This window comes from Mesotoga sp. Brook.08.105.5.1 (assembly GCF_002752635.1).
In the GTDB taxonomy this organism is placed as follows: Bacteria; Thermotogota; Thermotogae; order Petrotogales; family Kosmotogaceae; genus Mesotoga.
The window spans coordinates 1-57,671 of record NZ_AYTW01000008.1; the positions used below are offsets into that span (position 1 = coordinate 1).

Genomic DNA, 57,671 nt, shown 5'->3' on the forward strand with positions numbered 1-57,671 from the left:
ACTCCGTAAGTGTTGCTTCCCGTCATGCTGAATTTGATTCAGCATCTGCGCCTTCATTGATTGTAAGTAACAGACGAAAATGGTGACTGACGATTCTCATGACGTCTGTACCGTTTTTCGCGTCCCCTCTCTTTCTCTCTCTCTTCCTCTCTCCTCTTCCCGCTCTTCCGAAGGTCCACGCTCCTGGACGAAGGTCGAAGGACGGCTCTCTGCACGCTCTTATGAAGGAAGAACTGCTCTTGTTCTCAAAAATGGAGTCTGTCCCGATTTTTCTTAAGGATTCTATCATAGCTAAAGATGAGAACTGATTTCAAGAGGGTTATCTGCTTCTCAAGAAAAGATCAGGAAGATAACCTAGGAGATTCTACAAGCCTTAGCTTCATACTCTCCCTATCCCGGGAATATTTCAAACACTAAAAAACACCAGAGACGAACGATTCCTCATGAAGACAATACGACTCACCTATCTAAGCAGATTCCCCAGAAGAAGAAATGAAAGAAAACCAACAACAGAATTCTAGCATATGTGCTCGCTTGAACAACAATCGCTGCGCCTACTGAGAGCGCGAAAGATATTTCTTAACTCTGGAACGTTGAACAACGTTTCCTGAATGTAAATAGCGAAAATGGGGACTGACGGGATCCTGACGTCTGTCCCCGTTTTTCGCTACTACAATACTGTCATCCCATGTAATCCCGTAGTACTCTCATACGGGATCTAGATCGGGGTCTTATGCCGTTGATCCTGAACCAACGAAGAACAAAGCTCCTAGCTCTGGAACGAGGAACTTGGGCGCAGCACGCCGGAACCGCTCTTTCGCTCTTGAGAAAATGGAGTCTGTCCCTATTTTTGCTTTTGGTAACAAAAATGGAGTCTGTCCCCATTTTTCCTCTTAGCTCCCTTAGGAGACTAAGATCATCCACTTGATCTATGGTTTCCACGTTAATCGCTTCAATTCTTCCATCTTTGAGTTCTTTGATATTGTAAAAGACTATCTTATCCGGCTCTATGCTCTCTTCTTCTACTCCCTTCAGAAACCTTCGTCTGTTTACATAAACATCCTTGAGAGAGAGGTCCTGAATAAAGCCGTAGTTTTGCAGTTCCCCTTGTTTGTTTCTTCCCCCAAACCATTTGATAAAACCAATCTCCCTTTCCATTTTTCCTCCATCTTAGGCTTAGAATTCTCTTGTGCTTTCAACCTTTCAAAGGCAAAAAAGCAAACAACAAAATACCTGAATGCAGTAATAGCTTCTTTCAGTTTGAAATAAAACATCGGTAGAAACGAATCGATAGTATAGTTTCTCTGTGTTTCAGTCTATATGCTGCCTTAGCCAAGATTATATCGAGACAAGTTATATTGTAGAATGAAATACACAAATCTGCCAGTACCGAAAACCTCTCCAAACACCTCTCTTGATTTTTCCTCGGTCTTCCTCATGTGAAAGAGTGTAAATTACGCCAATGTAAATAATGGAGTCTGTCCCAATTTTTCGGTGCGAAGACTGATTCGCTTGGCAGATGAGAGAAAGTGCTCTCAGTAATTACACTACACCCGATGACGTATTATGCAAGTGCTACTGTATGAATCTACTACCTCTTTCCTCGGTCTTTCCCGTGTGAATGATTGTGCGTTACGCTGATGTAAATAATAGAGTCTGTTGTAGATATATAAGCTATGACTTGAATTCTAAGGAATGATTTATCTACAATGATGGTGGCAGTCAGGGAGAAGGTAGAGACTTGAGGTCTGTCAGCCTTCCTTATGAAGGAAGAGCTACGTAGGGACAGCACTTGCTTTCTTCCTGGGAGTACTTCAGGTTCTATGATAAGTTCATCCGGGGAAAGATCCTCAGGAACGCTACAACAGGGAAATCGGTACTCGTAGACTGCTAATCCATTTATTGCGAGGTGTTTGTGAGATGAAAGATCAAAGCGGTACGATCGTAGGTATTGACTGGTCAGCTGACTCCCATACTTGCTATGACCTCAAGGCTGATAAGAGTTTCAAGATCCCAGACTCTGTTAAAGGTTATGAAAGACTGCTGAACGATTATCCAGAGGCAGTTTTCGTGATCGAAGAAGCAAACAACAGGATAGGAGACTACCTTCTCACTAACAAGAGAGAGGTGTATGTCTTACCTCCTTGTAGGTCCAAAGAAGCCAGGAAGTATCATTTTAGCTCCGGGGCAAAGAGCGATAGTCTAGATGCCAAGGCGATAGCTCTTACCTTCAAGGAACATCCCTCTTACTGTCTCAAGGCAAGATATTCAGGAGTCGGAGCGAAGATCACTAAACTGGTGACTATGTACAGCATTGTATCCAAAATTCACAGTCAACAGTGCAACAGATTGTATTCAGTCCTACTGAGGTATTTCCCGGAATACTTGCACATTATGGATAAGCAGTACAGATCAAATACCTCCTTGAGGATTCTTAGCATCTGCCCTACGATAACTGAATTTAAGAAAGTTTCGAACGAAGAGCTTAGGAAGATACTGAACAAAGAGAACTACAGAATGACTAGCATCTTGAGAAAGAAGCTTGACAGGATAAGAAGCGAAGGGATCTCTTGGGGCGATACATCATGTGAGGGTAATCTCATAATGTTCCTGGCAAATCAAATTCTCACCTTGAGAGAGGAACAAGAAAGATTGAGGGAAGAGATGGGAGAGACCCTAGAGAATAGTCCATACAGGATCATTCTTTCTATTCCAGGTGTGAAGGCTGTAATAGGCTCATACATAGTAAAGGCCTATCTCACACATGATTTCAGAAGCTACCAGGAGATGCAGAAATACGCTGGAACTATTCCCTTCCTCTTTCAAAGTGGCAGAAAGTCAATAATGCTGATGAGAAAGAAATGCGACAAAGACCTAAGAAACATGATTCACATCGCAGCTTTCGCTTCTCTGAAGACTTGTGGATGGGCAAGAAACTACTACAAAAGAAAGAGAAAAGAGGGCAAGACTTACGGTCATGCCCTCAGAGCACTGGGGAACATCATCCTCAAAATCGCATTCTCCATGTTGTCAAAGATGAAAGAATACGATGAAACCTTGTTCCTCAATGCCAAAGGAATTAAAACCACTCAACAAAATAATACAATAATTCCTGAGGCTTTCACAAATCCTGAATACTCCCAGGATGCTCATCCATCCTTAGCTGCCACTAAGGATGTGGTCGAGAACTTGAATGTCACCTGAGTAGTAGTTTTTTCCTTATGAATATGATAAGGTCCCTATTTTGTGATTTGAAGAGAAGCAAGGCAGTCTTTTCGATATTCAGGCACTGGAAGGTCTAGTGAATCTTAGATCTCTCAGTCTCTCTTCCAACGTCATTGCAGACATTACTCCGATAGAATCACTTGTGAATCTAGAATGGGTAAGTCTCTATGACAACGAGATAGAGGACATCTCTCCTCTTGTGAATAATCTAGGAATAGGTTCGGAAGACTTCGTAGACGTAAACAGAAACTATCTCGACCTCACAGAGAATTCAACGGATATGATTGCCATAGGGGAGCTTCAGTCAAGAGGAGTAAACATCAACTACCAGGACCAGAAAACCACTACCTCCGGGTCGTACATAAAATTCAATCCGGGAATCGGCGAGAAGATAAGAAATCTGAACATCGTCTTCTTTACGGAGAACCAATCAACGAGTACGGGAACAGACAACGGTTTCCTGGACATCTCGGGTCTCGAGATAGGTACATGGGAATACATGGCCAAAGTAGAGGCACTTTCTCTTGACGGAGTCAAGTTGTATCTTCTTGAGGGAACCGTAAGCGTTCCCGGAGCAAACATTATTGAACTCTCAACCTTCACAGATCATGCAGACATTACTCTTATTGATGAAAACGGGCTTGAGTTATCTGATTCCAGTATCGTTGCGGCTAGATTCTTCCTCTTAGATTTCTATGATACTCAATCTACGACCTCTTACTCCGAAGTAAAAAAGCTCTATGGAAACATCCCCACAATAGCCATGATCCATTTCATTGAGCTAGGCCAGGGAAGACACTGGTTCACAGAGAATCTACCTATGCCATCACCATGCACATTGTCGCTTGAGAATTGTGCAGCACTGAACTTCATTAGCAGTATTGACCTATACGAAGCGATAGATCTCGGTATAAGTTTCAATTTCAGGAGCAAAGTATCGACGGAGTATCATACATCAGACTTCACAATACGGCTAATGCCCTGCGATACGGTTGGCTATCATTACGGGGTTTGCAGAAACGGAACATGCTACTATTCAAATCTCGAAGGCATACAGCTCACGTCAGGGCAAACAACGGATATGCATGTTCTTGAAGGACTACATATCGAAATTGACGGGATACCCGATGACGCAACCGCGGTAACCATGAACACGGGAATCTATTGGCTCGGTGCTAGATTGAAGGACGCATCTGGATGTCTTGAATGTCAGATTCCTGTAACTATCACACTCTACGATGCGTACGGAAACGTCATTGATCAAGTAGAAGTCTGGAACTGGGATTTCGGTCATGAACTCAACTTGCCCTCGGCAGGAAACTACGAGCTTGTAATCTCCGCCCACCTTATAGATTTTCCGGATTCTGAACTCGAAAACACTTATCTAGTACGAACTCTTCAAATCACCGCGGAATAGAGCAATAACAACTCAAGGGGCGCATGAGAGCGCCCCTTTTATTCAGAATATCTTCGGAACAAAGGACCAACCTTGTCGGAGGAATGAGAAACGTTCACGGCAGACTTGTTCCAGTTGAATGAAGAACTATATTAGGATTATGTAGATAATACAATCCGTTCCGAAGAAGAAAGTGAAAAATAACGCTTGAATCATTTGCAGCGCAAATATAGAGTACTAAAACAGATCAGATGGAGAGGTCTTTATGTCACTCATCAAGAACGTTTGAGAAAGGAACGAAGTTTTGCGATTACCAAAGCGTTAATCTCTGTCTTAAAAAGCTTCTGCATTACAAGATAGGTTATGGCTCCAACTAATAGCTCCAGAAATACGAGGGCCAACGGAGGCAAGGGTAAAGCTGAAATCAAACTCATTAGAGTAAGCGCTACTATACCACTGAGTAGATGCTTGTGAAACTCCGAGAATAGACTACTGATCTTGATCTCTTTTCTCATAAGGAATAGCTGACTCGCAGTTACGGAGAATTCAGCTACGACTGATGAAATTGCAGCTCCAATTGCCCCTAGAAAGGGAATAAGAAGTAAGTTCAAGGGAAAATTGATCATAGCTCCCAAAGAGACAGACAACGTAAGTCTCCTTTCAAGCTTCATGGGAACCATCAATTGCATTCCCAATACGTTGCTCCAGGCAATGAACACAACTACTGGTACAATTGTTCTAATTACATCCACAGTTTTCAAGAAAGCTTCGCCAAAGAAGATTGGTGCAAAGTCAGGAATCACTCCCATTATCATCGCCGCGACGAATATTGAACCATACGTTGCGAAGTGGAATGATCTTCTTGCGTACGAATTTAGAAGATTGCTGTCTCTTCTCGCAACTACCGCAGACATACGCGGAATCATGACAACGCCCATTGAGGTCACAAGAGAAAGAGCCATTTTCACAAGCCTCTGAGACATCTCATAAATACCAACTTCGGCATCAGTTGATATTAGCCCAATCATTGTCTTATCCAGAACCACATAAACTTCTACAGCAACTGTTGGTATGAACAATCTGACGGTTCCTCTTAGATGCCTTCTGAAACGCAGCGAATTGAAAGACACTTTTTCTATGTACTTTGGAACATATGTCCACATGATCAGCTGGCCAAAAAGCGTAGTGCCTGCTCCGATCAGAGCGTAAAGAACGAAGTCTTGACTCGTTTTTACCAAGATGAATATTAATGATGCTCCAAGTAGTTTCATAAATAGACTTCTAGTCACTGTCTTTTTAAAGTCTTCCATACCCATGAAAAGCCAAGAAACATCCAATGCCGCGGCGATAATGAGAGTACTTTGCACTAGGTAAACAGGGAGGTTTTGGGGGCTTGTAACTTGCAAGAATAGGTAGAATGCCACCAGGGCAAGAGCAGTGGAAGCTGCTTTAAGAAGAACAAGTTCCCAGAATACTCTGCTCCTCTCTTCTGTACTCGCGGAAACATAAGCAATTGATCTGTTTCCATACAGTGTGAGGCCAAGAACTCCAAAGAGGATGAAGTACTGAACAATCGAACCAGAAAAAGCAACAATCCCAACACCTTCCGGTCCTAAAACTCTGCTAAGATACGGGACTGTTATGAAAGGAACAAGAATATTCGTAATCTGAAGAATTGTGTTGTAAACATAGTTACGGGCTACACTCATTTGGCCTGCAACCATTGTTGAGTCTTCGATAGGGATTCTGCAATCACTTGATCCATATTGTAATACTTATACTCTGCAAGCCTACCAATGAAAAGAACTTTGCCTGTTGCTTCAAGCTCAGCAACATTTTTCATGTACTTCTCTCTCTTTTCAAGATTGTCATCACTCATAACAATATAATACGGTTCTCCTGATGACTTAGGATACTCGAAGCACACAGTAGTTCTTTTCGACATCTCTCCCAAAAAATGCTTAAACTCAGTTATTCGTGTCCAATCGTAGTCATTAGGATAGTTTACTGTTGCAACAGGCTGATAAAACTCCTGATCAAACGTTCTGAATTCGAGTTCAAGAGATCTGTACTCCAATTCCCCGTATTCGTAGCCAAAATATCTATCAAGTGGTCCCGTATATACAGTCATCGATGCGCCTAATTCTTCCACAATATCGAAATAATCAGTACTAAGCCGGACTTCTATATTCGGATGATCTAGCATCCTTTCGATCATTCTTGTGTAGCCCTCAGAAGGAATTCCCTGATACTTATCCGTGAAATACCTGCTATCTCGGTTCTCCCTCACTGGGATCCTTCTAGCGATTTCTGGAGACAGAAGTTCTGGATCTCTTTCCCACTGTTTTATGGTGTAATTCTTGAAGAACAACTCATAAAGCCTCTCTCCTACCTGAGAAACAACAGCATCTCTGAAGTTTCTTGGTGGGTTACTAAATTGAGATCTTGCGACTTCTTCAGATAAAAACGTTCGAACCTCATTTGTGGAGAGAGTCAAACCGAAAACCTCTGCAATTGTGTCCCTATTGATTGGAAAAGGTATCATTCTCCCGTCAGCATAGCTTAAGACTCTGTGCTGATAGTAATTGAAGTCCGCAAATCTATTAACAAACTGCCAGACTTCCCTGTTGTTAGTATGGAAGATATGAGGTCCATATGTGTGAACAGTAATTCCTTCTTCATTCTTCATATCATGACAGTGTCCTGCCACATGGGATAGCTTTTCAATAACGACAACTCTAATTCCAGATTCCGCCAGAACTCTTGCAGCAGCAGAACCCGCAAGACCCGCGCCAACTACTACCGATAGGTTTTCATTCTTCAAATCATCACCCCTATGATACCGAACTTATGAGAACTTCGGAGAAATCTCGGAATGTTTTTTGCTTTGTGACATCAAATTCGTTCGTCATTTTGCTTGAAGCAAATTCATGAAGAATACCGGACAATTCATCATAGGACTCGAACAAAATACCGAATCCCGTTTCAGAGATAATCTTTTCAACTGCAGGAGTAGAATTCTTCTCGCTTATTGGAAGGACATCTGCCATCTGATACTCAAATATCCTGTTTGGAACATTGATTTCTTGAAACCTTTTCAGTTCATCCTTCTCATCAGGAACTGGAGGATGCAGTATTCCGGCGTCATATCTCTTCAGAATCTCATAATCCTGAGACCCGCCGGATAGTCTTAGCGGACCTTCGATTGACAGCAGACCAGTTCTTTCACTAATCTCTTTGTATGGGTTTCTGACTTCGGAGACAGATTCTACTATCCTCATAGCATGAAGATGGACGTGGATACCTCGTTTTACTAATTCCTCAATAATCGGAACAAAGTAGTATCTAAATCCAGATCTCTGTTCACTAGGATCACAGAGTGCTCTGCCCGTTAGAATGCACACGTGTGGAACAGCATCTTTTGAGGACAGCTTCTCAACCCGCTGATTTCTTACCCATTGTGCTGTGCGCGAGTAGCGCCAATCAAGATCCGCAACGTCGAATCCAGTCACCTTGATTCCATAGAGGTCTTCAAAAAATCTTTGGTACTCTCTGCTTGGAAATATCAGTCTATCGGCATTTGTAAGCGTATAAAGCTCTTCCCACTTCTTTGAGAATCGAGTCTCCTTGTAACTTCGAACCATTACTGAATCCCCGAAGTAATCTCTTGCAGCTGCAAAAAGGTAGTTAGAGCCGTCAAAATCGTTGTCTCCGACCCAAATGAAATCATAGTCATTGTGATTGAATTCCCGAAGCCTTGAATATATAAGCTTGTTCAGCCGACTGGAATTCACTATTCTGTTGCCCTTTCTGATTAGCTTGCTAAAAGGTCCCAAAGCTAGCGTACTAACTGAGACTTTCTTAAGAAGGTTTTCGATTCCGAAAAAACTAGCAACTTCCTTCAATTCCTTGAAATAATGCTCTTCGGACTCATTCAACACATAATCGATACGCTCGATCTCCGGAAAGTCAAGAAGATCGAGGAATCTCGAAGTAGTGGGATTTACTCCTCCCAATCTTAGTACCTTCAGAAGGTTCACCTCCAAAACAATATTATTGTCCGAGATTATGAAAAACTTTGAGTCTGATGAAGATTCAAACCGACAATCAAATGAAATTTCATCTATATGATACTATAGCAAAAAAGAGTTTATGTTAAGTTCAAAAGGAGCGAATGATAGCTAATTGCAGGCAAGAAAAGCAATATCGATTGCGGAAAAAGAACCTGCCCCGCGCTTCTTGAACTCGCGGGACAGTTCTATTTCACTTCACCAGCACCTTCATCGCTGTCTTCCAAAGGCCTCTGTTCAGGAACATGACGACGAGGTCTATCAGGACATCCAGGATGAAGTCAAAGAATTCGGGATCGATCTTCCATTGTTCATCTGGAAGCGCGTCCTTTATCATCTGCTTCACTTTCTCTTTCTTCTCCGGTCCGTTGCCGGGAGATTCTACATAACTTGCGAAGACTGTGATTAGAGATAGTAACTCTTTTATCCACGACATATTATCACTCCTTTGAGCGTGAGTAGATGTTAGAGGCCAGAGGTGAGAGGTATGAAGATCAAGAGCTATAATAGAGGATCACAGTCACTGTTATAGGAGGTATCTATGTTTGGAAACTTCAGAAAACTGCAGCTGTGGAAATCTTCTATGAATCTGACGACTGAGATCTACAAGCTAACCAGAAACTTCCCCGACCATGAACGCTACGGATTGTCGTCTCAAATGCAAAGGGCCTCGGTATCTATCCCTTCCAACATCGCAGAGGGGTTTGGAAGAGAGTCTACGAAAGAGCTTCTGAGATTTCTCTATACTGCCAGGGGTTCTCTGATGGAGCTCTCCACACAGCTCGAAATCTGCAACAATCTGAGCTACCTTTCAGAGGAAGAGCACTCTTCTATACAGAGGCTTGCAGACGAGGTCAACAGGCTCCTGAATGGTCTCATATTCTCGAAGAAGAAGCTCAGATCTTCATCCGGTACTTAGAAAAGGGGACGGGGTAGGAACCCCATCCCTTTCAAACCTCATACCTCTATCCACTTACATCTATATGAGGTTAAACAACTCGTTCTTCTGAGTGTCGATTACCGCTGCGTAGTCTACCGCATAGCTTGAAGGGATTACCTTCAGAGTTACGAGGTTTCCCATCACAGTCTCGACCTCAGCCTGAGTCAGAGTCTCCTTGGGCTCCTTTATGTAGAAGCCCTTAGACTTCTTCGCGGTTGAATCGTACCATCTAACGCTCAGGTTTCTCATTTGAGTTCCTCCTTTCGAATAACGGTTCTACGTCGGCCGTCCTCCGTGCTCCGCAAGAGCTTCAAAGTGCAGTGGCATTGCATTTACGATCTTAATCGGTGAACGGCTGACGGACTTCGGCTATCGTTGTTTCATCACTTGGTTAGAGGTAGGAAGATCTTTAACTTCAAACCTCTATCCTCTACCCTCTTACATCCGTTTCTTAGTCAATCGGTCCGAGGGTCTGGGTTTCGATCAGTCTGATGTCGGCGATGATGTAATTGGTGAGGCTCGCTATGTTATAGGCTGCATCGTATGCCTCCTGTGCAGTCATTGCCGAATCTACGCTGAGAGTCTGTCTAGAGAGGACCGGTTTGTCGTCCTCAATGACACCGGTATCCCAGGTGATCGAAAGTGACTTCTCGGTACCAACTACCATCACAGTTGCTCCTAATCCCATGAAAATTCCTCCTTTTCCTGGAGGCCGGGGTCAGAGGTAAGGGGTTGGGGGTTTGAAAGATCTTACCCACCCGCTACCGCGTACCCGCAACCTCCGTTTTCTTCTTCTCCGTGGCCACGTGAGATGAATATATATCACAGGATCAAAAAACACCAAGCTCAGGTGAAAAACACCTGAGTTTGGCTCTGGAATAACGGCTATGTATAATCAAAATAGAGAAGCAAAGGCTCTTTTATTCCGATTGAAAGCTATCGCATTCATGTGTCGAAAATCATGAAAACGAAAGAAAAAAGAAGATTAGAAAAGAGACAAATTCTAACACATCGAAAGAATGAAATAATTGGCATTAAACGGCAATAATCGCTAATAAATAACAGCATTTGAAAATATCGCTCCGGGTCTCTCAATGCCGAATAGCTCACGAACAGTTCTTGACAGCGTTTGTGAGGGTGATATAGAATATATACAACCAGTTTTGATTGACTTGCGGAGCCGATGGAGGTTTTTCAAAATATGGAAGTTTTCGGAAAGACTGCTTATATCTTTTGTTCTCTTTGTTTAAGGGTTTCTTTCTTCAAGAACTCATCTTCAGGTCTGTCGCCTTAATAAAGGCATAATAGTTTTTCACTGATCGGGAACAGTCTGCGCAAGTTTAGTTAAATCTACACAGTGTTCGAACAGCCCGGTTTTGTTCACAAGAATATGAAGTGATGATTTGGAGTATATCCAGGGCTTCATAGCCGTTGCATTCAGGAAATGGAGTTCTGGATGAACTCAAACCATGGAGAGAGGAGGTGATTTATGGGCAACCTGCGCGATGAGAGGATCATGAGAGAACTTAGCCAGAGGGAGCTCGGAGAGGTGATAGGCAAGGACCAGAAGTATATCTCCGAGGTCGAGCTGGGAAGGATAATTCCCGGTTTCAGAAACGCGGATACCCTGGCCCGTTTTCTGGGCGTTCCGGTGGAGAGAATCTTCCCCTGCTTCACAAGGACTTCCAGATTTCCCGGCTACAAGGATCTCATGTATCTCTACAGTCTCGGATATGACATAGGCGTATATGAGGGAGCTATAAGAGAACTAACAACAAAGGAGGCGCAAAATGACTGATGAAGAAGGTTATCGGTCAACGGTCCACCGTCCTCCGAGAAGGCTAATTGAAGAGCGAGAAGATGCTTTGAGTTTGAGACGAAGCTTCGCTTCGAGAAAAACCTAATCGAGACTACTAGAAACTCGAAGGGAAAACAGATCCAGTATATGATCTTTGAAAAGAACTTCTACTCAGAATCGTTTTGAAACAGGCTCATCAGGTAAGTGTCACGGGATGACAGATGAGACCATTCACGGGACGACTGTCTTTCTTACCTTGCGTCATTCTGACAAAGGTTCTGGTCAGAATCTGGTTCTGATCTTGTTGCTCAACTGATACTTACTATTGCGCGATAAAGTACGAATTGCTCTTCGCAGCGAATAGCCATCAGCGAAAAGCGGCTCTTTTGCTTGCAACTAACAACTTGGAACTTGGAACTGTACTTAAGAAAGGAAGGTGATTCGCCATGAATCCGGCAGTAAAAAACGAGAACGGACCTCTGGCAGGAGATCCGCTCTCAAAAAAACAAAATAGAAACCAAGTTAATGTTAGCATTTCTAGTCAGAAAGTGACTAATTCTGCCTGCAGTTTCTGCAACAGTGATATTACTTCGGAAGGAAAAGCAGTTTCAACAGAGTGCAGGTCCGGAAGAACCGGATCTGCATTCTCGGAGAAACTAGCTCTTGAGAAATCCCAAAGTAGAGAACAGCTGACGGAGAACCGTCACCCGTTCCCACTATCGTATTCAAGACTCAAGTCCTTCGTGGAATGTCCTCGCAGGTTCTATCTCCGTTATTTCGAGGGGCTTCCCGAAGCGCAGGGAGAGGGAAGAAAACACAACGGCCTCATCCTGAGGGCGATGTTCAATTCTTATCTCGGAAATTCACCTACTCCTCTCCTCTTTGGAGAGAACCTGAAGAGGGATCTCGACCAGATAGACTACGGGGTTCAATTTCTCAATAGCAAAGATGTTGTAGCTCTGAATATTCCCTTCGCGCTCGATAGATTCTCCAATCCAATTCCGTTCAACGAACCCGAAGTGGTGTTTAGGGGAAGAGCGCAGTGTCTTTACACTGCGCCGGGGTCGGGGGCAGGTGGTAGCGGGTTCGTAAGATCAAAATCCAGTTCAAATGGAAAATATGATGATAAGGCAGCGTCTTCCGATGTCCGTTCACCGTTCGCCGAAAAAGCTGTAAAGAGCCTTGAATCTGCTTTTTGTGGACTTTCGGAGGACGGAGGACCGGGGACGGTTAACCAGCCCCTCGTTTTGTGCCACTTCAAGGCAGGATTCGGTGATCCCGATTGGGAGAGGCTCTTTATCTACGCCTGGGCTCTATCGAGACAGGGATACGAGATAGGGAGGATTGAATGGGTATCTCTTTCTGCTGGAGCCTCGATTTCTAAAGAGGTGACAAAGGAAAACCTTGAAGAGGCCGGGATCAATCTCTACGCCTGGATAAGTCAGATCCTTCAGAGCGATTTTTCGCCGGAAGCGGGAGACCACTGCTCTTACTGTCTCTATCATTCCTTCTGTCCCCTAATGGAAAAGCTAGGAGAAGATCTCATGATAACGGACAGAGATTCACTGAAGAACACTCTTCAGAAGACAGTCGCCTTTCAGGAAGGGGCTAAGAAGATGAAGAAGCTCGCGGATGAATTCATAGACAGGGAAGGGATAGGAAGGGTAGAGCTTCAGGGATACGAGTATGCCAGTGATGAAGCTCCGACTCAGATAAGGCTTCTGGATAGAGAGGCTGCGCTGGATACCGTCGTAGGCCTCCCCGATCCATTCAAATTCATCACGTTCAGGAATCTGTCAGAACTGGTCGACTATCTTCCCGAAGATGCATACGAGAAGAAAGAGAAGCTCAAGCCGGTGAGGAGATTCAAAAGAGCCGCTGATCGCTGAACGCTGGGTAGTTCAAGGATCCGCTGGGAAGATCCGCTTATCGCTGGAAGTTGGGGGTACGGGGTAGCAGGTACGTAAGGTCTTCTCCTACCTTCTGATTCAGCAGCTGGCAAAGAAGTTTCTTGCCTGGTAGCAGGTTCGTAAGATCTTGACGTACCACCGACCCAAGAAAAGGCAAGCGGTTCACCGTTGACCGTTCTCCGAGGTGGAAGGAGCAAGTGATTTTGAGAGTTTCCATAGCATGCGGTTAATCCGTTCGGCACTCTCTTCGATGGTTTCAAGAGTCTCTTTGTCAATATAGCCGAATTCAGACGAAAGTTCCAGCTGGGAAACTGTTTCATTGAGAGAGCCACAGGCCATGTAGAGGAAATGAATGAATTCCTTCCTGTACTGGCGACCAGCTCCCTCGGCAATGTTAGACATTACGGAAACCGCTGCCCTGCGAAGCTGAGAAACCAATGTGTATTTCTCTTCCTCAGGAAAAGTTGAGGTAACAGAGTAGATATCCTTTGCGAAATCCTTGCTCAGCTTCCAAACCTCGAGGTCTTTGAACCTAAAAGCCATCATCACACCTCCCGATGATGACGATAGCAAAAAGAAGGTTCACCGGCAAAACTTGGCCATTTGCTCAGAAGACGTGAAAGCATCCGCTATAAATGGATCTAGTTCTTTCGGAGATCGGTGAACGCTCAACGGACAACTATTTCAATGGAGGTTTTGTATGAATTACATAGAACTGATCAACAACTTCTGGATAGCAAATAAGATACACAAGTTCAACTCTCTAGAGACTTCTTTATATTTCTTCGTTCTCGACTACGCGAACAACGCGAGATGGCCCGAGAGCTTTGTCCTTCCGAACGGGATAGTTCAGAGCGTATATGGATGCACAAAGGGACAGCTCTCAAGAGCGAGAAGAAGACTGTGCAAGGCAGGACTCATATCCTATGAATCGGGCGACAGATTCAACCCCGGAAAATACTCGATTTTCGCGTTCCCGATGGATACCCGACACGTACCGGATGCGTCCCCGACGGATACCCAGATGCGCGCCGGGGATCAGATTACAAAAACCGCAGATAGCGCGCAAATGAATGCTGTCGACCAAAGCACGGATGATCACGATGAAAGCCCGACGCGTCCCCGATGCGTTCCCGATACGTTCTCGACTGATCCCAATAATATAAACAAAACAAAACCAAAGAAAACAAAAGAAAAAAGTACACAATTACCTAACGGTAATTCGTCAGTGAGACTGACGGGAGAGAGTCCGATTTCCGGTGAATCTGTGGGGGTTTCCAAAAGAGAGAAAGAAATCGAGGCGAAAGACAGCTGGGGAGAACAGACGACATCCTATTCGAAAGATGAGTCGGACGATGAAAGCAGAGTTTTCTCTTCTCTCGAAGCCCGGATAGAAGACGATTCTTCTTCCACTTCGGATGAGTCTCCGCCGGAGAGGAGATCGGCCGACTTCTGCGCACCTTACGAGAAGATCCGCCAGGCCTTCATCGATCTCTGTCCCTCCCTTCCTGCTCCGAAGGAATCGGCAAAATGGTCGGGTTCTAGAAAGAGAAACGTCCGCGCACGCTGGAAGGAGTATCCCTCGATAGAGTTCTGGGAAGATTACTTCAACAGTGTGGAGGAATCTGAGTTCCTCTCGGGGAGGGTCACGAGATGGAGGGCAGACTTCGATTGGCTTATGAAGCCCTCTAATTTCGAGAAGGTCCTCGAGGGGAAGTACTCCAACAGGGGAGACAGGATGGCAGATGTCCTGAGGGACTTCGTGGGAGTTGGATTAGATGGACAGAAAAACATTCGCTGAGGGATTGGCGGTACTGATGATGGCCTTCCCCGGATTCGCTCTCGAAAGACCGGCGACAGAGCTCTGGTACAAGATGCTCTCCGATATCTCCGATACGGCCTTCTTGGCAGCTGTGCACAGATTGGTAATGACGACCCATAGACCCCCGACGATTGCCGCGATAAGAAAGGCCGCTCTCGATGAGACAAAGAATTCGTTGACCGCTGAAGACGCGTGGCAGATAGTCATCGATGACGTGCACAAACACGGAATCTACAAAGAGCAATTCTACGACGATCCAAGGCTCGAGAATGCAAAAAGGACAATAGGATGGCAGGAGTTATGCGACATGACGGGTGAATCAAGAAGGGTAGTGAGGGCTCAGTTCATAAGGGCATATGAATCATACGATTTCAAGGAGGATGACAAGGCGCTTAACGGAAAGAAAGAGGAAGTGAACAACGAGCTTCTCTCGAAACTCTTCGGTGGTGTCTTGCCTGGCGAAAGAGCTGCCGAAGGAGCTGTTGAGCGTTGATGAAACCCACGTTATCTGTCAACGGTCCTCCGTACCCCGTCGAGAAGATCAAGCCCAGATCCCGAAACAAGTTCGGAATGACGGCCTCAATAGCACTGGGGTTTCGTGACGGTTCAACCCCTTGTGTTCACGAAACCCCAGCCCGAGACCCGTCTTGTTGGGCTTTTCTACTTGCAACTTGGATCTCAGAACTTACAACTGATTTCAAAGGAGGAAAACATGGAAGAATTCGCAAGAAGATTGAAGGAAAGAATGATAGACAAGAATATGACTGAAGCCGAGCTGGCTCAGAAGGTAGAGCTCTGGTCTTCGATACTGACTTCGTACCTGAAGGGAGAAAGGTTCCCGGGGTACTACACCCTGTTAAGGATAGCTGAGGCGCTGGACGTCTCAATAGATTTTCTTCTCGGTTTGAGGGACGAGCCCGAGCTCCATCCCGTTGTCGATAAAGGCTTTTCAGCGAAAAAGAAGTCAAGAGAAGAAGACCTCATAAGGATCACAAACAAGTACATAGGACAGATGAAATTCAAAGAGGCTAGAGCTTTCTATTTGGAACTCATGAAAGGCGAAAAAAAGCTCTCGGGATATGCGCTGTATGACGCGGCAAGACTGACGGCCTTTTTCGGAGAAAGGGAGAAGGCATTGGAGATGCTGAAGAAATTCTGCGAGAAAAACCCGGATGAAACCTGCGGCTTCTGCTCCATGGCCGACATAGAAAGATCTATGGGAAGGCTCGAAGCGGCCTCGGGAAATTACAAATGGGTTCTGAAAATGGACCCGAAGCATTTCTGGGCGACTCTCCAGCTGGGAGAGATGGCCTTTAACGAAGAAAAGCTAACCGAGGCCTACTTCTGGTTCGACAAACTCACGAGAGATCATCCCCTAGACCCGACTGGATACTTCCAGCTGAGCAAGGTACTTTCAAAGATGGAGAGGCCTTCTGCAAGCAGGCAGAACTTCCTCGCCGGAGTTATGCTGAACTTCTCCATGGAGATCCCTAAAGCGGTAGACATAACGACAAAGGTGATGTATGACAACCTTGGAGATTCTTCAAAGACAGAGGATCTGATCGAAGCAGTCGAGTTAATACGAAAGAACGCCGACAGACTCGAAGCCGAAAGGAAGAACGGATACCGCGAAGGTACTTCCTTTGGAGAGATTCTCCATATGCACAGAAAATTTCTCTCGTCTTCAAATAATCTGACGGATGAAGACTCATTAAATGATGAATTCAGACAAGAGAGCACCGAGGCTCGGCTCTGATCTAAGTGATTTGAGATTAGAAAGGATAAGAGAGGTGAAAAACATGATGATGATTATGAGACTGAACGAAATAAGAAGGCACCAGTTTCTAGAAGAAACGGAAAAGGCTAAGGAGCTTTATCTCAAGACGATTACGGAAATAGGGTTGAAAGAAGATCCTAACTGGGAACTCGAGGAAGAGCCGCTGGACGAGTTCAAGTATGACAGCGAATACCTGGTGCTAGGCAGGATAGCTGAAGACTTCGGTGATCTCCATATAGCGAAAAGGCTCTTCGAGGAGTGCTACAGGAGATGGCCCGACGATATGAGAAGCGTGAAGGATCTCGCAAGAGTATACAGGAAGCTAAACCTTCCGAACAAGAGCGAGATGATGTACAGGCTCGCTCTCTCATATGATAACGATGACCGCAACACTTTAAGGGAAATGAGCGAGCTCTACCTCGAACTGAACAGACCGCTTGACTCACTTGCATGGCTTCAGAGAGCGCTGCTCCTCGATCCTCTGGAGGCTGAGAATTATCTTCTCGTCGCCAAAGCGCTGAAGAAGATAGACAAGGTCGAAGAAAGCATTAAGATGTTTCGCGCTGCGGCAATTCTGGATGTCCGACGATATGAAGCGACCCTGAGAGGAAAGATAACAGAGGCTTACGCTGAAGAGATCGGAGATGCTGAGGAGCTGAACGATATCTACGAAGTGAATGAAGAAATCATGGAATGGACGAAGAAATCTATGAAGTATTTCCACAGCAGGAAAGGAGCGAAGGAACAGCAAAATGCCAGGAGATCGGGTGAGTGATGAAGGAAACGCTGGGAAGATAAAAAAGAACCGCTCATCGTTGAGCGCTGTTCGCTGTGAAATGCCAAGACCCTTTGGGAAGAACAAAGAGCGCTGAGGGCTGTACGCTGGGTAGAGCAAGGACCGGCTGAACGCTGAGAAGATCCGCTTATCGCTGAGCGCTGGAAGTGCTAAAACCCGCTGGGAAGATCGAAGATCCGCTGAGCACTAGTCGGATGAGACTTTGAGGCTGGCGATTAGGCGATTGAGCATTCTGTGAAGTCTATCAGCTGTTTCGCGAAGTGTTTCATGAGTTTCCTGGTCTATGTAACCGAGCATCATTGACAATTCAAGTTGGGTTATGACCTCCCTGAGGGAGCCTTTGGAGAGATAGAGAAACTGGGCATATTCCTTTTTGTGTTGCCTTCCTGAACCTTCTGCGATATTTGAAGGAACGGATATTACGGCTCTCCTCAACTGAGAAGAAAGGCCAAACTTTTCATAATCAGGGAATGAAGAGACAAGCTGATAGACATCATATGCGAAGGCCATGCTGAGTTTGTAAACATCGAGTTTTTCGTAAGAATAAGTCATAAGCTCACCCCCAGCATTATTGTAGCACTGACCTGTTAAGGAAAAAGAACACCATAGTTTTGAATGTCTTTGCTCTTAATCTTTGACATAATGCACATTATTTGTTGTCAGTGGCGTCTTTTAAACAGCGCTAAGCAAAAAGCGTTTTCTAGCAAGCGGCTCTTCCAGCGACCAGCGGGTTCTCCGCTTTTAAGCGTACAGCGGTTCAATCCGGAGAACGGCGAACCGTTGACGGACAACTATTTCTAATGGAGGTGAATTAAATGTCTGAATACAGATGGCCGATAGAGAAACTGAACGATATTCTTCAACCTATTAGAGAAACGGACCTTATCATAATAGGTTCGAGGCCCTCTCAGGGAAAGACTACGCTGATGCTGAACATGGCCCACAGGTTCGCAAGGGATGGAATAAAAACCGCATACATAACACTTGAGAGAAGTACGCTAGAGCTGAAGGAAAGATTCATTTCGAGGCACTTCAGAGACTATTACGATGCGGAGAACTTGAGAAGAGAGCTGAACGAGATCCCGCTATTCTTTTTTGATCTTAGAGACTGGGCGATAGACGAGGTGGCGTATGAAATCGAGGAGGAGAAGGAATCACTCAATTTCGACGTCTGCTTTGTCGATTACCTGCAGCTGATTTGCGAGAGAGAGGGAGAGGTCGACTGGTTCAAAGAACTCGCCTTACTTCTCGATATTCCGATCATCCTTGGAAGCCAGATGAAGAGGACGGTTCTGGATAATCCCGGCAACTTTCCTCAAGAGAAGGACTTCCATGACGGTGAAGAGATAACCGCCTGCGCTGACACGATAATCATGCTTCATCACGAGCGTTCCTATGACGACAATGCTCCGAAAGAAGAACTGAGGGTCATAGTATCGAGAGACAGAGGAAAACCCGTGAACCGAGAAACAGTCCTTAACTTCGACTGGGAAAAGGCCATGCTGATGGAAGAAAAGCAAGAATCAATACCTAGGTAGTTTGGTGGGTGTTTGTCTTGGATCAAGTTTTAATCAACGAAGGCTTCGAAGAACGGAGCAACCTCCAAAGTGACGGTTCATTGTCCTAGCATCATGGTATAGGGCTTTTTCCAGCGCTGAGCGTTTCTTAGCAAGCGGCCAGCAGATCTGTCCGGAGAACGGTGGACCTTTGACGGCCAACGTTTATTTCTTGCAACATAGAACATGCAACTGTTCCACTCACACACCCTAACGGCAGGAAGGAAGGGAGATCCTTCCTGCTTCTTCATTTATCGGTGAGGCTTCCATTTTTCAGTATTCTCTGCTCTTGCAAAGGACACCGAGGGTTAGCTTATTGTGTTGGCGAATCTAGGTTGGTAGAAAAGACGGAAATATAAGAAATATTCTTTGCGAAAGAGGTGTCACTTCCTTTCTTTTTTAACAAACAAATACGGCATGGGTAGTATCATAGTAACGTATTTAACTCATGTGAGCTTACTGCTATGAATTTAACCTGATAATGGAGTCATATTGTTCTCAAGCGATGAAATAATCTATCGAGGTGATTACGTGAAAGGAATAATTCTCGCAGGTGGGGCTGGAACGAGGCTTCATCCGATCACAAAAGCTATTTCGAAGCAAATCCTCCCGGTTTACGACAAACCTATGATCTATTACCCGCTTTCCGTACTTATGCTTGCCGGTATCAGACAGATACTCATTATCTCGACACCAAGAGATCTTCCAATCTTTCAAGAACTTTTTGGTGATGGTTTCCAACTTGGAATGTCTTTTGACTATGAGATTCAGAGTGAACCTCGCGGTCTCGCGGATGCTTTCATAGTTGGCGAAGAATTCATTCAAGACGAGAAAGTCGCAATGATTCTCGGCGATAATATCTTCTTTGGGCAGGGATTATCCGGGTCTTTGAAAAGAGCTGCGGAGCTGGAAGAAGGTGCAGTAATTTTTGGTTATTACGTGAAAGATCCTCGGGCGTACGGTGTTGTGGAGTTTGATGAAGCTGGTAATGTCATCTCAATCGAAGAGAAGCCTGAAAAACCTAAGTCACATTACGCGGTTCCGGGACTTTATTTCTACGATAATCAAGTCGTAGAATTAGCGAAGAATCTTAAGCCTTCTGCAAGAGGGGAAATCGAAATTACCGATCTAAACAGAGAGTATCTGAAGATGGGAAAACTCAAAGTAGAACTATTTGGAAGGGGTATGGCCTGGCTGGATACAGGAACCCATGACAGCCTTCTTGAAGCAAGTAACTTCGTTGAGACTATTCAGAAACGGCAAGGCTTTTACATTTCATGCATCGAGGAAATTGCATTTAGAAAGGGTTATATAGATAGAGAACAGTTGTTGAAACTGGCAGAACCGCTCTTGAAGACAGAATATGGCAAATATCTGAAAGATATTGCGGAGAATGGTCTTAGCAGCACGTAGTACTCAGCAGATTGGCAGGTTAGCAGTTTTGAAGATTGGTGGAGCATTAGAACGGGTTTAGAAAGGATGATAGGTGGATGGCGGAATTGAGGTTCAAAGATCTTGAAGTTTGGAGAGTTTCCATGGATTTGGTTGTAAAAGTCTATGAAATCACTCGAGAGTTTCCGAAGAATGAGCAGTTTGGACTCGCCGCACAGCTGCAGAGATCTGCAGTCTCCATACCCTCAAACATAGCTGAAGGATCGGGAAGAGGTACAAGGAAAGACTTTGCTCATTTCCTTGACCAAGCTCGTGCGTCTCTCTTTGAAGTTATTACTCAACTTGAGATTTGCAGATCATTGAACTTTGGAGATTTAGATAAGATAAATGCAACTCAAATGGAATATGAGATACTTGGAATGAGGATCAACGCTCTCATTAGAACTATGAAAGATTCTAGGAGAATCAGAAAAGGCGATGCCGAGGATTAGCAACTCCGGTGATCTGAAGAACGCTTTGGCGTGTTCCAAATGATAAACTTTGATTGTCTGAACACAAGGCTTCTTCAAGCAATAAGAAGTTTAGAAAGAGGTTTTTTCTTAGCTGCTAATCTGCCAATCCAGCTAATCTGCATCTCAGGAGGTTATAATGGCAAAATTCAAAAAAAAACCGACTCCAATTCCTGATCTATACATTATCGAACCTACTGTTTTCGGCGATGAACGTGGCTTTTTCATGGAGACGTACAGCAAAAAGGAATTCCACGAGATTGGGGTTGACATAGATTTCGTTCAGGACAATCATTCGAGATCAAAGAAGGGAATTCTAAGAGGTCTTCATTTTCAGAAAGAGTTTCCTCAAGCAAAATTGGTGAGAGTTATCAAAGGTGAAGTGTATGATGTAGCAGTTGATTTAAGGAAGGACTCGACGACATTTGGAAAATGGTTCGGGGTCGTCCTGAGTGAAGAGAACAAGAAACAGTTTTTTATACCGGAAGGTTTCGCTCATGGATTTCTCGCGCTTACTGAAATAGTGGAGTTCACATACAAGTGTTCGGATTATTATCATCCAGAAGATGAGGGCGGTATCATCTGGAATGATTCAGATATAGCTATAGAATGGCCGCTTGAAAAATACGGAATAAAAGAGCCCTTATTGTCTGAAAAGGATAGGAAGTGGCCGATGTTGAAAGAACTGCAGCTTGGCAGATTTGAAGATTAGCAGAATTAGCGCGTAGCACGTGGCACTTAGCTTGAAAGTCTTAGATTCTTACTACGGGCCACGCGCTACCAGCCACGAGCTCAATTAGGAAGTCTGCCAATCCAGCTAATCTGCTAAACTACATAAGTGAGGTGTGTATGAAACTTCTAATAACCGGAGCCAACGGACAACTCGGACAGGATCTGCAGAAAGAATGTGAGCGGCGAGGTATTCAATATATTGCTACGGACTATTTGGAAGGTAGCACGTTGCACGTAGGTCGTGAATCAGAGTCTTTACACGACGAACCACGCGCCACGACCTTCGAGCCAAATCCAAATCAGCCAATCAGCGAATCTGCTAATCAACTGCTTCACCTAGACATTACCGATCTCAAATCTGTGAGAGAAACTGTCTCACAAACGAATCCTGAGGCAATAATCAACTGTGCTGCATACAACGCAGTAGATAAGGCAGAAGAAGACTGGAAGAATGCATTTTTGGTCAACGCCATCGGTCCGAAGAACCTCGCGATAGTCGCAAACGAAATAGGAATTCCTCTCATGCATTTCAGCACAGACTATGTTTTTGACGGAAAGAAGGGAAGTTCTTACTTCGTATGGGATGAGCCAAAGCCATTATCGAAATACGGGCAAAGCAAGCTATATGGTGAACAACTAGTCTCACTTTTCTCGAATCGTAGCTTCATTGTCAGATTAAGCTGGGTTTTCGGCGCCGGGAATACGAACTTTGTCAAGAAAATCCTCGAATGGTCGAAGGGGAAGAATGAACTAAAGATTGTAGATGATCAGATATCCTCCCCGGCGTATACTGCTGATCTTTCCAGGGCGATCATCGATCTTCTAGAAACCAAAGCTTATGGAATATATCAGATGGCAAACACTGGATACTGTAGCAGATATGAATGGGCGAAACACATACTCGAGCTCACAGGATGGAAGGGAAAGATTGTCCCGGTTAAGGGCAGCGACTTCAAGACGGCGGCGCAGAGACCGGAATTCTCCGCCATGAATACTTTCCCACTGAATGAAACGATTGGATACGAACTGCCAGAATGGAAAGATGCAACTGAGAGATTTCTGAAAGAAATCTCGGTGAGAAGTGAAGAGTGAATGGATGAAAGTGTGATTTAACTCGAATCTTTTAGTAGAAAGGAGTAATCGATTTGGAATTCAAGAATCTGATTATTTGGCAGAAAGCCGTAGAACTAGCGGAGAGTGTGTATTCACTCATACACAAATTCCCTTCGTTCGAGACTTTTGGTCTTGGAAACCAGTTGAGAAAAGCTTCTGTCTCAATCCCTTCAAACATCGCCGAGGGTTCGGCAAGAGGTCACGCAAAAGAGTACATACAGTTCCTTTACCAGTCAAGAGGTTCACTGGCCGAAGTGATTACTCAGGTAGAGCTCGCCATGAAGTTCGGCTACGCAGAAGCTTCAGAAACATTAAAGATAGACGCTTTGTGCGTAGAATTGTCCAAGATGATCAATTTGACCATTACTTCTCTTAAGAGCAAGTTGGTCAGATCGTGAGAGTGTTCCCCTCTTCTCACTACGCACTCTTCACTACCGGAGGTGTTTTGGGTTGACAATTTTAGTTACTGGTGTGGCCGGTTTTATAGGAAGCAACTTCGTATATTACTATCTTCGCAAACACCCTGAGAGAAAGATTATAGGTCTGGACAATCTAACTTATGCAGGAAATCTGGACAATCTTTCAGGATTGACTGAAGAAGAGAAAAAGAGATTCACCTTCATAAAAGGTGATATCTGTGATCCCGAACTTATGGAGCGTATCTTCAACGATCAAGACATAGATGGAGTAATAAACTTCGCAGCCGAGTCACACGTGGATAGATCAATTCACGATCCCCAGATATTTCTGAAGACAAACATACTGGGAACACAGGTTCTCCTCGATGCCGCAAAAAAGCACTGGAGAGGTGAAAACGGCTGGAAATGCATAGATCTTACTAAACATGAGTCAGAAACAGATAGATCAATTTCAGCCAACCTGCAAAGCTGCAAACCTGCCAAGTTTCTTCAGATTTCAACCGACGAAGTCTATGGAGCTCTCGGACCCACAGGATACTTCACGGAGAAGACGCCACTTGACCCGCACAGTCCATATTCAGCATCGAAAGCTTCGGCCGATCTGATAGTAAAAGCTTATCACGATACCTACGGACTGCCAGTCAATATAACAAGATGCTCGAACAATTACGGGCCTTACCAGTTTCCAGAAAAGCTTATACCCCTCATGATAAATAATGCGCTCAATCACAAACCTCTGCCGGTATATGGTGACGGCAGACAGATAAGGGACTGGCTATATGTTGAAGACCACTGCAGGGCAATTGATCTGGTTTTCGAGAATGGTGAGTCTGGGGAAGTCTATAACATAGGCGGCCACAACGAGAGGGAGAACATCTACATAGTCAAGAAAATAATCGAGATACTTAGAAAAAAGACTGGGGATTTAGTAATAAATGAATCGCTCATAAAACACGTGACCGACAGACTGGGCCACGACAGAAGATACGGTATAGATCCTACTAAGATAACTCAAGAGCTGGGATGGAAACCTACGATCATGTTCGATGAAGGTATAGAGATGACAATAGACTGGTATTTGAATAATGGAGAGTGGATAGGCATAGTTACTTCCGGGAAATACTTGGAGTTTCATGATAGATACTGAAGATATTGATTGTCGATTCTTGCATAGGGTGTGAATAATGATGAATGGTCTATACGTTGTGAATGTTGACATTGAAAACAAGAGTGGATACAAAGACAAGATTCTTGGTCAGATCGATGTGCTCTCAAAGATTACGGATCACATGTATGTCTTGGCTTCAAATGGAAATGAATACTTCTTTGGAGAGTATTTGGACAGGTCAATCGGCAAAATTATGAGTGTGAAACAGTCCAAGAAAATTAGATACATCAGAGGTTTCATTAATCAGCACAAGCTTCTTTCTCTTCTGAGAACTATGATAGATAAACATGATGTTGATTTTGCCTATATAAGGAGGATCATTCCACTTACAACAAGCGTTCTTCGAACACTCAGAGGTTTGAAGAAACAAAAAACGCAACTCTTCTATGAGTATCCTACCTATCCTTGGCAAGAGGAAATGAGAAGCAATCCCAAGACTTTCGGGAGACTAAACTACTACTTGGATAAGTGGAACTACAGAAAGCTTTTCGATATAGTTGATTTTATTCCTGCAATGGTTAGCTGTGACTGTTTTTCATCACAAATAGAAAATGAGAAACTCATCAAGATAAATAACGGTGTTTGTGTTGAAAAATTGCCAGTTGTTTCGCCAGTCAGTCATGAGGGGCTTAATCTACTCGCAGTTGGACATTTGCAGAACTGGCATGGATTCGATCGTGTGATTAAAGGGCTTTCGGAATTCTATAATTCAGGTGGTACTCAATTAGTAAAATTTCTTGTAGTAGGCGATGGTCAAGAACTTCAAGCTTTGAGAGAATTAGCGCAGAATCTAGGGTTAGTGAACGAGGTAGTTTTTTTTGGTGCAATGACTGGCAAAGAACTTGACGCAATCTTTAACCTATCAGACATTGCAGTTGCAAGCATAGGGAATCACAGGAAAAAAGTGTTCAAGGATAGTGCTTTGAAAAGTAGAGAATACTGTGCAAGAGGAATCCCATTTATATTGGCATCATATGATGATGACTTTCCCGAAGAATTCAGGTACGTTCACAGGATTCCAGCAGATGACTCGCCAGTTGATATTGCTTCAATTCTAGTCTTCTTCAATAGCATCAAGAAAGATGATTATTCTACCATAATGAGACATTATGCTCAGCGGACCTTGACTTGGGATAAAAAAATGCTTCCAATTATTGATAAGATTCTACAGAACCAACATCCTAAGAACGAATCCAACAATTAGAGGAGTATAGGGATTCTCTCTTCACCGGCAAGCATAATTTCCTCTAGAGCTACTAAATTACTCTCTTTTCAATTATTTTCTTTGCTGGTAGCCAGATATTTGCCCAAATAAAGTTGGCAAACTTCATTAAACCCACCCTGAAAGTTCCATACTTCTTGTAATTTCTTACAAAATAGAGCGTGGAATTGAAATAATGCATGTTTACTTGTCTACTTGGCAACGTTCTTGTTGTCATTGCATTATTATGCATAATTGAAACAGACTGACAATATAAGCTTTCGTAGCCCTTTGATCTTAGTTTCAGAGCGAGGATCTCCTCCTCGTTATATAGAAATGTGTTCTCGTCTAAATAATTAACTTGATGCAGCTTAACTGCGTCAAATGTCACAAAGCAGCCACTTAGAAACTCGTTAGTCTCTAATCGTCTTGATCTTCCCGCATATGTCCGAAAATTCAAGCGATGAATTTTGTCAAAAGGTAAAAGAATCGGATAAAATATTCTATACCAAAAAAGATAGAAGAAACTTGATCTACTACGCATAGGATTTGTTTCAGTTTTTAGATGATTGGAGTACACTCTTGGGCCTATAGCAGCAGCATTGTCATTTTTACTCAATTCAGTGGTCAACTCATTTATGACAGGCATCGTTAAGACAACATCATTGTTACTAACAGTAATGTATTCAAATCCGATTTGTTCGGCAAGTTTTATACCATAGTTATTACCTATCGCATAGCCATAGTTTTCCTTTAAACGATAAAGCAACTTTAACCCACTCGTTCTCAAGTTTGGGAATCCCGCTTCATGTCCTTGATCTACAGAAAAGAATCCCCTAATAGCAAGAAATTCCTGAAGAGCTGATACTTCTTCTTGATTTGAACCGTTATCAACTACAAGTATCCCACTGGAGCTTTCATATTTAAGAATTGATTCAACGCATTCGCGAGTCTGCAGAAAACCATTCCAGTTAAGTACAACAAAACAATGATTCATCGAACCTCCCAATCTTATATTCTGCAGCAAACACCCCAATCTCTTTGTTTGAGGAAAATGCGGGCTGCTGACTTATCAATTATGATCTCAAAACACCCCTTCACTCACTAATATTAGCATAGATTTAGGAAGGGAAATAATGAGTTTTTGAAAGAAAAGTCTGGAACCTAAAATGGTGGAAATTATAACGAGGGTGATTTCACCCCCAGTTTGGCGTAGATATCCTTCTGCTTCTTAGTGACTTCTCCGATCAAGCGGCCATGTTCGGGTGATTCAAACCTTTCGATAGTGTCCAGTTCGTCAAGGAGACCCTGCAATGTCCAGTTCTCAAAGAGACCGGTGTCCTGCATCTTCTTCTTTATGTAAGAGAGATAGATAAGAGCCACAAATTGGACAAACAGCTTTCCATTCAGTGATAGTTCAGAGGAAACCTGCATTCTCCTGAAATTCAACCGGTCTTTCAGGTTGCCAAAGCCCTTTTCGACTATGTCTTTACTGCGATAAAGCGATAAGGCCTCGAAGGGATCGTTGACTCCATTGGAAAGCAGTGCGAAATAGCCATAGTTTCTTGCCGCTTCACGCATAGCCTCTTCCTTCGGTGTGACTTTCCTGAATTTACTGGTAAGAGTAAAGTATTTGTCGTAGTCCTTAATACTGTATTCCTTGAGTTTGTTGTTCTTCAGGTCATTGTATAGTATGCTCAGATAATCGTTCATATCTGCCTGATCTTTGGCTGCCTTCTCACCATTGTAGAAAAGATGAAGATATGCCCGCCTTTTCGAGCTGAAAACATCTCCCTTATTGGGTCTTTCCTGTTCATATTCCCACTGGATCGTCCGGCACAAGCCATATACTTCAACTGTTGCGACTGACGGCCATCATGAGTTAGTTCATATGATCTGAGGAAAACCAGATGCCAAAACATCGGCGAATCATTTCTCTTCAGTTAAGCTGCAGGCAGATGCTCATCGATTGAATTTTCGTTCAGTTTATCTCCTGAGTAAGAGATACATGCAACTCCAATTACCATAGCCAATCCCATCATATTGTAAAGCCAGCCGATGTCGCCAATGAGCATTCCCAAAAAGAGCCATAGCAACAAAGGGACAAAACTAGCTTGCTTCATTCCTAACGCGTCTACGAAGAAGACAATCCAAGCGATGAAACCAGCAAGGCCTATGTTAGCAAGGAGGCTAGGCAAGAAGCCGTGAGCATTAGTGGAACCAAGGCCAAGACCAAAGATTGGTCTTCTAAACATCAGGTCAAGAGAACTCTGAACGCTCAGTAGGCGAATAGATTCTGAACCAACTGCAGGACCGATTCCAATGAGCCCCGATAGTCTCGAAATGTAGTAGTGCACCAAGGGAAAGAGATCAGAAAGAAGTCCCAGTACTCCGATTAAAAATGACAGCGTAATAACAACTATCGCAATGCTAATTATCTTTCCACGTCTGTGCTCAATAACATACTTCCAAAGTTTGAGCATAAGCCAGTAAAACACAATTCCAAAACCTGCGAAAGAGGTGGACAAGACAAGAATTACTATCGAAGCAACTTCAAGGAACTGTGTAGAGAGAGATTTTTCTTTCAACAGAGCAAGGATTGTCAAACCTGGGACAAAGCTAACGGCGAAATGAGAGGGCTCCCTCATAAAACCTTGTATCAAATAGGAACCTCCTCTCATCGCAATTCCTCCAAACTGAGAAACTCCCGTTCCAAGGAAAGAAGTGGTTATCAATTGAAGAACTGGGCGATTCAGAAGCATTTTGGTTCCGATATCAAGATAACCAATAATTGTTTGAATCAGCGTAATCATTATTATGGACTTGATTAAGCTCGAGCGAAATTCTTTCTTGCGCACTAAATCACTTACCCCAATTGCTACGATTGTTACTAAAATAAGCCGGAAAAATCTTTCGGCGTTTTTGGTCGAGAATGCCAACGGTTCAAATATGAAACGTCCCAAGTATTGCTGATCCCAAGATCCTCCAACTGGCATTACTAGAACATTTTTTGGGGCTAGTACCAAGATGTACAGTCCAACCGCAGTTACTACCAATAGAACAATCGCTTTCAGAACTAATCCATGACTATCTTTCTTCATTCCACCCGATGCTATAAATACGACAATATAGCACAGCATCAAAACCTCTTCATATTCTAGTGTAAGTGAACCAAATTTGATGAAGTATCCTGAACCAGCTAACAGGGCAAAAACAATACCGTCTAAAAACAGATGAAAGGAGAGCGTTTTCAGATCTTTTGCATGCAATATTTGGTATATAATCAGTGCAACGACGAAAAATGTAGCCGGATTAACCATTTCATTACCCCTTAGTGATGAAGTAGATCAAGATGGCACAAGGTACATGCCTAGCTTGATACTTGACAATTCGTTGTTACATATCACATTACAATAGCATCCTAAAAGTCAATACTCATTTAGTTTGCATGTACTGACAAGCAGGTTCATAAACTTACTCCATCCACCCGAATCTTCATTTTCGTACTTTTCGAAATAACGCTTTCTTGTAGCGAGAGTCTCCTCTAGTTTTTCAGCCCATTGTGCAGGATCGTCCGGTATGTACTTGACTCCTTTATAACCTTCGAGAACATCGTGAGCGTAAGGTTCGTCAAGAACAAAAATGGGCTTTCCCATTGAAGCTGCTTCTATCAAAGGCAAACCAAATGTTTCCAGCTTTGACGGGAAAAGCACTATGTCTGATTGAATATACTCTCTAAGCATTTCATCTTTGCTTAGGTAGCCCTTCCACTCAATTCTCTCATCAACAGAAAGTTTTTTGGACAGACGATAATAGTATTTCGTTATTCTATTATCATCAGGATTGCAGGTGAATGCGAGTGTGATCCTAGGATATAGCTCTGGCTTTTTCTTTTTTATTGTCGATAGTATTTTGATAAGCAACTCATGATTTTTGTACGAAGCACTAGCAACTGCCGGATAGAAAAGATAGTAACTCTTGTTGTTTACGCACCGCAATTCCTCTCCAGCAAATGGTTCAATTACAGGCCTAATGACATGGATTTGCTCTTTTGGAATTCTAAGTTTATTGCTCACCGCTTCTTTCATCCAGTTTGTCTGAACAACGACTGATGAGTCTCTTCTTATAGTTCTTTTCATCCATTTCCATATTGCCAAACGATAAAACCTTGCTTTTAACTCAAATGGCATGAACTCGTTGAAGTCTCCAAAAGGTAAAGACTGATGCATGTACACTATCTGAGGGGAATCAAGCTTTCGAAATCCCACACTCATCAATGATACAGCTAAGGAAGGCTCAATATGACGGTCGTGCAGCCACTTGCAAATCCCGAACGTATCCCACCAGATACGCTTTCTCCATTTTTTTGCATCTACCTTTACTATTTCGATGTACTCACTGCTGAACTCATTGACAAGATCATTCGAGACAAATATAATCCATCTGAACGATTTAGCCATTTCATTTTCTTTGAGTTCCCGTAGAAATTGTCTCAGAATAGACAAGGCCCCACCCATAGAAGCTGCAACATCATTAACAATTATTGTCTTCAAATTGACTCTCAGACCTCCTTCAACCAAGATGTGCGATTGATGATCTCGAAACATCCCTGGACAATCCTGAGGACTTTATCGGAAACATTTCTGTCAACATAATCCGGTGATAAAGGAGCTCTTTCTTCGCTTTTGAAGGTCTCTCTTGCAATCGTTATCGCGTTGACCACTCCTCTGGCCTTTATTCCACCGATGACTATAGAGCCTTTGTCGAGCACTTCGGGTCTTTCGGTGCTTGTTCTGAAGAGAACTGCGGGGAAACCCATAATAGACGATTCTTCGCTGAGAGTGCCACTGTCAGATAGAACACAATACGCCTTCTTCTGGAGCTTATTGTAGTCGAAGAAGCCAAAGGGTCTTAAATTGGTAATTAACGGATTGAATTTGACTCCCTTCTCTTCTATCTTCTTCCAGCTCCTGGGATGGGTCGAGTAGATCACAGGTAGCTTGAACTCTTCGGCTACTATGTTCAGTGTGTTCACTACTTCGTTGAAGTTCTTCTCTATATCCAGATTCTCTTCTCTGTGGGCGCTTACAAGGATATACTTTCCATCTTCAAGGTTTAGTCTCTCAAGAGCATCGCTATTGTCTATCTTATCCATGAAATGATATAAGACTTCAGGCATTGGAGAGCCAGTGACGAAGATATGCTCTTTTCTAAAACCTTCAGAAAGAAGATATCTTCTGCTGTGCTCCGTGTATGGAAGGTTTATATCACTTATATGATCGACTATCTTTCTGTTTATCTCTTCCGGTACATTTTGATCGAAGCATCTATTGCCCGCTTCCATATGAAATATGGGGATCTTTAGTCTTTTAGCCGGAATAGCGCTCAGAGCGCTGTTTGTATCCCCAAGTATCAGAAGTGCTTCGGGCTTCTCTTTTAGGAGGACTTCATATGCAGCACTGATAATATTACCCATCGTCTCTCCCAGGTGCTTTCCCGGAACGTTTAGAAAATAATCAGGCTTTCTTATCTCGAGCTCCTGAAAGAAGATTTCGTTCAATGAATAATCCCAGTTCTGGCCGGTATGGACGAGTATATGATCGAAGTATTTATCAAACTTCTTTATTATCGCGGCCAGCCTTATTATTTCCGGCCTGGTTCCAACTATTGTCATTACCTTAGTTTTGGTCATTTCATTCTCCATTTCTATAGATTATAGTGAGGATAATAATACTTATGATTCATTATCCATTCTGCCATCTGAGATACCATCGTCTCATAGTCGGGAACAACATAACCAAACTCAAATCGTGTTCTCTTAAGAGATTTATCTGCAACGAAACCATCGAAAGGCTCAATATTTAGTTCGTCATTCCTCATGTATTTGTTGAATAGCTTCAGCAGATCATATTTACTTATAGGTTTGCTGTAAACCATGTTGTACAAACCGCTCGCTCTTTTCTGGGCTGCCTGCTCCATAGCTTTGGCAAGCTCGAGGGTGGTGAGACCTGTCCACATTGCTCTGGTATAACCTTTTATCGTTCCGTCCTGCTTCATGAACCAATTGAAAAGGCCTATTCCGTTTTCGTTCATATCCGGTCCGACAATCGAGTTCCTAAAAGTTATGTTCTTCTCGTCTTCAAGCTCCCCTAAGGCTTTGGTCCGATCGTAGAAAGTCTCTCCGTCTCTCAGATCCGATTCAGTATAGCCACCTGTTTTTCCAGAGAAAACACAGTCAGTACTCATATGGATGATCTGTGTATCCAGATTCTTAGTTATCTCCGCAAGGAAGTGAGGGAGATAAGAGTTCAGAAAGACTGCAAGCTCTCTATTCTCTTCCGCAAATTGATTCAGAATTCCAATGCAGTTAATAACAGAATCAAATCGCCCCTGAGTTATTATGCCATGAATAAATTCGACGTTTCTTGCGTCTCCAACGACAAATTCGCAATGGTTGCCCTTCACACGATCGAATCCAATGACATCGTGTCCCTTTTCACATAGATAGGTCGATATTGTATGCCCGGCCATTCCGGCTGCTCCAAGAACAAGAAACTTCATCCAACCACCTTGCCTGAGGTACCTCTAATAGAGTGCCAATTATCTAGTTCGCTCTGGACCTCTTCCAACGATAACAAGAGCTTCTTCAATCCCTCAACCGTTAATTGATCTGTGTTATGAGATGTATAGGGTTCAACATTTTCGACTGTAAGCTGCCCTTTGTCGAAATACTTCGAGTAGTTTAGATCCCTGGTATCTGCCGGGACTCGATAGTACTCTCCGAGATCTTCCGCTACCAATCTCTCTTCAGAAGTAAGCAAGCTCTCATACAGTTTTTCACCGTGGCGCGTGCCAATTATATGGATTTTGCTGTCTGCCTCGAAGATGTCTATTAGGGCTTCGGCGAGAGTCTTTATAGTTGCGGCCGGGGCTTTCTGAACGAAGATATCTCCCTGATTGCCGTTCCTGAAAGCGTAGAGAACGAGATCTACGGCATCGTCCAGACTCATCATGAATCTAGTCATGTTCGGGTTGGTAATTGTAAGGGGCTTTCCTGCTTTAATCTGTTCAATAAAGAGGGGGATAACTGATCCTCTCGAGGCCATGACGTTTCCGTATCTCGTGCCGCAGAGAACTGTCTTGTTCTCCGAGATAGTTCTAGATTTGGCAACCATAACTTTTTCCATAAGCGCTTTGGTCATACCCATGGCATTTATTGGATATACTGCCTTGTCTGTACTAAGAACGATTACTTTCTTCACGCCGTTGGCTATTGCTGCGTTGAGTGTGTTCTCCGTTCCCAGTATGTTTGTTTTGACAGCTTCAAGTGGAAAGAACTCACAGGAGGGAACCTGTTTCAGCGCCGCCGCACTGAAGACGAAATTGACTCCTCTGAGAGCAGATTCAATGCTGTTATAATCGCGAACATCACCTATATAGAATTTTAGTTTGTCGTTGTTGTACAGTTTTCGCATATCGTCCTGTTTCTTCTCATCACGACTGAATATGCGAATCTCGCTTATCTCTGTCTGAAGGAAACGCTTAACGACTGCATTTCCGAAAGAGCCGGTACCACCGGTGACCAGTAATGATTTGTTTCTGAACAAAAAGATTCCTCCCAGAATGAATGGCTATCCTTGCAAATCTGCAAAGACTGATATTACCTTATTGATTGCGGTTTCTACATCAAAATTTCTCTCAACGTAATTACGACCATTTTTGCCCATCTCCTTCAACTTTGCCCCCATTGATCTATATTTCATTATCAGGTCTGAAAAACCCTGGGTGTTGCCACTGAAAACGTATTCTCCACAGTGACTCTCTTCGATTATTCTTGCGGTGTCTTCATTTCCTTTGTTTAAGGCAGCAATGATTGGAATCGATCCTGCCATATAGCTAACTATCTTTCCAGGTATTAGGGCTGTTTTGTTTTTTTGTGATAGTGGCATCAAACCAACATCAGCACTCTTAACTAAACTAGGAAATTCGCTTGCATTAACATAATCATGCAACAGAACGTTTTCGAGTTTCCTTATATGGATTTCTTCAGCCATTTTATCCCTTGATCTTCCATTTCCAACAATTAGGAATAGAATCTCCTTTTCATCTCTTAGTAGTTCAGCAGAATCTAGTATGATTTCTAGTCCTTGAGCTGGACCAAGTGTTCCTCCATAAAGGCAGACAAATTTGTCCTCTATGCCAAATTCGGATCTGAAGTCCCTAAAATCGGATGAATCGAAAGCCTTCAAATCTATCCAGTTGTAGAGCACAGATACTCTGTCCGCTGAGACCCCTTTTTGGCTCAGCAAATAGGTCTCATTTGATTCTGATTGGGCAAAAATATGGTCAGCCTCGTCATATAGATTGGCCTCTTTCATATTGTAGTACTTAGTTATTAGTCCATTGTTGAGTATTCCGAGATCTACAGCCACTTTTGGAAACAGATCTCTTACAAGTAATAAGGGGCTAGATCCAAGCTTTCTTGACAACTTAAGTGCCGAAAGAGCATATTGAACTGGTGGACTATAAGCCAAACATAGATCGAAATGACGACCAACCAAGCGTCTGAATCCATCTCTAACAATCTTCAAAGAGGCAAGGGTAGTGTTGATGCCTCTTTGTATGTAGCCTTTGTTATGAGTCTCAGGAGCATCTAGTCGTATCACTTCTACACTTTTTGGATCATTGCCAATTTCGCTCTTATTGAATTTACTCATAACTCTTCCATGCGGTTCAAAAGTCAGTACAGTAACATTGTGCCCTTGATTCGAAAGAGCATAAGAAAGATCTTTCATCAAATTGGCTGTAGAACATATTTCAGGTGGAAAGGAATCACAGAACAGAAGTATACTAAGTTTACGTTTCAATGCTCTAGATTTCATAAATTCTTCACTTCGCACCCTTTCTGAATACAACTGTCTCGAATGTTTTCAGGATTATTTGCAAATCGAGCATCGTTGATTGATTCTTGACATAGTATAGATCATAACTAAGCTTCTTCTCCTGCTCTTCTATTGTAGCAGCATACTTATAATTGGTCTGAGCCCAGCCACTGAGACCTGTTTTGAGTTTATGCCTTAGTTTGTAATACGGTAGTTTAGTGGCAAGCTCTTCGGCAAAACCTGGCTGCTCCGGTCTGGGCCCAATGAATGACATATTTCCTTTGAAGATATCATAAAACTGAGGAATCTCATCAAGTCTAAATGGTCTCATTATCCTTCCGAGCCTTGTAATATTGTCTCCCTGCTGAGTTGCATATTTTGATCCTTCTGACTCTGAGTTTTTTTTCATCGATCTAAACTTGTGGATTCTGAAAGTCTTGTTGTTTAATCCAACTCTCTCTTGAGTGAAGATACCAGGTCTCCCGTCCTCAATTACAATTAGTAGCCATAAGATCAGAAAGACGGGGGAAAGTATTATCAAAGCAAAAGAGGATATTACTAAGTCAAGAACTCGCTTCCTATGAGAAATTTGAACCTGCGAAAAAACAACATCGTAGTAGTCGCTGAAGAGATCGATCATCTTCATAGGGATTCTGTGCAATGCGCTCTCTACAACGATTGGCAAATACTCCAGTGCGACGTCTCCAGAACGTTGTGAAAGAACGCTCTCGACATCTTTTGCCAACTTTGGATCGCCTATGAGTATTGCGTCGAATGGTTTAACTTCTTCGAAGGTCATAGTCTCAGTCAGAGTCGCTGCTGATGGGTTCATGTAGGAATAGATTTCGATCTTGCCCATCGAAGCCTTTTTGACTTCTTCGAGTATCGGGCCGAGCTCTTCTTCTCTGCCTATGACGAGATATCTTCGCGGGGGAAGATGCTTTATGGTGTATCTCATAAGTACGCATGATAGGAAGGGGAAGATTAATCCTGAAACTGCTGCTGTCACAAAGAAGGTGAGCCTAGGGAGGCGCGGGGTGAAGAATACTATCGGGATGAGAGCAAAGAGAACCCCGAGAAAGGTGCCGGAGATATATGAGACGATGCATGAGTTTAGAGAATAAGTCGTTGAGTTATCGAAGCCACTGAAGGCGTATATGCCGAGCATAATTGCTATATTGAGTATGAGAGCTTGAAAGGCGTATCCTGGAGTCCATGTGAGAGTAAGTGATTGAATAAAGAAGAGGGTCACGAAGAGGAACGTAGCGATGAGGTACTTCAAATTCGCTATTCTTTTTATCATACCTTCTCCCCTCCTTGATCATAATAATCAAACTAACGACTTAAATAAAAACAAAACTGAATACGAATAGATTGTGGGTCTCTGCTTACACAGCCTTAATTGGTAGTTCGGAAGTCTTTCGTTTCTTCTTACTTATGTTAACATTACTCAATCAATAGTTCAAATTATTCTATTTCCAATCAGACACAATTATGCTTGTTTATCGTACTGTACGATCGATTATAGAATCTATCCGTGTTTAAGTCAAGATTTTGTCGACAATATGATTGTAAAATTCTCTCAGAACCGGCGTGCGGGGTAAGGGGTAGGGGGTTCGGCAAAAAACTAAAAGAACAATAGACAAGCTTTCAGGCGAAATGTGAGTTATGCTCACAAATAATTACGTCATCATCAAGCTGAGAAAACACAAGTAGTTAGGAATGTAAAGTTTTGGGGTGTAACATTTGGAGACAGTCTGGAAATAAAAGACGCAAGGCGCCGAAGATCATCGGCGGACGCAAGGCCGGTAAGTTCATCCCGGGACGCAGGGCTGACAAAGATCATGCCAGGACGCAATGCCCGCTTCGCGGGAAAGAGCCGCTTGGACAAGAAACGCTGACTGCTCTACGCTGAGAAGATCATTCCAGGAAGTAATGCCCGGAGAACCACCCGGGGAAGTCAGGCTTGTTTGAAACATCAGAAGCAAGGCGCCGAAGATCATCGGCGGACGCAAGGCCGGTAACTTCATCCCGGGACGCAAGGCCCGCTTCGCGGGGATGAAAAACCACCAATAACAAAGTCATTGAGAGCAGTTGAAGGCCAAAACGTGAAAATGCTATATTTTCCTCAGCATATGTTGAGGAGGTTAGATGATGGACATTGAGAATCTTCAAATCTGGAAGCTTGGAGTGACATTAGCAAAAGACATTTATCTTCTGACTGAAAAGTTTCCCAAAAGCGAACTTTACGGCCTGACTGATCAGATTAGGCGAGCCGCCGTCTCGATTCCCTCAAATATTGCCGAAGGCAAGGGACGATCCACAGCAAAAGACTTCGTTCATTTTCTCAATAATGGAAGAGGTTCTTTATATGAACTCGCGACTCAGCTCTATATTGCGTGTGAGATAGGATACGTCAGAGAGTCGGACTTCTCTTCTCTACAAAAAAGAATAGAGGATCTTTCACATAAGATCGTTGCAATGACGAAGTACCTTAGGAGCAAGAAGTGATGACCTCATAGAACATTGGACGCAAGGCCGGCAGAGATCGTGCCCGGACGCAAGGCACTGAGGAACATCAGTGGACGCAAGGCCGGTGAAGATACTTCTCAGAAGTGAGGCCCGGAAAAGCATCCGGGGAAGTGAGGCTCGCTGCCGCGAGGAAGTGATGCTGGCGCTTACGCGCCAGGAAGCTGAACTTCAAAAGAAAATGACTGCGCGACAGTACTTGAATGGTGAATTTTCAGATGATATATTATCCTCAGTTCATTTTGAGGAGGATAGATCATGGAGATCGAAAGGCTTAATATCTGGAATCTCGGTGTTGAGCTTGCAAAGGATGTTTATATTCTTACAGAGAAGTTTCCTAAGAAAGAGGTCTATAGTCTAACCGACCAAATAAGAAGAGCTGCGGTTTCTGTACCCTCTAATATCGCAGGAGGGAAAGGTCGTTCATCTGCAAAGGACTTCATTAACTTCCTGAGTGTTGCCAGAGGGTCACTCTATGAATTAATAACCCAGCTCTATATTGCGAGGGAGATTGGATACCTGACTCAAGAAGATTTCTCAACTCTTCAAAAGAGAATCGAGGATCTTTCGCATAAGATAGTTGCTATGACGAAGTACCTTAGGAACAAGAAGTGAGGCCGACTCCGTCGGGAAGCTCTTTCTGGTTCACCGTCAACGGTTCTCCGTTCTCCGACAAGAAGATATTTCAGTTGAAAGACGCAATGCGCCGAAGATCATCGGCGGACGCAAGGCCGGGAAGTTCATCCCGGGACGCAGGGCTGGCGAAGATCATGCCAGGACGTATGGCCCGCTTCGCGGGGATGAAGAATCATCAATTACAGAATGCAAATAAGCCTCTTGAAGACCTAAGACTACAGATGCTATATTATCCTCAGCTTATTACGAGGAGGATAGATGATGGACATTGAGAATCTTCAAATTTGGAAACTTGGTGTAAAGCTTGCAAAAGACGTTTATCTTCTAACTGAGAGATTTCCGAAAAGAGAAATCTATGGCCTGACAGATCAGATTAGACGAGCTGCTGTCTCGATTCCCTCAAATATTGCTGAAGGCAAAGGACGATCAACGGCGAAGGATTTTGTTCATTTCTTGAACACTGCGCGAGGTTCACTGTATGAACTGAAAACTCAGCTTTATATCGCACGAGAGATTGAGTATCTAACAGAAGAAGACTTCTCTTCTTTCCACAAACAAATCGAGAATCTATCCCATAAGATTGTTTCTATGATCAAGTTTCTGAAAGCGAAGAGTGATGGAGTGAAAAGATGACGCAAGGCTGGCTAAGATCATGCCAGGACGCAAGGCCCGCTTCGCGGGGAAAGAGCCACGTCTAGGAACGAGTTATGAAATTCGGGTTACTAGGAGCGGGTCATCAGAACCGGGTTTTGAAGAGCGAGATCCCGTATAGGAGCACTACGGGATGACAGTCCCTTCACAGAGATCTTATCACTCCGACCTGGCCGACAAGTCCGTCAAATTCTGGACTGCTCCGACAAAAGCGAGAAGAGCTGTCCTTGGAAGAGACGCGAAAAATGGGACAGACGCTAAGATCCCGTCAGTCCCAATTTTCGCTCTCGCTTCTTGTGAGCGTAGCGAATGTCTCTACCGTGTTCTTTCTCGAATGGTCTTATCGGAGAACGGGTCCTCGCTCTTGGACGGCCAACTGAGGACTGCTATTACAGCGCACAGCGGATTCTAAAGTGTGTTGAGGTAATCGGTAAATGTTGAGGTGGGAAGTCTTCGTCGTTTCTTGATCATTTGGCTCCAAATGGTATTTCCTTCAGATTGGTCTATTAAACCTTTGAGTAACGCAGTATGAAGAATCATCGGAGTCGTTAGGTTTCTGAGATGAAACAGCTGAATATAGTACTGAATGTCTTTCAAGTTGTTGCTTGCTAACAGTCCTTTGCGTACCTTTGCTAGTGCTATTGCTGAAGCCTTGCCTTTTCCTATACGTTTCTGTCCACTCTGCGGGTTTTTTGTCAGCATGTAGTAAAGTTTGAATTCTTCTGTACCGACAAGTATTTCAGCCTTTCTAATTTCGTCTTGAGACAACAGCTGATTCACTTTGCTTGAAAGATGACTTATGCTTGGATTTGAAAGCTCATCCAATACCTGTTCTGGAAGGATGATCCGCTTAGCGTAAAGACTTAGCAATATGTCTGTTCTATCGACCCACAAGAATGAAGAAATACAGTCAGTGTCAAAGAATATCGGCTCAGTCATATCTCTCTTCGTCTTCTTCGGTTCCGTATACGATATCTGACCTGAAAGCTTCAAGAAGGTATTGTTCATATAGCCCTTCGGAGATCACTTCTCTTTCCCTCAGTGTTTCTGCAAGTTTCACATACTTGCCGAATGTTGTGGCTTTCTTCTCCCCAGAAGAGGGTTTGTAGAGGGTTACATCATAACCTAACCCCTGAGCGGACTTGATGACTCCAGTCTGCATTTCAGACGCTTCTTCTTCCGTAATATATCCTTCCTTCATCAGTCTGATTAGCGTTGCCTGTCTGCTTAAGCCATAGTACTGCTCGGTTTCGACTACGTTTTGGAGTGAAATCCTTCCGCTCTTCTGGATACGCTTGCTAAGGAATTCTCTTAATGATTCGTACGGTGCCAGGAAATAAGATGCAAACTTGTTTGCTTCAATTTCGGCAGCGTCTTTTTCATCGAAGGCGAAAGGGCAGATCACTTTATGAAGATCTTCGTGGAAATAGATGTGGCAGAGTTCATGAGCCGCAGTGAAACGCTGCCTGCCATATGTTTGCTCAGAATTGACAACTATTATCTTGTTGTCCTCATCTCTTAGACACATCCCGCTGATCCTTTTGCCAAGTGGGTAGTAGACAAGCGTAAGGTCTTCAATACTGCCTAATGCAGCGAAAATGTCGATTGGAGAGTAGGGGTCTTCTCCAAGTTGTCTTCTCAGTGAAAGGGCATTTGCATTTATCCGGATATCTTCAGGCATGTTCTAGCTCGACCTTCGCCAACTTCTGCATATCAATCAAATTAAGAGCAATCCGGTTTATGACAGCGATTGACTCTAGGTCTTCCGATGCCAGCTCTCTTGCTCTCATTGCAAACGGTATCTGCTCGCGCAAGATGTCCTCCTCTAATAACGATTCAACAGGCAGGCCAAAAAGATGAGCAAGCTTTTCTAGAGAAGCCATCGTGATCTGTCGCTGCCCGCTCTCAAATTTCGAGATGTAACTCTGATCTACCTTGAGATACTCTGCCAGCTGACTCTGGGTTATTGAGTTTTTTTCTCGTATTTCCTTTAACCTGGAGCCTAAAGCTTTCCCGTCCAGCATATCGATCCCCTCCCAGACGATATTATATCATTTGTCATATTACTTATCATACTGTGCCTCTATTGTATGACACAATGAATATGTCCGTTGGCTTGAGAATGTGGTGAAGGCAGAAAGGCTAGCCTAGGCAGGACGCATTGCACTGAGGAGCATCAGTGGACGCAAGGCGCCGAAAAGCATCGGCGGACGCAATGCCGGCAAAGACCGTGCCGGGACGCAAGCCTGGCGAAGACCACGCCAGGTCGCAATGCCCGGAAAAGCGTCCGGGGACGCAAGGCTGCCTTCGGCAGGAAGCGATCTGAAAGCCAGTCACCTTCGGTGGCCAGTCTTTGCTTCGCAAAGGCCAGTCTCGCCTTCGGCGAGGCCAGTTCCGGCTGCGCCGGGCAAACATAGACAATCGAGAAAGAGAACATCGAGAGGTTCGCTGCGCTCACGAGAGAAGAGAGAGAGCCAGTCACTGGTGAAATGAGACGCAATGCCGGCAAAGATCGTGCCGGGACGCAAGGCTGCCTTCGGCAGGAAGTGAGGCTGGGAAGTACATCCCAGGAAGTGATGCCCGGAGGAACGTCCGGGGAAGTGATGCTCGCTGGCGCGAGGAAGTGATGCTGGCGCTTACGCGCCAGGAAGCGACGAAATTGCCAGTCACCTTCGGTGGCCAGTCTTTGCTTCGCAAAGGCCAGTTCCGGCTGCGCCGGGCAAAAGAGCCGCTGAAGGCTGGACGCTGGGTAGAGCATGGACCCGCTGGCAAAGATCAAAGAGCCGCTTGTAGGGGCGAACGGCTGTTCGCCCGCAACAGCTAGCGGTTGACAATTCAAGAGATTCAGTAGTAACCGGCAGGCACATCAGGGCAGGTATACGGGATGATAGCCTTTCGTGTTTCGGGTCATTCTGACGAAACGGGCTGCTAAAATGTCAAGTTGCCGATTAAGGAATATTTTCAGGTGAGATCATTGATTCTTGTAATGATACTTGTCGATTCAGGGCTTGAGTTTCTCTATGTATTCTACAAATGGAGCAAAGCTCTGAGGGCATTTCGAGCGAATGTCTTCCAATGATGCATTTCTGAGTATTTCAGCAGCCGTTGTTACTCCATATCGCTTCTTCGCTCTTCGAAAGAGACTCTGGATGATTTGTTTGGGAGGATTGTTGTCATCCTGTTCTTCCACTTCTCTCTTCCATGTTTCGTGAATGCTTATTCCAAGGTGTTCTTGAAGCTGTTCAAAAGCCGCAAGTAACAAGACCTCAAGATCGTGTTTGAAGCAGAACACTTCGAACCTGCTCATAAAATTCTCTTCATGAGCGGAAAGCAAAGAGCCAAATGACTTCAGAACGTATTCGCGCAACTGCGAGTAATTCGCGTGAGGAACCCCAACATTATATGGATAGAGGTCAGGCAGCAGAACTACCGCGCTTTCGCTGTTATTCTTTATGATCCAATACGCTTTTTTCGGATACTTGACCAATAGTGCCTTCTTGTTGTTCGACATGTTGCCCGACTGACCAACACTTGCGCATTCTATAGCGATGCCTTCTAAGTTCTTCTTATCAATCAAGGGCTTCAAGAGTGTCGTCAGGGCGAGTTTATCAGACTCTCCTTCGACATAGACTATCAGTTGGTTCATTTTCCTATCATCTCAAACTCCCCGGATCGGTGCATTATCTCTAGCTCCTGATCTCCGAATTCTTTGAGATTGTCGATGAGGGCTTGTGAAGTTGACGGCTTGAATGATTTAATGTCGCCATCTTCCTTCTTCAGCACAAGAATATTCTCAATATCGAACATGGAAAGGAAATATGATGAATGAGTAGTTAGCAGAACCTGCGTCTTGTCACTAAGCTTTTTGAATAGTTCGGCCAAAATCGGATACACTCGAGGATGGATTCCTTGATCAGGTTCGTCAACAAAAACAAGAGTTGGCGGGAATGGGTGAACAGATATGAGGGCCCAACATAGTATCCTTAGTGTTCCATCCGAAAGATCGGCCAATGTCAGTTCTTCTCCAATGGAGCCCTCTGACCAAAATGCCATAACTTGGCCAGGCCCTCCTCTTGCCTTAACGGTGATATTTCTGAAACTGGGCAGCATCAGCCCAAGATAGAACTTCAGTTTTTCAAAGATCTCTGGGTACTCTGTCTGGAGATAAAGAAGAACTGCGCTCAAATTGCCAGCGTTCTCATGAAGCATCGGTTCCTGTTCAGTTATGGAGGGACGCCTGAGCTGCTCGTTACTTATTCTGAAGGAATTATAGAACCTCCATCTCTGAATGTACTCACGCAGATTATATAGCATGAAGAGTCCAGGATTGTTCATCGTGCTTATTGCCAGCTGATTTGCCTTCAGTAGCTTGATCTTCTGCTCTTGTAGTTTTTTGAGGCTCGGTTCGTAAATCATCCCTTCACCATTTCTCAACTCCATGTATAGAAACGGCTGATCGTACTTCGTGGATAACGGCCTGGAAGTTTCAACTCTTTCGTGGTCGACTCGTATAGAACCCATGGGACCAACTATTCTCCCAGAATAAACTACATCGGCACTCAATCCTGCATCGATCGACGCTGCCCATTCGATGCGGTCTTCACCTGGAATGTGAAAAATCCTCATTCCTGAAGATCCCTCGATTATTTCTGATGGTATTTCCTGGTACGCACTATTACGTAGAAAGCGCAACAGTTCCATCAGGCTTGATTTTCCAGACGCATTCGCGCCGATCAATACCTCAAGACTGCTAAGACCAACTCGGAAATCTTTGAATGGCCTATATCCAGCGATCCGCATGTCTTTTAGTCTGAACTTGTCAAAGTTGATCTGCGCCATATACATCACCACACTATGAGTTGCCCTTCATCTAAATTATACATAAAAGCGAGGGGAAGTGATGCCACCTTCGGTGGGAAGTGAGGCTCGCTGCGCGAGGAAGTGATGCGCCGAAAGATCGACGGCGGAAGTGATGCTCGCTGGCGCGAGGAAGTGATTCTGCTGACGCAGGAAGCCTCTCAAGTCAACCGTCAACGGTTCACCGTTCTCCGACAAGAGCATGGCCCCGTTCTTGGAAGAGCGAGAAGAGGAGAGAGGAAGAGAGAGAAAGAGAGGGCGAGACGCGAGCAGCGGGTCTAGGGTTTCGGGTCTAGGGTATCGCAAGAACGGGCGAAAATGGGACGGTACAGACGTGAGGAGATTCGTCAGTCCCGGTTTTTCGCAGAGATTTTATCGCTCCGACCTGGCCGACAGGTTCGTCAGATTCCGGACTGCTCCGACAGTTTTCACTGGGAGATGTTCAAGAAGACTTTTGCTTTTCCAGATATTCTGTATGTTCCGTTTCTTTCAATCAGCAATCCTAATGTAGTAAGTCTTTCGATTGTGGAATAGGAGGTCGTTCTTTTGATTGCATTGCTTTTCAATAGATCGAGTAGTTCTTCTTTATTTCCAGAGAAGTCCGATGCCACTTTCAGTGTTTTTCTTTGAATTTCTGTGAGTGCCAGACCTCCCATGTATTCTCTTACTATTTTCTTTACCGATTCGTTTGCATCGCTTATAGATATGAACTTCGCACCTGCATTATCGAAAACCACTTTCTGGGCTATCCAGAGTGCATCCCGCGGATTACCGTCAGCGAAATTAACGATCGGTTCCAGCGATTCCGGTCTGAACCATGAGGTGAGGTTGCCAAGACGCTTAAGCAGCAACTCCCTTATATCCGAATCCGTTAGCTCACTCAGGAATACTACATCTTTTATCACATTCTCAAGATTGCCCGATTCGTTCCATTTCATCCTGTCCTGCCTGTAGTCCCTGTAAATACCGTAGGGCAACGAAAACAGTACCATCAGTTTATCCTGTTGTAGTTCAAGCTTCAAAGAATCGAGAACATTAATAACATCCTGCTTGCTTTCTTTATCGAGTTCATCTATTACCAGTAGAACCTTGCCGTAGTTCATGACCAGTATCTCGAGCAGAGTTCGCAGTTTTTTATGAGCGGCAAAAACGTTGAATCTCGGCATTTTTTGCTTCTCAATGCTGCCTCCGCCGCTTCCGAAGAGAGAGAATCCCAACGATGCGCCCTTTATAATCGAGACTTGCTCGACGATCCATTCTTCGGTTTCTTTCGCGATTCCGCTTACTTTACCGGTAGAGTCCTTTTTGAGGACGTTGGACAGGCTGAAAAGCAGGTCGTAAAGAATCGTTTCCCGATTATCCCTGTGGATCAACGAAACACTCAGCTTCTTTATATCTCCGGAATCAAGAACGTTCAGCACGGTAGTCTTTCCTATTCCAGTTTCTCCAGAAATGCCAAATATGCCGAATGGCTGGTATTTTATGAGAACCTCGAGAGATCGAATTTCTTTACGACGGTTGATAAGGCTGTGATGGTCTTCACTTTGAAGAGGCCTATCTACCAATGCCTGTACTATCTTCCCTATGTCCAAGAACAACAACTCCAAAGCGATTATATCACTCCGACCTGGCCGAAAGGTCCGTCAGATTCCGGACTGCTCCGACAAAAGCGAGAAGAACCGTACTTCGAAAGAACAGTTCTTCGTTCCGACGCTGCGCGTTCGGGTTCATGGTCGTCAGTTCCGAGTTCCAAGATGCAAGTTGTGAGTTATAAGAGCAAAAGCCAATAAACTCTATAAGTTTCTTGAAATGCTCTTCTCGGTGGACGGCGGACCGTTGACCGACAACGCTGTCTTCGTCAGCGCTCAGCGGGTCCTTGTTCTTAAGCGTACAGCGGCTCTTCCAGCGTTCAGCGGCTCTCAGGGCGATATCCCGTGCAGGATCATCACGGGATGACCCTGAACAGGTGCATTTCAGGGCAGGCTCCTGAACAGGGTCTTTTCAGGGCAGGCTATGCGGAATGACGGTCTTTCTTACTTCAGGTCATCCTGGCACGCTTCTGGCCAGGATCTCGATCTTTGGAGCGTTTTCAAGACCAGATCCCGTGCAAATACATCACGGGAAGACAGAATATGTGGATTAGTGGACAAGCTAATCAGGGCAGGCTATGCAGAATGACGGTCTTTCTTACTTCAGGTCATCCTGGCACGCTTCTGGCCAGGATCTCGATCTTTGGAGCGTTTTCAAGACCAGATCCCGTGCAAATACATCACGGGAAGACAGAATATGTGGATTAGTGGACAAGCTAATCAGGGCAGGCTATGCGGAATGACGGTCTTTCTTACTTCAGGTCATCCTGGCACGCTTCTGGCCAGGATCTCGATCTTTGGAGCGTTTTCAAGACCAGATCCCGTGCAAAAGCATCACGGGATGACTAAGTGAGTGGATTTAAGGGAGTGTTCTACGGGATGACAGAATATGTGGATTAGTGGACAAGCTAATCAGGGCAGGCTCCGAGGATCACTGGTTCGAAAAGAGGTCAGACCCAAGGATCCGGTTTTCCGCTATTTCGCTCACTGCGGTCAGCAAAAACCGACTCTTCTAGGCTACGACTGTGCTCAGTAGTCTGTAGTAGCCAAATACTTCTTATTTAGGCTGTGTTTCTGGCCTACTTAGCTTATAGTTTGGGAAGACCTCATTCCATGTTTCCACTGTCAGAACAAGCACGTCATCAATGTACTTGATTTCCCACGGGACTTCCGTTTCTTTGTTCAATCTCTGTCTTAGACGATCCTGAAAGCCTAAAATGAGAGCAGAATCAAAGCTTTTATCATATTCCTCCATTCCGAGAATGACTATATACAGCAATCTTCCACGGATTTGGTTCATAAGATGAAGATAGGTGTAGGAATCTCTTCCTTTTGGGACCAACCTGTCGTTTATAAGTGTGTTTTGCTGAATCTGTCTGAGAAATTCCTGTCTCTCTTCGGGCGTTGCTCCTCTCTGGGATGGGTCTTTAACCTCGATGAGAATCGTCCTTGTTTCTTCGTAAACTACGAAATCAACGAATGACATACCGACAGGCAGAGATCGCCCCTGCCGATCCAATTTTTCCACTTGAATTGCTCCGAAAACCAGTTCAAAACCGCCTTCAAGGAATCGAGTCAACATGAGCATCCATTGTCTTCATAATCTGTTCGTGATACATCTTCTCATATGTAGCCAATATTGAATTGGAACCCAATTTGTCGTAACTATCTTCACTCTCGCAAACTATCTCTTTAGTCTCTTTTCTCTTCAAGGAATGGTATCTGATCCTGTCTTCCTCTTCGGCTTGAAGATCGAACTGTTTCAGTACTACATAGTCATGCGTAGCAAGAAATATTTGAACTCCTAGTCTTTGGAGTCTCAGCAAACTTCCCACAACTGAAGCTATCATTTCTGGATTCAAGTTGCTCTCTGGTTCATCCCAGAAGAGGATGGAGCCTTCGAGCAAAGTACCGTTCTGAATTAAGAGCCACAGAAGCGCTAACTTTCTCAAGCCTTCAGCAAGCAGAGAGAACTCTAGGTTTCCTTGGGTGTTCTTCAGGAAGAACTCCTCGTCCTTCACCGTCACTCTTCCATCCATACAGTCCTGAAGCAAAGTCAGAATCTGTTGTCGATCTTGATCGACGCGCCCTCGCAAAATAGGCTTGTAAGCTCTGTCGATAATATCAGGATAGATTTCTTCGAAATGAATCTCTCTACTGTTATACAGCGATCTAAAACCGGGTGCGTGCGCAAGCATCTCTTTCACCGGGATGTATGCGCATTCAATGGGCGTCTTTAACCACTTTTCCTGCCCCTTCACATTAGCCGACGAAGCGATTTTGACGTGGTTAGAAAAGGAAAGCTCAATCTTGTTCTCTTTCATGTTTTCCAGAACAATTGATGCGCGACTACTTCTCTGCTGCCTTCTCACTAGCCTGCCAAGTTTCATCCCATAAGGCAAAAAAACTCTCAGAAGTTTGTTTGCAAAATCCTCTTTGGTTCGAGTAATGTCGCAAGCCGCATAAATGCACTTCAAGATATGCGTTTTGCCTGTTGCATTGGATCCAATGAAGATGTTAATTCCAGGCGAGCATTCCAGATCAAGTTTTCGAAATGCCGTGAAATTGGTGAGTGTGAGTCTTTTTATGGCACCTTCCAAATAGCTCACCCCCTAGTGGGCAACTGATTGTATTATAGCAGAAAGCCTAACTACAAACGGCGGCGAAGGGCGTCGGCGATCAGTTCATGACGTGATGCTGCTGCGCGAGGAAGTGATGCTGGAATAAAACATCAGACGCAGGGCTGGGCAAGAACGGCCCAGGTCGCAATGCCCGGAGAAGCATCCGGGGACGCAAGGCTGGCAAGGATCACGCCAGGTCGCAATGCCCGCTTCGCGGGGAAGGAAAACTAGCCAGTCAGGCTCCGCCTGGCCAGTCTTTGCTTCGCAAAGGCCAGTCTCGCCTTCGGCGAGGCCAGTTCCGGCTGCGCCGGGCAAAAGAGCCGCTGGGGGCTGGACGCTGGGTAGAGCATGGACCCGCTGGGAAGAGCAAAGAGCCGCTTGTAGGGGCGAACGGCTGTTCGCCCGAAACGGCTCGTCAGTCCCGGTTTTTCGCAGAGATTTTATCACTCCGACCTGGCCGACAAGTTCGTCAGATTCCGGACTGCTCCGACAAAAGCGAGAAGAACCGTACTTCGAAAGAACAGTTCTTCGTTCCGACGCTGCGCGTCCGGGTTCATGGGCGGCAGTTGCAAGTTCCATGATGCAAGTTGCAGAAACGGTTATCCGTTATCGGTCCACCGTCCTCCGACAAGAATGAAAAGAGTTGAGGAGTCGTGTCTACAGTTGCTTCTCACAGCGTAGAGCGGGTTTTCTGCTCTTAAGCGTTCAGCGGCTCTCAGGGCGAGATTTCGTGCAGGTACCCTGAATAGGAGCATTTCAGGGCAGGCTCTACGGGATGACACCGCTTCAAGTCATCCTCGTGGTTCAGGCCAGGATCTCGATCTTTGGAGCGTTTTAAGACCAGATCCCGATCAGTTGCATATCGGGATGACAGTCTTTTCTTGCTTTCCGTCATTCTGACACGCTTCTGGTCAGAATCTTGATCTTTGGAGCGTTTTCAAGACCAGATCCCGTGCAGGTGCATCACGGGATGACTAAGTGAGTGGATTTAAGGTAAGGTTCTACGGGGATGAAAGCCTTTTCTCACTTTCCGTCATTCTCGTGCTTCTGGTCAGAATCTCGATCTTTGAAACAGTTGCAAGTGATTAGATGCAAGTTGAATAACAAAGGTTATCCGTTATAGGTTCACCGTTCGCCGAGGATACTCGGTTCTTCGTTCCAGAGCGAGTATCTGTTCTTCGTTCTTGGGCAATCGACGACGAGGCGGATCAGAGGTAAGGGGAATGAGGCTAGAGGTAAGAAGATCAAGATCTCTTCGCTCTTCCGACCTCTTGCCTCTGACCTCAAGCTCTTCCCAACCCAAGGACGGGTCCATGATCTGGGACAAGTCACGAAGGACGGTTCTCCACAGCGCTCAGCGGGTCCTTGTTCTTAAGCGCACAGCGGAACTTCTGGCGTACAGCGGCCTTTTCGGTGAACGGGTTCATGATCTTGAACGGTCAACTCTGACCCTTTCATCCATTGATGATAAGATTGTTGTTATTACTGATGTTTGAGGTGATGTATGAATAGAGAGACGGTGAAGTTGACGCTTCTTGCAGAGGCACTGGAGATGAACTGGAATTCCTACACCGTATTTGAGCCGCTCAATGAGCTGGATGCTTTCCTTGACAGAGAGAAGGCTGTTAGATTAGCCGAAGCTGTGAAGAACGGGTTCTTACTCGATGAATCAGTTGAAGAGATTATGAACGACGGTTTCTTCAGAGGGTATCTGGCTGGGATGCTACTTTTTGACGATTCTCTTTCTGATGAGATAAAAGAGGAGATGGCAAGTATTCTTTTGGAAAACCTTCTTTCTCTTCTGAAGGATGCGGATGATTCACTGCCTAGTACTGACAAGTTCTACGGAAAGCAGGGCGACAACGATGAGAAGTTCTTTCCTCCCTTCGCGAAAACAGATACGGATAGCCCCAAGTCGAGTCTAAGTGAAAATCTTACTCGCTTCTGGTTTTACGTGAAGGACAGCTACTATATCCCTTTGATCCTGTGGGGAAATGAACTTGCGTCTTTTCTCTCCGAGAACATTCATAAGCATGGGCTTAACAGTGAAGCTGCGGAGAATCTGAAGAAGATAATGCTTCCGATTGAAGCCTCTTATACGATGAGTGAAATTGTCGGATCGATCTTGGATTTTCAGATTCCCAGAGCCGAGAGTGATACCAGTTCCCAGCTGCCTATGCTGACTCTTATCATGAATGAGAATGTAAGTACTAAAGATATCGTGGAGCTTAGTAAGGGCATTACTCAGTTTGCGGCTGTAGATTTCTTATATGCTGCGGTTGCCATGACCAGAAGCGATATTGCCGAAGAAAGGGAGAGGGCGAGAGAGATAGTCTGTGGGGTCTTCGATTCGCTTGAGGATCCTATACTTTCCCTTGTTTTGAATGCTGCAAACTTGTTGACGATAAACGGCTTTCTTCACGAGATCGTTTTGCAGTATGATTTCACCAAGCTTTTCGATTGGCTTAAGTCTTTTCTGGGGCCGCTTGAAGAGGAATTTTTAGACTCAACGATGCTGGCAGTTGCCACCGCGCTCATAGAGAAGGGAGAGTCGAGAGAGAACGTCGAGATGTTCATGGAGTACCTGAAGACTTTTGAGCACACGTTTGGAGTGACTACAGCGGGCTTTCTGCTCTCTAGAAAATACGAATTGGAAGATGAGTCCTTTTCAGCCGAGATTAAGCGTGGAGGCTCTACTGATGAATCGGATTATGACTTAATCCTTATTCTGGCAAGGGATTTTCTCGATGATCTGGAAATCGCTTATCAGGATATGGTTAGTGAATACGATCGTATGGGCGATCTCGAGGATGTCTTTTCGGAGCTGGAAGAGATTATGGAGCCTTGTTTCGTTTCAGAAGATGATTCCGAGGAAGTTGAATACTCTAGAGTGCCTATGTATACGCTTATAAACGCGGTAATGAGAAACAACGATCTGGACGACGCAATTGAGGCGATCGAGGCTTATTGCGACAAGTACATCTTTAACTTCGAGTTCATGAATACTCTTCTCTTCATGCCCACAAGGAAAATGGATAAAGTCATGGAGAATCTTCAATTCTCGGGGGAAATGGCGGTGGACTTTGTTGACGACATTGCTGACCGAGAGGGTGAGGCTTACTTGATGAGTAAGAGAGATAGTCCTTCGAACAGAGAGTATTTGAGCCTTATAGAGAACTATATCGAGAAGCTGATCCAGGACAAGAACTATAGGGGGGCCTTAAGGGCCATCGAAGCAGTAGATCCATTTGTAAGTCCCGAGGATGCCGATAACCTTTATACGAGCAACATGATCGTTCGATGGAGGACGAAGGACTACGAGAACCTCGAATTACTGCTCGAAGCGATCGATGAGGAAAGCGAGCCGAAGGCCCTTATGGTTAAGGCGCTTTTTACTTATTTCAACAAAGAGATCGACGCAGCAGAAGGAATTATGATCGGGATTTTGCAGGAACTGCCTGATTTGATCCAGTATCTCCTCAAAATTGACGAACCGGATGAAGAGGACTTCGATAAGGCAGAAGATGGCGATATCAGATGCCAGAAAAAGATCAATGCGAAACTCTTGGCAGAAGAGTTCAGAGAAGACTGGTTCAAACTCAAGGGCGGCAAAGAGTGGCTGAAAAGAGTGCAGAAGGTTTTCGATGAAGTAAGCTAGGCTGGCGAAGACCACGCCAGGTCGCAATGCCCGGAGGAGCATCCGGGGACGCAATGCTGCCTTTGGCAGGAAGCATCTCAGGTCAACCGTCAACGGTCCACCGTCCTCCGAGAAGTCCGTCAGTTGCAAGTGTCACGCTGCATGTTATAAAAGCAAAAGCTAAAAAAACTGTTCTTCCAGTACGCGAAAAATGGGACAGACATAAGGAGCCTGTCAGTCCCTATTTTCGCTTCTCGTCATCTCGTGAGCAAAGCGAACGGCTCGACATTGCTCTTTCTCAATCGAATGGTCTTAGCGGTGAACGGGTTCATGATCTTGAACGGTCAACGGCGAACCATGTTTTAAAGCGTTCAGCGGAACTTCTGGCTTACAGCGGTTCTTCAGAGGTCGAGTTAGGTTCCTGGTCTTTGAAGATCAAACGTGAGAAGTAAGTGAGAGCATCGTGAATTATTTCCTGAGACAACTTCTGGTGTTATACTGAAATTAAGTCATTGAAGGAAGGTGACAGGAGATGTATGAGAACCTTCATATAAGCAATTTCAGGGGGATTCATGAACTCAAGATTGATGGCCTATCCCGGATTAATCTCTTTGTTGGATCGAACAATTCCGGGAAGACGAGCGTTCTCGAGGCAATGTTTCTCCTTTCAGGCGCAGGAAATCCTAGGCTTCCGACATCGATCAACTCTTTCAGGTCGTTGAAATTCGTATCTGACAATGTCTGGCGATCGTTCTTCAACAGAATGAATATCACTTCGCCCATAGTAATGGAGGGACTTAAAGACGGAGCCGCTAATAGACTCAGTATTTCTCCGATTACCGATGCAAGTGATCTCGGGGAAGTGGACTCTCATTCTCCGAAAGACTCGGATTCTTCATCTCAAGCTGGAAGCAAATCATCAAGCGAATCCTCGGTATTGGGGCTTGATCTGGTGTATGAGGAGACTGATTTGCAAGGCACACGACATACAAGGTCTCAGGTATTTCAGGAAAAGCGTGATGTGAGAACAAGGGTTTTGGAGGGCAAATTGGAGCCCAAGAGGGCGTTGTTCACTAATGATCTCACTATTACTTATTCAGAGATTGCCCTGAGACTGGAAAGAATGCTTGTGGATAAGAAAGACAAGTTGTTGGTCGATGTAGCAAGGAAACTGGACGGTTCAGTTAGTGGATTCGTACTGGGGGCCAACGGAACTATATTTGTGGATATAGGACTGAGCAAGATGCTACCGGTTCAGCTGTTAGGAAACGGTATGGTGAAACTACTTGTTGTTAATCTGAATGCTTATGAAGCTCGTAATGGAATCCTATTGATAGATGAGATCGATAATGGGCTTCACCATTCTTCCCTCGATCTCCTCTGGAAGAGCCTAATTAGGTCAGCTATTAACTACGATGTGCAAGTTGCGGCTACCACTCACTCGTATGAATGTATCAAAGCGCTGGTAGATTCTACTGAGGGAGAATCAATGGAAGACATGATTAGAGTCTTTAGAACAGAGACGACAGACGATAAGGTAAAAGTCACGGTGTTTGATAGAGATGCCCTCACTCGTTTCATGGAGAGAGAGTGGGAGGTAAGATAGTGTTTAAGAAACCCGATAGTGTCGTCAGCGACTCACTTTTGATAGTAGAAGGAAAGGACGAGGTGTCTTTTCTTGATGCTTACATTTTCAGACATAAGGGCTTGGAGAAATCCAAGGTACAGATTATCGATGCGGGTGGAAAGTATAGTTTCAGGCAAGACCTGGCGGATCTAAAGGATCTACCAGGCTTCGATTCTGTCAGAAGGATCGCGATTATTAGAGATGCCGACCTTAGCGCCGAAAAAGCCTTTCAGAGCGTTTCGCATGTTTTGCGGAGCGAATCATTACCGGTGCCCGATAGACCAGGCCACTTCGCTACAGATGAATCTGGTATGGTAACAGTAGGGGTATTTGTTACTCCGGATAATAAACGTTCAGGTTGTCTCGAGTCTCTCTTGGTCGACGTTATTAAATCTCGTAACTTACGCGGCTGCGTAGATCAGTTCTTCAAGTGCGCTGACAGATCATTTAGACCTAAACAGTATATGCTAGCCCTTCTATCTTTGATGCAGGAGTACTGCAACTCGATTGGCTTGGCTGCTCAGAAAAGCTACTTTGATTTCAGCATTTTCGATAGATGCGAGATGGGAACGTTCATAGATGCATTTCTCCAGATATAGTTCTTTTTCGTAAGCACAGGGATGACCAATGCTGGCAAAGGATCATGCCGGGACGCAAGGCTGCCTTCGGCAGGAGGCGAGGCCGACTTCGTCGGGAAGTGATGCTCGCTGGCGCGAGGAAGTGATGCGCCGAAGAACATCGGCGGAAGTGATGCCAGGGAACCTTTTACCGCCTTCGGCTGGACGCATTGCACTGAGGAACATCAGTGGACGCAATGCCGGCAAAGGATCATGCCGGGACGCAAGGCTGGCGAAGACCACGCCAGGTCGCAATGCCGACTTCGTCGGGAAGTGATGCCACCTTCGGTGTGACGCATTGCACTGAGGAGCATCAGTGGACGCAAGGCTGGCTTAGGCAGGAAGTGGTGCCGACTTCGTCGGGAAGTGATGCTAATTGATTAGACGCAAGGCGCCGAAAAGCATCGGCGGACGCAAGGCTGGCGAAGACCACGCCAGGTCGCAATGCCCGCTTCGCGGGGAAGCTTTTGTTGGTTCAACGTTGTCTTTAGCAGCGATCAGCGGGTTCACCGTTTTTAAGCGTACAGCGGCTCTTCCAGCGTTCAACGGGTCTTCGTTTTTAAGCGCACAGCTGATCTTCTGGGCGAGATCCCGTGCAGGTGCATCACGGGATGACTGAAGAGGCGCTCATCAGGGCAACCTCAAGGGATGGCACTCCTTCGCGTCATCCTGGCGTGCTTCAGGCCAGGATCTCGTTCTTGAACCGAGAACGAGAGAACGAGAAGACGCTTTGAGTTTGAGATGAAGCTTCGCTTCGAGAGAAACCCTATTCGGGACTACTAGGGAGAAAAAGCAGATCCCGTGCAAGTTCATCACGAGATGACCAAAGAGGCGCTTATCAGGGCAGGCTCTACGGGATGATGACCATTAGTGGTTGGGATAGAATAGTAACTCATCTCTGAACTTGTTTCAGCATCAAGTTTCTTTGACGACCGTCAACGGAGGACGCTTCATTGATTGGATCGAAGCCAATATCCTGAAAGGAGCACGTTCATGAGGGGGTTAAGTGATTCTTCGATTATTGTGGTAGTGAACGGTCGTTTGCCCTCCTAATGTCAAATACGACTATTCCTCATCTAGAAATTGAAGCAAGTCCTTCTTTGTCATTTGAAGATGGTCGGCGATTTCCGTGAGTATGGCGTTCAAAGTACCTGGCTTCAGCGGACTGTGTCTAGGTATAGTTATATGATGCTCACCTTTCTCCTTTGTAGTCAGCCTGACATGGCTGCCGCTTTGACGTGTGACTTCGTAACCTAACTTGGAGAGAACTTTGCACAGTTCTTCACCGCCAATATCCCTAGGGAGTCTCAAAGCGCAATTACCTCTTCTTTGACGAAATGCAACCTGATTATTCTCGGGAGGTCGTTTTCATCGAAATGACATCTGATGGCATCTCTGATGTTGTCCCTGAGTTCTTCAAGAGTCTCCGCTTCAGTAACTATTGATTGGCCCAAAGCTCGCGCGATGAACCCCGAAACAGAATCCTCTTCAACCAGAAAGATTATCTCGCTATTCACCTTTTACCTCCACCTATTCTTCTGAAACCGCTCATTGTTTAAGAATCACTTAGTCAAGTTATCGGTCCTGCAATACTTCGGATGAATCATTTCGAATCGTATGAGCTTACAACCAATCAGAAAAATTATACCATCATCGAGAAGTGATGCTGCCTTTGGCAGGAGGCGAGGCCGACTTCGTCGGGAAGTGATGCGCCGAAAGATCGCCGGCGGAAGTGATGCTAATTGATTAGACGCAAGGCGCCGAAAAGCATCGGCGGACGCAAGGCTGGCAAAGATCGTGCCGGGACGCAAGGCTGGCGAAGACCACGCCAGGTCGCAATGCCCGCTTCGCGGGGATGACAATGTCAGACGATTCTTGAATTCTTTTGTAGGGGCGAACGGCCGTTCGCCCTCCTAATGAACTGATTTCTTAGATGAGGAGATTTTCAGATTCATTAAGATATTCGGTGAAGACATGGAGCAACTCAGATGGTTATGCAGTGGCATGTTCTTTCATCAGAAAATTCATTGATCTCTCTGCGTGTGCGACTTGGAAAACGGCGAACCGTCAACGGTTGACGTGACATTTGGAGCTTTCTCTTGAACAAAGCGAACGGCTCGACAGTGCTCTTTCTCGATCGAATTGTCTTAGCGGTGAACGGGTTCATGATCTTGAACGGTCAACGGCAAACCATGTTTTAAAGCGTTCAGCGGGTCCTTGTTCTTAAGCGTACAGCGGTTGCTAAGTGCTAGATCCCGTGCAGGCCCATCACGGGATGACGGTGCGGGGGTAGCGTTATGAACCTATAGGAAAAATGTTGTCGTTATAGGTCTTTCCTCAGGGACGCGATCTCCGGTGCAAAAATAGCTGTTTCCTTAGTATAATATGCAATGGAAGAAGGAATCGATGCCAACAATAAGCATGTTCTACGGAATAATTGTGAGGATGTACTGTTCTCCTAATGAGCACAATCCTCCTCTTATACAGGTTTACTATCAGGAATACAGTTCTACCGTCTCAATTCCCGATCGAGAACTTCTAAGTGGCGAGATTCCCGCAAAGAAGCTTCGATTAGTTCAGGCATGGATTGAGCTTCATTCCGATGAGCTAATCGCTAACTGGAAACTTGTGACAGACGGCGAACTTCCCTTCAAGATAGAGCCACTAAGATGATGGAGGTATTGACATGACTATTGGAGTGAAGTCGATAAAGAGCTGTAAACCTTATCAGCTAATACTTGAGTTCAGTAATGGAGAAGAGAGAGCGATAGATCTGGAGGGAATACTGAACATAGGAAAATTCTCGGAGCTACGAGACCCGAAAGTCTTCTGCTCAGCTCGAATTAGCTTTGATACAATTGAATGGTCCAATGGACTGGACATCTGCCCAGAGTATCTCTTTGATCATTCAAGCCCTATAGCAGTACCTCGTTGAGAAAACGAAGTTCCCTGAGTAGTTCAATTTGGTTTCTCGCTCGCGAGAGAGCCTTTCATTAGACGCTGCGTGTCCAGATTCTTCGCAAAGAGAGAAGTTCATTGTTCTGGTGCTTTGCACCTAGGTTCTTCGTTCCGACACTTCGTGTCCAGGTTCTTGGTCTCCTAGGCGTAAGGGAAAAAAAGACGTAAGAGGCCAGAGGTAAGAAGAGCAATTAGATCTTGCCTTTCTGACCTCTAGCCTCAAACCTCTTACATCGTACGCAGCTCAAGACGGTCGAGATTAGATCCCGAACAGAACCACTACGGGATGACCGAGGTGAGTGGATTCCAGGGAAGGCTATTCGTTCTTTGAAACAGTTGCAAGTGACAAGTAGCGAGTTGTAGAGCAAAAGCCAAGAAACTTTCTAAGTCTCTTGAAATGCTCTTCTTCTCGGTCGGTGGACGGCGAACCGTTGACGGACAACGTTGTCTTCGTCAGCGACCAGCGGGTCCTTGCTCTTAAGCGCACAGCGGTTCTTTTAGCGAGATCCCGATCAGTTGCATATCAGGATGACAGTTTTTCTTGCTTTTCGTCATTTTTGTTTAGACATAGTGGCAGCTTAGTAATTCGTACACACCATGAATATGGAGGAATCGATTCGATGGTCTGTCCTAATGAAACCACAAGCGGTCCGATTTGATTTCAGGCAAAGAGGTCATCTAAGGTCACCAGGTAAACACTTTCATCTTTTACAGTTAGTTCTTGCAGATCTGTGGTGAATCCGCTCTTGGAAAAGATGACGAATATCCTGTCTTTGCAAGCGATAATCGATCCCTTTTCTCTTAATCTCTCAAGTTCGCCTATCCCGACTCTTGCGTTGGTCCACTTGCATTCACCGATTATCGCTTGATTATCTCCCAGACCAAGAAGATCAATTTCCTCTTCCTTCTTCGTTGCTGGGTTGCTTCCCCACCACTTGCCCAACTTCATAATCCTGAAGGGTAGTTCTCCCCTGCCACTTTTGTACAACAAATAGTCCCTGCATATGCTTTCGAAAGCTAGGCCGAGATACTTGCTGAGTCCGTTAGCGATCTTCTTGTCCAGAAGCTCTTCTGTCATGCCGGTTTCGATAAGCGAGAGGTTAGGAAACACAAAGGTGTACCAGAATCTGAAAAGGTTGTCTCTGATATAGTAGATCGCCTTCCGTGAAGTGTTTTTCTCTGTAACGGGCACTTCTCGTCCCAATATGTTTAAGTTCAGCAGTGTAGCTATGTACTTTGCAGT

At 44.7% G+C, this 57,671-nt stretch carries 54 protein-coding genes and 1 pseudogene (1 of these 55 running past the window's edge); 26 read left to right on the forward strand and 29 right to left on the reverse strand.

Annotated features, from left to right (window positions below; all coding sequences use genetic code 11):
• Positions 1–681: 681 nt before the first annotated feature.
• Positions 682–1,158 carry a hypothetical protein gene (locus tag V512_RS04205; protein WP_099829215.1) on the reverse strand — a complete coding sequence of 159 codons (477 nt, stop codon included), beginning with the start codon at positions 1,156–1,158 and terminating at the stop codon, positions 682–684.
• A 762-nt stretch (positions 1,159–1,920) separates the two neighbouring features.
• Here V512_RS04205 and V512_RS04210 point away from each other — a divergent pair.
• Positions 1,921–3,204 (forward strand): transposase, encoded by a 1,284-nt coding sequence (locus V512_RS04210; RefSeq protein ID WP_099829216.1) that lies wholly within the window; start codon positions 1,921–1,923, stop codon positions 3,202–3,204.
• A 97-nt stretch (positions 3,205–3,301) separates the two neighbouring features.
• Positions 3,302–4,642, forward strand: coding sequence for a leucine-rich repeat domain-containing protein (locus tag V512_RS04215; protein ID WP_099829217.1), 1,341 nt, complete (start codon positions 3,302–3,304; stop codon positions 4,640–4,642).
• Between the two features lie 254 nt (positions 4,643–4,896).
• Here V512_RS04215 and V512_RS04220 read toward each other — a convergent pair whose 3' ends face one another.
• The 4 genes from V512_RS04220 to V512_RS04235 all read right to left on the reverse strand — a co-directional run bounded on the left by V512_RS04220 (position 4,897) and on the right by V512_RS04235 (position 9,127).
• Positions 4,897–6,330: a flippase gene (locus V512_RS04220; protein ID WP_165775338.1), complete on the reverse strand. Its 1,434-nt coding sequence runs from the start codon at positions 6,328–6,330 to the stop codon at positions 4,897–4,899.
• The gene (glf, locus tag V512_RS04225; protein ID WP_099829219.1) at positions 6,327–7,445 is read right to left on the reverse strand and encodes a UDP-galactopyranose mutase; all 1,119 of its coding nucleotides are present in this window, start codon (positions 7,443–7,445) and stop codon (positions 6,327–6,329) included. The genes V512_RS04220 and glf overlap by 4 nt, the downstream gene beginning before the upstream one ends.
• A 10-nt stretch (positions 7,446–7,455) precedes the next feature.
• Positions 7,456–8,637, reverse strand: coding sequence for a hypothetical protein (locus V512_RS04230; protein ID WP_099829220.1), 1,182 nt, complete (start codon positions 8,635–8,637; stop codon positions 7,456–7,458).
• 247 nt (positions 8,638–8,884) lie between these two features.
• Positions 8,885–9,127 carry a hypothetical protein gene (locus tag V512_RS04235; protein WP_099829221.1) on the reverse strand — a complete coding sequence of 81 codons (243 nt, stop codon included), beginning with the start codon at positions 9,125–9,127 and terminating at the stop codon, positions 8,885–8,887.
• 105 nt (positions 9,128–9,232) lie between these two features.
• On the opposite strand from V512_RS04235, the gene V512_RS04240 reads away from it, so the two are divergent.
• Positions 9,233–9,610, forward strand: coding sequence for a four helix bundle protein (locus V512_RS04240; protein WP_099829222.1), 378 nt, complete (start codon positions 9,233–9,235; stop codon positions 9,608–9,610).
• A gap of 60 nt (positions 9,611–9,670) precedes the next feature.
• Here the strand turns inward: V512_RS04240 and V512_RS04245 are convergent, their stop codons facing one another.
• Both V512_RS04245 and V512_RS04250 read right to left on the reverse strand, forming a co-directional pair.
• Positions 9,671–9,880: a DUF2922 family protein gene (locus V512_RS04245; RefSeq protein ID WP_006487518.1), complete on the reverse strand. Its 210-nt coding sequence runs from the start codon at positions 9,878–9,880 to the stop codon at positions 9,671–9,673.
• Between the two features lie 202 nt (positions 9,881–10,082).
• On the reverse strand, positions 10,083–10,319 hold the full coding sequence (locus V512_RS04250; protein WP_099772674.1) for a DUF1659 domain-containing protein: 237 nt from the start codon (positions 10,317–10,319) through the stop codon (positions 10,083–10,085).
• Positions 10,320–11,120: 801 nt separating this feature from the next.
• Between V512_RS04250 and V512_RS04255 the strand changes: the two genes are divergently transcribed.
• Entirely contained in the window at positions 11,121–11,429 is a 309-nt protein-coding gene (locus tag V512_RS04255; protein ID WP_099829223.1) for a helix-turn-helix transcriptional regulator, read from the forward strand.
• Between the two features lie 446 nt (positions 11,430–11,875).
• Positions 11,876–13,318 (forward strand): PD-(D/E)XK nuclease family protein, encoded by a 1,443-nt coding sequence (locus V512_RS04260; protein ID WP_099829224.1) that lies wholly within the window; start codon positions 11,876–11,878, stop codon positions 13,316–13,318.
• A 183-nt stretch (positions 13,319–13,501) separates the two neighbouring features.
• On the opposite strand, the gene V512_RS04265 is transcribed toward V512_RS04260, so the two are convergent.
• Positions 13,502–13,882: a four helix bundle protein gene (locus tag V512_RS04265; RefSeq protein ID WP_006487500.1), complete on the reverse strand. Its 381-nt coding sequence runs from the start codon at positions 13,880–13,882 to the stop codon at positions 13,502–13,504.
• A gap of 157 nt (positions 13,883–14,039) precedes the next feature.
• Here V512_RS04265 and V512_RS04270 point away from each other — a divergent pair, with 157 nt between their 5' ends.
• From V512_RS04270 to V512_RS04285, 4 genes are all read left to right on the forward strand, one after another.
• The gene (locus V512_RS04270; protein WP_099829225.1) at positions 14,040–15,140 is read left to right on the forward strand and encodes a hypothetical protein; all 1,101 of its coding nucleotides are present in this window, start codon (positions 14,040–14,042) and stop codon (positions 15,138–15,140) included.
• On the forward strand, positions 15,118–15,654 hold the full coding sequence (locus V512_RS04275; RefSeq protein ID WP_099829226.1) for a hypothetical protein: 537 nt from the start codon (positions 15,118–15,120) through the stop codon (positions 15,652–15,654). Before V512_RS04270 ends, V512_RS04275 begins: the two co-directional genes overlap by 23 nt.
• A 219-nt stretch (positions 15,655–15,873) precedes the next feature.
• Positions 15,874–16,917 (forward strand): helix-turn-helix domain-containing protein, encoded by a 1,044-nt coding sequence (locus V512_RS04280; RefSeq protein ID WP_099829227.1) that lies wholly within the window; start codon positions 15,874–15,876, stop codon positions 16,915–16,917.
• 43 nt (positions 16,918–16,960) lie between these two features.
• Positions 16,961–17,713 carry a hypothetical protein gene (locus tag V512_RS04285; protein WP_133117314.1) on the forward strand — a complete coding sequence of 251 codons (753 nt, stop codon included), beginning with the start codon at positions 16,961–16,963 and terminating at the stop codon, positions 17,711–17,713.
• Between the two features lie 207 nt (positions 17,714–17,920).
• Here the strand turns inward: V512_RS04285 and V512_RS04290 are convergent, their stop codons facing one another.
• On the reverse strand, positions 17,921–18,286 hold the full coding sequence (locus tag V512_RS04290; RefSeq protein WP_099829229.1) for a four helix bundle protein: 366 nt from the start codon (positions 18,284–18,286) through the stop codon (positions 17,921–17,923).
• A 263-nt stretch (positions 18,287–18,549) separates the two neighbouring features.
• Between V512_RS04290 and V512_RS04295 the strand changes: the two genes are divergently transcribed.
• The 8 genes from V512_RS04295 to V512_RS04330 all read left to right on the forward strand — a co-directional run bounded on the left by V512_RS04295 (position 18,550) and on the right by V512_RS04330 (position 25,827).
• A complete protein-coding gene (locus V512_RS04295) occupies positions 18,550–19,272 on the forward strand; it encodes a DnaB-like helicase C-terminal domain-containing protein (protein ID WP_099829230.1) in 723 nt (240 codons plus the stop codon).
• A 549-nt stretch (positions 19,273–19,821) separates the two neighbouring features.
• Positions 19,822–20,703, forward strand: a complete 882-nt coding sequence (gene rfbA, locus V512_RS04300; RefSeq protein ID WP_099829231.1) for a glucose-1-phosphate thymidylyltransferase RfbA — start codon at positions 19,822–19,824, stop codon at positions 20,701–20,703.
• A 77-nt stretch (positions 20,704–20,780) separates the two neighbouring features.
• On the forward strand, positions 20,781–21,173 hold the full coding sequence (locus V512_RS04305; protein ID WP_099829232.1) for a four helix bundle protein: 393 nt from the start codon (positions 20,781–20,783) through the stop codon (positions 21,171–21,173).
• Between the two features lie 157 nt (positions 21,174–21,330).
• On the forward strand, positions 21,331–21,903 hold the full coding sequence (gene rfbC / locus V512_RS04310) for a dTDP-4-dehydrorhamnose 3,5-epimerase (protein ID WP_099829233.1): 573 nt from the start codon (positions 21,331–21,333) through the stop codon (positions 21,901–21,903).
• A 137-nt stretch (positions 21,904–22,040) separates the two neighbouring features.
• A complete protein-coding gene (rfbD, locus tag V512_RS04315) occupies positions 22,041–23,015 on the forward strand; it encodes a dTDP-4-dehydrorhamnose reductase (RefSeq protein WP_099829234.1) in 975 nt (324 codons plus the stop codon).
• A gap of 53 nt (positions 23,016–23,068) precedes the next feature.
• Positions 23,069–23,434 carry a four helix bundle protein gene (locus V512_RS04320; RefSeq protein ID WP_165775339.1) on the forward strand — a complete coding sequence of 122 codons (366 nt, stop codon included), beginning with the start codon at positions 23,069–23,071 and terminating at the stop codon, positions 23,432–23,434.
• A 52-nt stretch (positions 23,435–23,486) separates the two neighbouring features.
• Positions 23,487–24,602 carry a dTDP-glucose 4,6-dehydratase gene (rfbB, locus tag V512_RS04325; protein WP_099829236.1) on the forward strand — a complete coding sequence of 372 codons (1,116 nt, stop codon included), beginning with the start codon at positions 23,487–23,489 and terminating at the stop codon, positions 24,600–24,602.
• Positions 24,603–24,639: 37 nt separating this feature from the next.
• The gene (locus V512_RS04330) at positions 24,640–25,827 is read left to right on the forward strand and encodes a glycosyltransferase (RefSeq protein ID WP_099829237.1); all 1,188 of its coding nucleotides are present in this window, start codon (positions 24,640–24,642) and stop codon (positions 25,825–25,827) included.
• A 52-nt stretch (positions 25,828–25,879) separates the two neighbouring features.
• Here the strand turns inward: V512_RS04330 and V512_RS04335 are convergent, their stop codons facing one another.
• The 9 genes and pseudogenes from V512_RS04335 to V512_RS04375 form a co-directional block, all read right to left on the reverse strand.
• Complete coding sequence (locus V512_RS04335) at positions 25,880–26,821, reverse strand: glycosyltransferase family 2 protein (protein WP_099829238.1); 942 nt, start codon at positions 26,819–26,821, stop codon at positions 25,880–25,882.
• 182 nt (positions 26,822–27,003) lie between these two features.
• Positions 27,004–27,675: pseudogene (locus tag V512_RS04340) on the reverse strand (transposase); the annotation flags it as partial.
• Positions 27,676–27,767: 92 nt separating this feature from the next.
• Positions 27,768–29,144: a hypothetical protein gene (locus V512_RS04345; RefSeq protein ID WP_099829239.1), complete on the reverse strand. Its 1,377-nt coding sequence runs from the start codon at positions 29,142–29,144 to the stop codon at positions 27,768–27,770.
• A 108-nt stretch (positions 29,145–29,252) separates the two neighbouring features.
• Positions 29,253–30,377 carry a glycosyltransferase gene (locus tag V512_RS04350; RefSeq protein WP_165775340.1) on the reverse strand — a complete coding sequence of 375 codons (1,125 nt, stop codon included), beginning with the start codon at positions 30,375–30,377 and terminating at the stop codon, positions 29,253–29,255.
• A gap of 8 nt (positions 30,378–30,385) precedes the next feature.
• Entirely contained in the window at positions 30,386–31,516 is a 1,131-nt protein-coding gene (gene wecB, locus V512_RS04355) for a UDP-N-acetylglucosamine 2-epimerase (non-hydrolyzing) (RefSeq protein WP_099829241.1), read from the reverse strand.
• Positions 31,517–31,530: 14 nt separating this feature from the next.
• Positions 31,531–32,385, reverse strand: a complete 855-nt coding sequence (locus tag V512_RS04360; RefSeq protein ID WP_099829242.1) for a sugar nucleotide-binding protein — start codon at positions 32,383–32,385, stop codon at positions 31,531–31,533.
• Positions 32,382–33,431, reverse strand: coding sequence for a polysaccharide biosynthesis protein (locus V512_RS04365; protein ID WP_099829243.1), 1,050 nt, complete (start codon positions 33,429–33,431; stop codon positions 32,382–32,384). The genes V512_RS04360 and V512_RS04365 overlap by 4 nt, the downstream gene beginning before the upstream one ends.
• Before the next feature lie 24 nt (positions 33,432–33,455).
• A complete protein-coding gene (locus V512_RS04370; protein ID WP_099829244.1) occupies positions 33,456–34,706 on the reverse strand; it encodes a glycosyltransferase family 4 protein in 1,251 nt (416 codons plus the stop codon).
• 7 nt (positions 34,707–34,713) lie between these two features.
• Positions 34,714–36,009, reverse strand: a complete 1,296-nt coding sequence (locus tag V512_RS04375) for a sugar transferase (protein WP_099829245.1) — start codon at positions 36,007–36,009, stop codon at positions 34,714–34,716.
• Between the two features lie 851 nt (positions 36,010–36,860).
• On the opposite strand from V512_RS04375, the gene V512_RS04385 reads away from it, so the two are divergent.
• The 3 genes from V512_RS04385 to V512_RS04400 all read left to right on the forward strand — a co-directional run bounded on the left by V512_RS04385 (position 36,861) and on the right by V512_RS04400 (position 38,504).
• Entirely contained in the window at positions 36,861–37,217 is a 357-nt protein-coding gene (locus V512_RS04385) for a four helix bundle protein (protein WP_099829247.1), read from the forward strand.
• Between the two features lie 276 nt (positions 37,218–37,493).
• Complete coding sequence (locus tag V512_RS04390; RefSeq protein ID WP_099829248.1) at positions 37,494–37,850, forward strand: four helix bundle protein; 357 nt, start codon at positions 37,494–37,496, stop codon at positions 37,848–37,850.
• Positions 37,851–38,132: 282 nt separating this feature from the next.
• The gene (locus V512_RS04400; RefSeq protein WP_099829250.1) at positions 38,133–38,504 is read left to right on the forward strand and encodes a four helix bundle protein; all 372 of its coding nucleotides are present in this window, start codon (positions 38,133–38,135) and stop codon (positions 38,502–38,504) included.
• 426 nt (positions 38,505–38,930) lie between these two features.
• Here V512_RS04400 and V512_RS04410 read toward each other — a convergent pair whose 3' ends face one another.
• From V512_RS04410 to V512_RS04450, 6 genes are all read right to left on the reverse strand, one after another.
• Positions 38,931–39,461, reverse strand: a complete 531-nt coding sequence (locus V512_RS04410) for a hypothetical protein (RefSeq protein WP_099829252.1) — start codon at positions 39,459–39,461, stop codon at positions 38,931–38,933.
• A complete protein-coding gene (locus V512_RS04415) occupies positions 39,454–40,203 on the reverse strand; it encodes an ImmA/IrrE family metallo-endopeptidase (RefSeq protein ID WP_099829253.1) in 750 nt (249 codons plus the stop codon). Before V512_RS04415 ends, V512_RS04410 begins: the two co-directional genes overlap by 8 nt.
• Positions 40,196–40,546: a helix-turn-helix transcriptional regulator gene (locus V512_RS04420; protein WP_099829254.1), complete on the reverse strand. Its 351-nt coding sequence runs from the start codon at positions 40,544–40,546 to the stop codon at positions 40,196–40,198. Before V512_RS04420 ends, V512_RS04415 begins: the two co-directional genes overlap by 8 nt.
• Before the next feature lie 977 nt (positions 40,547–41,523).
• Positions 41,524–42,168 carry a DUF4276 family protein gene (locus tag V512_RS04435; protein WP_099829257.1) on the reverse strand — a complete coding sequence of 215 codons (645 nt, stop codon included), beginning with the start codon at positions 42,166–42,168 and terminating at the stop codon, positions 41,524–41,526.
• A complete protein-coding gene (locus tag V512_RS04440) occupies positions 42,165–43,361 on the reverse strand; it encodes an AAA family ATPase (protein ID WP_165775341.1) in 1,197 nt (398 codons plus the stop codon). Before V512_RS04440 ends, V512_RS04435 begins: the two co-directional genes overlap by 4 nt.
• 446 nt (positions 43,362–43,807) lie before the next feature.
• Positions 43,808–44,971 carry a P-loop NTPase fold protein gene (locus V512_RS04450; RefSeq protein ID WP_099829260.1) on the reverse strand — a complete coding sequence of 388 codons (1,164 nt, stop codon included), beginning with the start codon at positions 44,969–44,971 and terminating at the stop codon, positions 43,808–43,810.
• 540 nt (positions 44,972–45,511) lie between these two features.
• Between V512_RS04450 and V512_RS14555 the strand changes: the two genes are divergently transcribed.
• Positions 45,512–45,676, forward strand: a complete 165-nt coding sequence (locus V512_RS14555; RefSeq protein ID WP_165775342.1) for a hypothetical protein — start codon at positions 45,512–45,514, stop codon at positions 45,674–45,676.
• Between the two features lie 349 nt (positions 45,677–46,025).
• Here the strand turns inward: V512_RS14555 and V512_RS04460 are convergent, their stop codons facing one another.
• On the reverse strand, positions 46,026–46,496 hold the full coding sequence (locus tag V512_RS04460) for a hypothetical protein (RefSeq protein ID WP_133117315.1): 471 nt from the start codon (positions 46,494–46,496) through the stop codon (positions 46,026–46,028).
• 34 nt (positions 46,497–46,530) lie between these two features.
• Positions 46,531–47,568, reverse strand: coding sequence for an AAA family ATPase (locus V512_RS04465; RefSeq protein ID WP_207759734.1), 1,038 nt, complete (start codon positions 47,566–47,568; stop codon positions 46,531–46,533).
• A 1,525-nt stretch (positions 47,569–49,093) separates the two neighbouring features.
• Here V512_RS04465 and V512_RS04475 point away from each other — a divergent pair.
• The 3 genes from V512_RS04475 (at position 49,094) to V512_RS04490 (ending at position 53,452) form a co-directional block, all read left to right on the forward strand.
• Positions 49,094–51,247, forward strand: a complete 2,154-nt coding sequence (locus tag V512_RS04475; protein WP_099829264.1) for a hypothetical protein — start codon at positions 49,094–49,096, stop codon at positions 51,245–51,247.
• A 511-nt stretch (positions 51,248–51,758) separates the two neighbouring features.
• Positions 51,759–52,832: an AAA family ATPase gene (locus V512_RS04485; protein WP_099829266.1), complete on the forward strand. Its 1,074-nt coding sequence runs from the start codon at positions 51,759–51,761 to the stop codon at positions 52,830–52,832.
• Positions 52,832–53,452 carry a DUF3226 domain-containing protein gene (locus tag V512_RS04490; RefSeq protein ID WP_099829267.1) on the forward strand — a complete coding sequence of 207 codons (621 nt, stop codon included), beginning with the start codon at positions 52,832–52,834 and terminating at the stop codon, positions 53,450–53,452. Before V512_RS04485 ends, V512_RS04490 begins: the two co-directional genes overlap by 1 nt.
• Before the next feature lie 1,083 nt (positions 53,453–54,535).
• On the opposite strand, the gene V512_RS04505 is transcribed toward V512_RS04490, so the two are convergent.
• Together V512_RS04505 and V512_RS04510 are read right to left on the reverse strand one after the other, a co-directional pair.
• Positions 54,536–54,781, reverse strand: a complete 246-nt coding sequence (locus V512_RS04505; protein ID WP_099829270.1) for a type II toxin-antitoxin system HicA family toxin — start codon at positions 54,779–54,781, stop codon at positions 54,536–54,538.
• Complete coding sequence (locus V512_RS04510; protein ID WP_099829271.1) at positions 54,778–54,987, reverse strand: 2-oxoisovalerate dehydrogenase; 210 nt, start codon at positions 54,985–54,987, stop codon at positions 54,778–54,780. The genes V512_RS04505 and V512_RS04510 overlap by 4 nt, the downstream gene beginning before the upstream one ends.
• 889 nt (positions 54,988–55,876) lie before the next feature.
• On the opposite strand from V512_RS04510, the gene V512_RS04515 reads away from it, so the two are divergent.
• Complete coding sequence (locus V512_RS04515) at positions 55,877–56,143, forward strand: DUF4160 domain-containing protein (RefSeq protein ID WP_099829272.1); 267 nt, start codon at positions 55,877–55,879, stop codon at positions 56,141–56,143.
• Between the two features lie 13 nt (positions 56,144–56,156).
• The gene (locus tag V512_RS04520) at positions 56,157–56,405 is read left to right on the forward strand and encodes a DUF2442 domain-containing protein (RefSeq protein WP_099829273.1); all 249 of its coding nucleotides are present in this window, start codon (positions 56,157–56,159) and stop codon (positions 56,403–56,405) included.
• A 684-nt stretch (positions 56,406–57,089) separates the two neighbouring features.
• Here V512_RS04520 and V512_RS04525 read toward each other — a convergent pair.
• On the reverse strand, positions 57,090–57,671 hold the 3' portion of the coding sequence (locus V512_RS04525; protein ID WP_099829274.1) for an ATP-binding protein. Its footprint extends 810 nt past the window's final position; only the last 582 of its 1,392 coding nucleotides appear in the window; its start codon lies beyond the right edge, outside the window; its stop codon occupies positions 57,090–57,092.

Coding starts and splice junctions, on each gene's coding strand:
- V512_RS04205 (WP_099829215.1), bottom strand. CDS start 1,158: ATGGAAAGGGAGATTGGTTTTATCAAATGGTTTGGGGGAAGAAACAAA.
- V512_RS04210 (WP_099829216.1), top strand. CDS start 1,921: ATGAAAGATCAAAGCGGTACGATCGTAGGTATTGACTGGTCAGCTGAC.
- V512_RS04220 (WP_165775338.1), bottom strand. CDS start 6,330: ATGAGTGTAGCCCGTAACTATGTTTACAACACAATTCTTCAGATTACG.
- V512_RS04235 (WP_099829221.1), bottom strand. CDS start 9,127: ATGTCGTGGATAAAAGAGTTACTATCTCTAATCACAGTCTTCGCAAGT.
- V512_RS04240 (WP_099829222.1), top strand. CDS start 9,233: ATGTTTGGAAACTTCAGAAAACTGCAGCTGTGGAAATCTTCTATGAAT.
- V512_RS04245 (WP_006487518.1), bottom strand. CDS start 9,880: ATGAGAAACCTGAGCGTTAGATGGTACGATTCAACCGCGAAGAAGTCT.
- V512_RS04250 (WP_099772674.1), bottom strand. CDS start 10,319: ATGGGATTAGGAGCAACTGTGATGGTAGTTGGTACCGAGAAGTCACTT.
- V512_RS04255 (WP_099829223.1), top strand. CDS start 11,121: ATGGGCAACCTGCGCGATGAGAGGATCATGAGAGAACTTAGCCAGAGG.
- V512_RS04260 (WP_099829224.1), top strand. CDS start 11,876: ATGAATCCGGCAGTAAAAAACGAGAACGGACCTCTGGCAGGAGATCCG.
- V512_RS04265 (WP_006487500.1), bottom strand. CDS start 13,882: ATGGCTTTTAGGTTCAAAGACCTCGAGGTTTGGAAGCTGAGCAAGGAT.
- V512_RS04270 (WP_099829225.1), top strand. CDS start 14,040: ATGAATTACATAGAACTGATCAACAACTTCTGGATAGCAAATAAGATA.
- V512_RS04275 (WP_099829226.1), top strand. CDS start 15,118: ATGGACAGAAAAACATTCGCTGAGGGATTGGCGGTACTGATGATGGCC.
- V512_RS04280 (WP_099829227.1), top strand. CDS start 15,874: ATGGAAGAATTCGCAAGAAGATTGAAGGAAAGAATGATAGACAAGAAT.
- V512_RS04285 (WP_133117314.1), top strand. CDS start 16,961: ATGATGATGATTATGAGACTGAACGAAATAAGAAGGCACCAGTTTCTA.
- V512_RS04290 (WP_099829229.1), bottom strand. CDS start 18,286: ATGACTTATTCTTACGAAAAACTCGATGTTTACAAACTCAGCATGGCC.
- V512_RS04295 (WP_099829230.1), top strand. CDS start 18,550: ATGTCTGAATACAGATGGCCGATAGAGAAACTGAACGATATTCTTCAA.
- V512_RS04305 (WP_099829232.1), top strand. CDS start 20,781: ATGGCGGAATTGAGGTTCAAAGATCTTGAAGTTTGGAGAGTTTCCATG.
- rfbC (WP_099829233.1), top strand. CDS start 21,331: ATGGCAAAATTCAAAAAAAAACCGACTCCAATTCCTGATCTATACATT.
- rfbD (WP_099829234.1), top strand. CDS start 22,041: ATGAAACTTCTAATAACCGGAGCCAACGGACAACTCGGACAGGATCTG.
- V512_RS04330 (WP_099829237.1), top strand. CDS start 24,640: ATGATGAATGGTCTATACGTTGTGAATGTTGACATTGAAAACAAGAGT.
- V512_RS04335 (WP_099829238.1), bottom strand. CDS start 26,821: ATGAATCATTGTTTTGTTGTACTTAACTGGAATGGTTTTCTGCAGACT.
- V512_RS04345 (WP_099829239.1), bottom strand. CDS start 29,144: ATGGTTAATCCGGCTACATTTTTCGTCGTTGCACTGATTATATACCAA.
- wecB (WP_099829241.1), bottom strand. CDS start 31,516: ATGACCAAAACTAAGGTAATGACAATAGTTGGAACCAGGCCGGAAATA.
- V512_RS04360 (WP_099829242.1), bottom strand. CDS start 32,385: ATGAAGTTTCTTGTTCTTGGAGCAGCCGGAATGGCCGGGCATACAATA.
- V512_RS04370 (WP_099829244.1), bottom strand. CDS start 34,706: ATGAAATCTAGAGCATTGAAACGTAAACTTAGTATACTTCTGTTCTGT.
- V512_RS04375 (WP_099829245.1), bottom strand. CDS start 36,009: ATGATAAAAAGAATAGCGAATTTGAAGTACCTCATCGCTACGTTCCTC.
- V512_RS04385 (WP_099829247.1), top strand. CDS start 36,861: ATGGACATTGAGAATCTTCAAATCTGGAAGCTTGGAGTGACATTAGCA.
- V512_RS04390 (WP_099829248.1), top strand. CDS start 37,494: ATGGAGATCGAAAGGCTTAATATCTGGAATCTCGGTGTTGAGCTTGCA.
- V512_RS04400 (WP_099829250.1), top strand. CDS start 38,133: ATGGACATTGAGAATCTTCAAATTTGGAAACTTGGTGTAAAGCTTGCA.
- V512_RS04410 (WP_099829252.1), bottom strand. CDS start 39,461: ATGACTGAGCCGATATTCTTTGACACTGACTGTATTTCTTCATTCTTG.
- V512_RS04415 (WP_099829253.1), bottom strand. CDS start 40,203: ATGCCTGAAGATATCCGGATAAATGCAAATGCCCTTTCACTGAGAAGA.
- V512_RS04420 (WP_099829254.1), bottom strand. CDS start 40,546: ATGCTGGACGGGAAAGCTTTAGGCTCCAGGTTAAAGGAAATACGAGAA.
- V512_RS04435 (WP_099829257.1), bottom strand. CDS start 42,168: ATGAACCAACTGATAGTCTATGTCGAAGGAGAGTCTGATAAACTCGCC.
- V512_RS04440 (WP_165775341.1), bottom strand. CDS start 43,361: ATGGCGCAGATCAACTTTGACAAGTTCAGACTAAAAGACATGCGGATC.
- V512_RS14555 (WP_165775342.1), top strand. CDS start 45,512: ATGTGGATTAGTGGACAAGCTAATCAGGGCAGGCTATGCAGAATGACG.
- V512_RS04475 (WP_099829264.1), top strand. CDS start 49,094: ATGAATAGAGAGACGGTGAAGTTGACGCTTCTTGCAGAGGCACTGGAG.
- V512_RS04485 (WP_099829266.1), top strand. CDS start 51,759: ATGTATGAGAACCTTCATATAAGCAATTTCAGGGGGATTCATGAACTC.
- V512_RS04515 (WP_099829272.1), top strand. CDS start 55,877: ATGCCAACAATAAGCATGTTCTACGGAATAATTGTGAGGATGTACTGT.
- V512_RS04520 (WP_099829273.1), top strand. CDS start 56,157: ATGACTATTGGAGTGAAGTCGATAAAGAGCTGTAAACCTTATCAGCTA.